The 57,046-nt window shown below is 67.4% G+C and carries 51 protein-coding genes, 1 tRNA gene, 1 pseudogene and 1 riboswitch (1 of these 54 cut by a window edge); of the genes and pseudogenes, 42 read left to right on the top strand and 11 right to left on the bottom strand.

Annotated elements, in window-relative coordinates:
• Positions 1-107 precede the first annotated feature (107 nt).
• The 13 genes from C1H84_RS02160 to hisF all read left to right on the top strand — a co-directional run bounded on the left by C1H84_RS02160 (position 108) and on the right by hisF (position 11,479).
• Positions 108-857 carry a 16S rRNA (guanine(1207)-N(2))-methyltransferase RsmC gene (locus tag C1H84_RS02160; RefSeq protein WP_231735938.1) on the top strand — a complete coding sequence of 250 codons (750 nt, stop codon included), beginning with the start codon at positions 108-110 and terminating at the stop codon, positions 855-857.
• Between the two features lie 86 nt (positions 858-943).
• Complete coding sequence (gene def / locus C1H84_RS02155; RefSeq protein ID WP_047119409.1) at positions 944-1,507, top strand: peptide deformylase; 564 nt, start codon at positions 944-946, stop codon at positions 1,505-1,507.
• 3 nt (positions 1,508-1,510) lie between these two features.
• A complete protein-coding gene (gene fmt / locus C1H84_RS02150) occupies positions 1,511-2,443 on the top strand; it encodes a methionyl-tRNA formyltransferase (protein ID WP_047119408.1) in 933 nt (310 codons plus the stop codon).
• Entirely contained in the window at positions 2,440-4,002 is a 1,563-nt protein-coding gene (locus tag C1H84_RS02145) for an RsmB/NOP family class I SAM-dependent RNA methyltransferase (protein ID WP_047119407.1), read from the top strand. The genes fmt and C1H84_RS02145 overlap by 4 nt, the downstream gene beginning before the upstream one ends.
• A 96-nt stretch (positions 4,003-4,098) precedes the next feature.
• On the top strand, positions 4,099-4,761 hold the full coding sequence (rpe, locus tag C1H84_RS02140) for a ribulose-phosphate 3-epimerase (protein ID WP_113606421.1): 663 nt from the start codon (positions 4,099-4,101) through the stop codon (positions 4,759-4,761).
• A gap of 41 nt (positions 4,762-4,802) precedes the next feature.
• Positions 4,803-4,940: riboswitch (FMN riboswitch) on the top strand.
• A gap of 118 nt (positions 4,941-5,058) precedes the next feature.
• Positions 5,059-5,760, top strand: a complete 702-nt coding sequence (pnuC, locus tag C1H84_RS02135; protein WP_047119405.1) for a nicotinamide riboside transporter PnuC — start codon at positions 5,059-5,061, stop codon at positions 5,758-5,760.
• 5 nt (positions 5,761-5,765) lie between these two features.
• Positions 5,766-6,806: a bifunctional diaminohydroxyphosphoribosylaminopyrimidine deaminase/5-amino-6-(5-phosphoribosylamino)uracil reductase RibD gene (gene ribD / locus C1H84_RS02130; protein ID WP_047119404.1), complete on the top strand. Its 1,041-nt coding sequence runs from the start codon at positions 5,766-5,768 to the stop codon at positions 6,804-6,806.
• A 104-nt stretch (positions 6,807-6,910) separates the two neighbouring features.
• Positions 6,911-7,537: a riboflavin synthase gene (locus C1H84_RS02125; protein WP_053798339.1), complete on the top strand. Its 627-nt coding sequence runs from the start codon at positions 6,911-6,913 to the stop codon at positions 7,535-7,537.
• On the top strand, positions 7,537-8,784 hold the full coding sequence (locus tag C1H84_RS02120; protein ID WP_047119402.1) for a bifunctional 3,4-dihydroxy-2-butanone-4-phosphate synthase/GTP cyclohydrolase II: 1,248 nt from the start codon (positions 7,537-7,539) through the stop codon (positions 8,782-8,784). Before C1H84_RS02125 ends, C1H84_RS02120 begins: the two co-directional genes overlap by 1 nt.
• Before the next feature lie 35 nt (positions 8,785-8,819).
• Entirely contained in the window at positions 8,820-9,311 is a 492-nt protein-coding gene (gene ribH / locus C1H84_RS02115) for a 6,7-dimethyl-8-ribityllumazine synthase (RefSeq protein WP_113606420.1), read from the top strand.
• A 109-nt stretch (positions 9,312-9,420) separates the two neighbouring features.
• Positions 9,421-9,684, top strand: a complete 264-nt coding sequence (locus C1H84_RS02110; protein WP_047120776.1) for a phosphoribosyl-ATP diphosphatase — start codon at positions 9,421-9,423, stop codon at positions 9,682-9,684.
• Positions 9,685-9,831: 147 nt separating this feature from the next.
• Positions 9,832-10,680, top strand: coding sequence for an ATP phosphoribosyltransferase (gene hisG / locus C1H84_RS02105; protein ID WP_047119400.1), 849 nt, complete (start codon positions 9,832-9,834; stop codon positions 10,678-10,680).
• Positions 10,681-10,708: 28 nt separating this feature from the next.
• Complete coding sequence (gene hisF / locus C1H84_RS02100) at positions 10,709-11,479, top strand: imidazole glycerol phosphate synthase subunit HisF (protein ID WP_053798336.1); 771 nt, start codon at positions 10,709-10,711, stop codon at positions 11,477-11,479.
• Positions 11,480-11,594: 115 nt separating this feature from the next.
• Here hisF and C1H84_RS02095 read toward each other — a convergent pair whose 3' ends face one another.
• Entirely contained in the window at positions 11,595-12,236 is a 642-nt protein-coding gene (locus tag C1H84_RS02095; protein ID WP_342352839.1) for a TIGR03085 family metal-binding protein, read from the bottom strand.
• Positions 12,237-12,372: 136 nt separating this feature from the next.
• On the opposite strand from C1H84_RS02095, the gene hisI reads away from it, so the two are divergent.
• The 11 genes from hisI (at position 12,373) to pyk (ending at position 27,821) form a co-directional block, all read left to right on the top strand.
• A complete protein-coding gene (gene hisI, locus C1H84_RS02090) occupies positions 12,373-12,774 on the top strand; it encodes a phosphoribosyl-AMP cyclohydrolase (RefSeq protein ID WP_047119397.1) in 402 nt (133 codons plus the stop codon).
• 102 nt (positions 12,775-12,876) lie between these two features.
• Complete coding sequence (locus tag C1H84_RS02085; protein WP_113606418.1) at positions 12,877-14,445, top strand: anthranilate synthase component I; 1,569 nt, start codon at positions 12,877-12,879, stop codon at positions 14,443-14,445.
• Positions 14,442-15,032 (top strand): Trp biosynthesis-associated membrane protein, encoded by a 591-nt coding sequence (locus C1H84_RS02080; RefSeq protein ID WP_113606417.1) that lies wholly within the window; start codon positions 14,442-14,444, stop codon positions 15,030-15,032. The genes C1H84_RS02085 and C1H84_RS02080 overlap by 4 nt, the downstream gene beginning before the upstream one ends.
• A gap of 148 nt (positions 15,033-15,180) precedes the next feature.
• Positions 15,181-15,429: an HGxxPAAW family protein gene (locus C1H84_RS02075; protein ID WP_047119394.1), complete on the top strand. Its 249-nt coding sequence runs from the start codon at positions 15,181-15,183 to the stop codon at positions 15,427-15,429.
• Position 15,430: 1 nt separating this feature from the next.
• Positions 15,431-16,255 carry an indole-3-glycerol phosphate synthase TrpC gene (gene trpC, locus C1H84_RS02070; protein WP_053798330.1) on the top strand — a complete coding sequence of 275 codons (825 nt, stop codon included), beginning with the start codon at positions 15,431-15,433 and terminating at the stop codon, positions 16,253-16,255.
• Positions 16,256-16,371: 116 nt separating this feature from the next.
• Positions 16,372-17,706: a tryptophan synthase subunit beta gene (gene trpB, locus C1H84_RS02065; protein ID WP_113606416.1), complete on the top strand. Its 1,335-nt coding sequence runs from the start codon at positions 16,372-16,374 to the stop codon at positions 17,704-17,706.
• Positions 17,707-18,504 (top strand): tryptophan synthase subunit alpha, encoded by a 798-nt coding sequence (gene trpA, locus C1H84_RS02060; RefSeq protein ID WP_047119391.1) that lies wholly within the window; start codon positions 17,707-17,709, stop codon positions 18,502-18,504.
• 1 nt (position 18,505) lies between these two features.
• Positions 18,506-19,534, top strand: a complete 1,029-nt coding sequence (lgt, locus tag C1H84_RS02055; RefSeq protein ID WP_113606415.1) for a prolipoprotein diacylglyceryl transferase — start codon at positions 18,506-18,508, stop codon at positions 19,532-19,534.
• Positions 19,535-20,138: 604 nt separating this feature from the next.
• Positions 20,139-24,761 (top strand): glutamate synthase large subunit, encoded by a 4,623-nt coding sequence (gene gltB / locus C1H84_RS02050; protein WP_425323554.1) that lies wholly within the window; start codon positions 20,139-20,141, stop codon positions 24,759-24,761.
• Positions 24,754-26,223, top strand: a complete 1,470-nt coding sequence (locus C1H84_RS02045) for a glutamate synthase subunit beta (protein WP_047119389.1) — start codon at positions 24,754-24,756, stop codon at positions 26,221-26,223. The genes gltB and C1H84_RS02045 overlap by 8 nt, the downstream gene beginning before the upstream one ends.
• 86 nt (positions 26,224-26,309) lie before the next feature.
• Positions 26,310-27,821: a pyruvate kinase gene (gene pyk / locus C1H84_RS02040; protein WP_047120774.1), complete on the top strand. Its 1,512-nt coding sequence runs from the start codon at positions 26,310-26,312 to the stop codon at positions 27,819-27,821.
• A 192-nt stretch (positions 27,822-28,013) separates the two neighbouring features.
• Here the strand turns inward: pyk and C1H84_RS02035 are convergent.
• Positions 28,014-28,098, bottom strand: a tRNA-Leu gene (locus tag C1H84_RS02035).
• A 190-nt stretch (positions 28,099-28,288) separates the two neighbouring features.
• On the opposite strand from C1H84_RS02035, the gene C1H84_RS02030 reads away from it, so the two are divergent.
• The 4 genes from C1H84_RS02030 to C1H84_RS02015 all read left to right on the top strand — a co-directional run bounded on the left by C1H84_RS02030 (position 28,289) and on the right by C1H84_RS02015 (position 31,326).
• Entirely contained in the window at positions 28,289-28,906 is a 618-nt protein-coding gene (locus tag C1H84_RS02030; RefSeq protein WP_047119388.1) for an ANTAR domain-containing response regulator, read from the top strand.
• A gap of 301 nt (positions 28,907-29,207) precedes the next feature.
• Positions 29,208-30,467, top strand: coding sequence for an inorganic phosphate transporter (locus C1H84_RS02025; RefSeq protein WP_113606414.1), 1,260 nt, complete (start codon positions 29,208-29,210; stop codon positions 30,465-30,467).
• Positions 30,464-30,703, top strand: a complete 240-nt coding sequence (locus C1H84_RS02020; protein WP_047119386.1) for a hypothetical protein — start codon at positions 30,464-30,466, stop codon at positions 30,701-30,703. Before C1H84_RS02025 ends, C1H84_RS02020 begins: the two co-directional genes overlap by 4 nt.
• A gap of 77 nt (positions 30,704-30,780) precedes the next feature.
• A complete protein-coding gene (locus C1H84_RS02015; RefSeq protein WP_113606413.1) occupies positions 30,781-31,326 on the top strand; it encodes a dihydrofolate reductase family protein in 546 nt (181 codons plus the stop codon).
• A 90-nt stretch (positions 31,327-31,416) separates the two neighbouring features.
• On the opposite strand, the gene C1H84_RS02010 is transcribed toward C1H84_RS02015, so the two are convergent.
• Positions 31,417-31,902, bottom strand: coding sequence for a hotdog fold thioesterase (locus C1H84_RS02010; RefSeq protein WP_113606412.1), 486 nt, complete (start codon positions 31,900-31,902; stop codon positions 31,417-31,419).
• A gap of 85 nt (positions 31,903-31,987) precedes the next feature.
• On the opposite strand from C1H84_RS02010, the gene polA reads away from it, so the two are divergent.
• The 6 genes from polA (at position 31,988) to C1H84_RS01980 (ending at position 41,061) form a co-directional block, all read left to right on the top strand.
• Positions 31,988-34,600 (top strand): DNA polymerase I, encoded by a 2,613-nt coding sequence (gene polA / locus C1H84_RS02005; protein WP_244910799.1) that lies wholly within the window; start codon positions 31,988-31,990, stop codon positions 34,598-34,600.
• A 109-nt stretch (positions 34,601-34,709) separates the two neighbouring features.
• Positions 34,710-36,008, top strand: coding sequence for a GNAT family N-acetyltransferase (locus C1H84_RS02000; protein ID WP_113606410.1), 1,299 nt, complete (start codon positions 34,710-34,712; stop codon positions 36,006-36,008).
• Between the two features lie 236 nt (positions 36,009-36,244).
• Positions 36,245-36,946: a polysaccharide deacetylase family protein gene (locus C1H84_RS01995; RefSeq protein ID WP_235359922.1), complete on the top strand. Its 702-nt coding sequence runs from the start codon at positions 36,245-36,247 to the stop codon at positions 36,944-36,946.
• 222 nt (positions 36,947-37,168) lie between these two features.
• A complete protein-coding gene (rpsA, locus tag C1H84_RS01990; protein ID WP_047119382.1) occupies positions 37,169-38,638 on the top strand; it encodes a 30S ribosomal protein S1 in 1,470 nt (489 codons plus the stop codon).
• Positions 38,639-38,898: 260 nt separating this feature from the next.
• Positions 38,899-40,239 carry a hypothetical protein gene (locus C1H84_RS01985; protein WP_113606408.1) on the top strand — a complete coding sequence of 447 codons (1,341 nt, stop codon included), beginning with the start codon at positions 38,899-38,901 and terminating at the stop codon, positions 40,237-40,239.
• Between the two features lie 33 nt (positions 40,240-40,272).
• The gene (locus tag C1H84_RS01980) at positions 40,273-41,061 is read left to right on the top strand and encodes a PIG-L deacetylase family protein (RefSeq protein ID WP_113606407.1); all 789 of its coding nucleotides are present in this window, start codon (positions 40,273-40,275) and stop codon (positions 41,059-41,061) included.
• A 32-nt stretch (positions 41,062-41,093) separates the two neighbouring features.
• Here C1H84_RS01980 and C1H84_RS01975 read toward each other — a convergent pair whose 3' ends face one another.
• The 3 genes from C1H84_RS01975 to C1H84_RS01965 all read right to left on the bottom strand — a co-directional run bounded on the left by C1H84_RS01975 (position 41,094) and on the right by C1H84_RS01965 (position 44,693).
• Positions 41,094-42,734, bottom strand: coding sequence for an HNH endonuclease signature motif containing protein (locus C1H84_RS01975; protein ID WP_113606406.1), 1,641 nt, complete (start codon positions 42,732-42,734; stop codon positions 41,094-41,096).
• 85 nt (positions 42,735-42,819) lie between these two features.
• A complete protein-coding gene (locus C1H84_RS01970) occupies positions 42,820-44,022 on the bottom strand; it encodes a class I SAM-dependent methyltransferase (protein WP_113606405.1) in 1,203 nt (400 codons plus the stop codon).
• Positions 44,019-44,693, bottom strand: a complete 675-nt coding sequence (locus C1H84_RS01965) for an IMPACT family protein (protein ID WP_047119379.1) — start codon at positions 44,691-44,693, stop codon at positions 44,019-44,021. The genes C1H84_RS01970 and C1H84_RS01965 overlap by 4 nt, the downstream gene beginning before the upstream one ends.
• Positions 44,694-44,923: 230 nt before the next feature.
• Here C1H84_RS01965 and C1H84_RS01960 point away from each other — a divergent pair, with 230 nt between their 5' ends.
• The 3 genes from C1H84_RS01960 (at position 44,924) to C1H84_RS01950 (ending at position 46,560) form a co-directional block, all read left to right on the top strand.
• Positions 44,924-45,622: an AfsR/SARP family transcriptional regulator gene (locus tag C1H84_RS01960; RefSeq protein ID WP_113606404.1), complete on the top strand. Its 699-nt coding sequence runs from the start codon at positions 44,924-44,926 to the stop codon at positions 45,620-45,622.
• A gap of 96 nt (positions 45,623-45,718) precedes the next feature.
• Positions 45,719-46,309 (top strand): dephospho-CoA kinase, encoded by a 591-nt coding sequence (gene coaE, locus C1H84_RS01955; protein ID WP_047119377.1) that lies wholly within the window; start codon positions 45,719-45,721, stop codon positions 46,307-46,309.
• Positions 46,309-46,560 carry a hypothetical protein gene (locus C1H84_RS01950; protein WP_113606403.1) on the top strand — a complete coding sequence of 84 codons (252 nt, stop codon included), beginning with the start codon at positions 46,309-46,311 and terminating at the stop codon, positions 46,558-46,560. The genes coaE and C1H84_RS01950 overlap by 1 nt, the downstream gene beginning before the upstream one ends.
• Before the next feature lie 84 nt (positions 46,561-46,644).
• Here the strand turns inward: C1H84_RS01950 and C1H84_RS01945 are convergent, their stop codons facing one another.
• Genes C1H84_RS01945 through C1H84_RS01935 form a run of 3 tightly spaced genes read right to left on the bottom strand, consistent with a single transcriptional unit; the run spans position 46,645 to position 48,892 of the window.
• The gene (locus C1H84_RS01945; RefSeq protein ID WP_113606402.1) at positions 46,645-46,890 is read right to left on the bottom strand and encodes a hypothetical protein; all 246 of its coding nucleotides are present in this window, start codon (positions 46,888-46,890) and stop codon (positions 46,645-46,647) included.
• 32 nt (positions 46,891-46,922) lie between these two features.
• Positions 46,923-47,135, bottom strand: a complete 213-nt coding sequence (locus C1H84_RS01940) for a hypothetical protein (RefSeq protein WP_047119374.1) — start codon at positions 47,133-47,135, stop codon at positions 46,923-46,925.
• Positions 47,136-47,170: 35 nt separating this feature from the next.
• Complete coding sequence (locus C1H84_RS01935; protein WP_047119373.1) at positions 47,171-48,892, bottom strand: M6 family metalloprotease domain-containing protein; 1,722 nt, start codon at positions 48,890-48,892, stop codon at positions 47,171-47,173.
• Between the two features lie 399 nt (positions 48,893-49,291).
• On the opposite strand from C1H84_RS01935, the pseudogene C1H84_RS01930 reads away from it, so the two are divergent.
• Positions 49,292-49,522, top strand: a pseudogene (locus C1H84_RS01930) (IS110 family transposase); the annotation flags it as partial.
• 1,056 nt (positions 49,523-50,578) lie between these two features.
• Here C1H84_RS01930 and C1H84_RS01925 read toward each other — a convergent pair.
• Positions 50,579-51,217, bottom strand: a complete 639-nt coding sequence (locus tag C1H84_RS01925) for a hypothetical protein (RefSeq protein WP_113606401.1) — start codon at positions 51,215-51,217, stop codon at positions 50,579-50,581.
• A 493-nt stretch (positions 51,218-51,710) separates the two neighbouring features.
• On the opposite strand from C1H84_RS01925, the gene C1H84_RS01920 reads away from it, so the two are divergent.
• From C1H84_RS01920 to C1H84_RS01905, 4 genes are all read left to right on the top strand, one after another.
• Positions 51,711-52,028 (top strand): hypothetical protein, encoded by a 318-nt coding sequence (locus C1H84_RS01920; protein ID WP_113606400.1) that lies wholly within the window; start codon positions 51,711-51,713, stop codon positions 52,026-52,028.
• Between the two features lie 681 nt (positions 52,029-52,709).
• Entirely contained in the window at positions 52,710-54,797 is a 2,088-nt protein-coding gene (uvrB, locus tag C1H84_RS01915) for an excinuclease ABC subunit UvrB (RefSeq protein WP_047119372.1), read from the top strand.
• A gap of 283 nt (positions 54,798-55,080) precedes the next feature.
• Positions 55,081-56,151 carry a TerC/Alx family metal homeostasis membrane protein gene (locus tag C1H84_RS01910; RefSeq protein WP_053798314.1) on the top strand — a complete coding sequence of 357 codons (1,071 nt, stop codon included), beginning with the start codon at positions 55,081-55,083 and terminating at the stop codon, positions 56,149-56,151.
• A gap of 103 nt (positions 56,152-56,254) precedes the next feature.
• Positions 56,255-56,707, top strand: a complete 453-nt coding sequence (locus C1H84_RS01905) for a MarR family winged helix-turn-helix transcriptional regulator (RefSeq protein ID WP_053798313.1) — start codon at positions 56,255-56,257, stop codon at positions 56,705-56,707.
• 24 nt (positions 56,708-56,731) lie between these two features.
• Here the strand turns inward: C1H84_RS01905 and C1H84_RS01900 are convergent, their stop codons facing one another.
• Positions 56,732-57,046, bottom strand: partial view of an alpha/beta fold hydrolase gene (locus tag C1H84_RS01900; protein WP_113606399.1) — the 3' portion only. It continues 981 nt past the right edge of the window; the window shows 315 of its 1,296 coding nt (coding positions 982-1,296); the start codon falls outside the window, past its right edge; the stop codon is at positions 56,732-56,734.

The raw sequence follows: 57,046 nt of genomic DNA, 5'->3' as shown, positions 1-57,046 counted from the left end.
TGTATATGACGTCACCGAAACTAGCGATTCAGACCGATCATGGCCGCATGTACAGCCGCCGGGTCGGCGGCGAGGCAACGGTTCCATCGATTACGACAATCATTGGTATGGACCATGTCGACCTCACCGGTTGGGCGGGCTACATGGCAGCCAAGTCCTTATCCGAGGATGCCCGGCTTGCCGCGTCCATCTCCGAGCTCGGCCGTATGAGGTCGCTCGTGCGTGATTCGGCTACCGCGGCGGAGTCCTACCGTGATGCGGCGGCCGCACGTGGCGACCGGGTGCACAACTATGCAGAGCAGTGGGCGCTGGCGGAACTAGGCCAGCCGCACGAACTGGATTCGGCGCGCCAACTGCTGCAGGCCCATGGCGAACAGGACTACGCCGCCCACTTTGAATCCTGGTGGCGCGACTACCGGGTGGAGCCGGTGGCCGCGGAGGTGACCGTGTGGAACGAGAGCATCGGCTACGCCGGGACCATCGACCTGGTCGCGAAGATCGGCGGAAGGGACTGCCTGGTCGACTACAAAACAAAGACCAGCGACCGCGACGGCTTCGTCAAGCGGCCCGACGACAAGGTGATCATGCAGCTTGCCGCCGCCTGCAAGGCCGAGGAGCGGGTCGCCGACGCGGAGGCCGGGCAGTGGGAGCCGTGGCCGTATGGTGCTGACACCATGCTGCTGGCGGTGGCCCTGGGCCCCACCGGCAGCCGCACCTTCATGGCGCCTGCGGCCGCCATGCCCGACTACTGGGCCAAGTTCTACGCGCTGCGCCGCAACTGGGAGGCGTCCTTCAGGATCGCCAGGTCACGGGCCACGCTGGTGGAAATCACTCCACCACCTCAGCGCCAGCCGTGATCGACCGCGTAGACTGGATGGGCTTGGGTCTGGCGCGGCTGGACCGGGCGATCCGCTGAAAACAACAGAAGGCAGTTTGAAGAACTATGGCAATTTTGGGAATTCGGATCATCGGTGATCCCGTCCTTCGCACCCCAGCGCAGGAGGTGACCGAGTTCGGACCGGAAATCCAAAAGCTGGTCGAGGACATGGACCAGACCATGGAAAACGTCGACGGCGCCGGCCTGGCCGCGCCGCAGGTCGGCGTATCGCTACGCGTCTTCACCTACCAGATCGGCGAGGAGCGCGGGCACATCATCAACCCGGTGCTCGAGCTGAGCGATGACTTCCAGGAGGACCAGGTCGAAGGCTGCCTGTCCATCCCCGGCATCGCCGCCCCGGTCCCGCGCCGCCGCCATGTGCGCGCCACCGGCTTCGACAAGTTCGGCACCCCGCTGGTCCTCGAAGGCGAAGGCATGCTCTCGCGCTGCGTGCAGCACGAAACCGACCACCTGGACGGCATCCTCTTCCTTGACCGCCTGCCCGCCGACGAGAAGAAGGCGGCCTGGCGCAAGCTGCGCGCCACCAGCTACTCGCAGACCGCCAACCAGACCATCGCCAAGCGCTCCGGATCGCTGGGCTCCAGCTTCGGCGCAGGATTGGGGAAGTAGCCCGTGCGCATCCTCTTCGCCGGCACCCCGCAGGTCGCCGTCACCTCCCTTGACTCGCTGCACGCGGCAGGATTCGACATCGCCGCCGTGCTCACCCGCCCCGACGCCCCGCTGGGCCGCAAGCGCGTGCTGACCCCTTCGCCGGTTGCCGCCCGCGCCGCGGAGCTCGGCCTGCCGGTCATCAAGGCCTCCAAGATCACCGCCGAGGTCACCGAGCAGCTGCAGGGCCTGGATCTGGACGCCGCCGCCATCGTCGCCTTCGGCGGGCTGGTCCCGGAAGCCGCGCTCTTGGTCCCGCGCCACGGCTGGATCAACCTGCACTTCTCGCTGCTGCCGAACTGGCGCGGCGCCGCCCCGGTGCAGCACTCCATCATCAACGGCGACGACATCATCGGCGCGGTGACCTTCCAGCTGGAAACCGGGCTGGACACCGGCCCGGTCTTCGGCCAGGTCACCGAGGTGGTCAACGAGCTGGATACCGCCGGAGTGATGCTGGAACGGCTCAGCGCCTCCGGCTCGATGCTGCTGGTGCAGACCCTGCAGGCGCTGGACGCCGGCCAGGCAGTCGCGGTCCCTCAGACCGGGTCGCACACCTACGCGCCGAAGATCACCGACGAGGACGCGCAGCTGGACTTCACCCGCCCGGCCACCGAGATCCGCCGCCGCGCCCACGGCACCACCCCGTTCCCCGGCGCCTGGTGCGCGGTGGGGGGCCAGCGCTACAAGTTCGGCCCGCTGCGCGAACGCCGCGACGTGGCCGGCCTGGCTCCCGGGCAGCTGCGCATCGAACCGGGCAAGCAGCCCACAGTGCTCATCGGCACCGCCACCTGGGCCCTTGAACCGACAATGATCCAGCCCCCGGGCAAGAAGATGATGAACGCCTCAGACTGGGCCCGCGGCATGCTGACCCAGGGAACGGAAGTGAGCTTCGCATGAGCGCGAACGAACAGCGCGGGAATTCCCGCCCAGGGCGCCGCGGCGCGGAGCACGGCGACGGCCAGCGCCGCAACGAGGCCGGGCGCACCCGCAACCGCGGCCAGGGCGGGCGCCCGCGCCAGTACTCGCAGGCAGCTCCCGGCCAGCGCAAGCGCAGCGCCGACCCGGCCCGCCTGGTCGCTTTCAAGACCCTGCGCGAGGTGTCCGGCGCCGACGCCTACGCCAACCTGGTGCTGCCCAAGCTGATCCGCGAATACCAGCTGGACCGCCGCGACGCGGGCTTCGCCACCGAGCTGGCCTACGGCGCGCTGCGCGGCCAGGGGTTGTACGACGCGATCCTCACCACGCTGGTCGACCGCCCGCTGGCCGAATTGGACCCGGCGATCCTGGACGCGCTGCGCTTGGGCGCCCACCAGCTGCTGGCCATGCGCGTGCCGAAGCACGCCGCCCTGGACGAGACCGTGTCCCTGGCCCGCGCGCAGATCGGCGCCGGCCCCTCGGGGCTGATCAACGCCGTGCTGCGCCGCGTGAGCGAACGCGAGGCCGGCGAATGGATCGAGCAGCTCACCGCCGCCGCGGAGGGCGACGCCGCGAAGCTGGCCATCGAGCACTCCCACCCGGACTGGATCGTGCGCGCGCTGCGCGGCGCGCTGATCGCCCACGGCCGCGACGCCGGCGAGCTGGCAGCGCTGCTGGAAGCCGACAACGCCGCCCCGGTGGTCAACCTGGTGGCCCTGCCTGGGCTCGGCGACCTGTCCGGCGCGCTGGAATCCGGCGCGGAACCCGGCACCCTGCTGGCCGATTCGGCCACCTACAAGCACGGCGACGTGGCCCGGGTCCCCGGGGTGCGCGAAGGCACCGTGCGCGTGCAGGACGCCGGAAGCCAGGTCATGGCCCGCGCCCTGGCCAACGTGGAGCTGCCGGAAGCCGGCGACGACCGCTACTGGCTGGATCTGTGCGCCGGCCCCGGCGGCAAGGCGGCCCTGCTCGGCGCGCTGGCCGTGCAGCGCGACGCCCGGCTGACCGCCAACGAGCCCACCGCCCACCGAGCCCGCCTGGTGGAGAACTCCATGGACGCGGTGCCGCACGACTACTGGATGGTCACCCAGCAGGACGGCCGCGCCTACGGCGGGGAAGACTACGCCGGGGACTACGACCGCATCATGGTCGACGCCCCCTGCTCCGGCCTGGGCGCGCTGCGCCGCCGCCCCGAATCGCGCTGGCGCAAGGCCCCGCGCGATATCCCGGAGCTCACCGCCCTGCAGGGCGAGCTGCTGGACGCCGCCTTCCGCGCCGTGCGCGTGGGCGGGGTAGTCGGCTTCGTGACCTGCTCGCCGCACCAGGCCGAAACCCGCCTGGTGGTGGAGGACTTCCTCAAGCGCACCCCGCAGGCCAAGCTGCTGGACACCGGCGCCGAGGTCGCCAAGGTGATGTACCAGGACGCACCGGCCGCCGGCCACGCGCTGGGCGAGGGCTCCACCGCGCAGCTGTGGCCGCACCTGCACGGCACCGACGCGATGTTCATGGCGCTGCTGACCAAGGCCGCCCCGGCCGAATAAGGCCGCGCCGCGTCACCAACTGCCAGCGTCCGCCCGGACGCTGGCAGTATTGGCTTGAGAAGTATCCAGCCCCTGCCCGAACCCAAGGAGCCACCGTTGAGCACCGCGCGCATCCACCCCTCGATCCTCTCCGCCGACTTCGCCAACCTGGAGCGCGAGCTGCAGCGCATCCACACCGCCGACGGCGTGCACGTGGATGTCATGGACAACCACTTCGTGCCCAACCTGACCCTGGGCAAGCCGGTGGTCGAGGCGCTGCACAAGGTCAGCGAGCTGCCCATCGACGTGCACCTGATGATCGAGGACGCCGACCGCTGGGCCCCGGAATACGCGCAGCTGGGTGTTGACTCGGTGACCTTCCATGTGGAGGCCTCCGCTGCGCCGATCCGGCTGGCCCGCGAGCTGCGCGCCGCCGGTTCCAAGGCCGCCATGGCGCTGCGCCCGGCCACGTCGGTCGAGCCCTACCTGGACATGCTCGGCGAGCTGGACATGCTGCTGCTGATGACCGTCGAACCGGGTTTCGGCGGCCAGAAGTTCCTGGACCTGGTGCTGCCCAAGATCCGCCGCGCCCGCGCCGCCATCGACGGCTCCGGCAAACCCATCGCCCTGCAGATCGACGGCGGCGTCTCGCGCGACACCATCCTGCGCGCCGCGGAAGCCGGGGCCGACGTGTTCGTCGCCGGTTCCGCGGTGTACGCTTCGCCGGAGCCGTCGGTGGAAATCGACGTATTACGCAATCTTGCGCTGGGTGCGCACTGAAGCGCCACAAAGTATGCAACAATAACGAATGTAAACGTAAATACGTGCTCCGGGGTCGGTGAAAGTCCGAACCGGCGGTGATAGTCCGCGACCCGCGTCCAAGGCCACAAGCCGAGGAAGCGGTTGAGCCGGTGGAATTCCGGTACCGACAGTTAAAGTCTGGATGGGAGAAGCACGAATTTGATTTGCCTTGCGGTAGTGCCGGCGGTTCCCTGAGCGGAGCCGTATTCTTCGGCCCATGCCGCAGGTCCATCAAATGCACACCCCCGGAGCCGCCGCTTCGAGAAGGGTGGAAAGATGGATTTCCTGCGGTGGCTCATTGAAGCTTTTAATTCACAAATTGCGGTAGGTTCCTCGGCACTGCTGGTGCGCGAGGTTGTCGGCAACATCTTCGGCTTGGCCAGCGCCGTGGGCGGCATGCGCCGCAAGGTCTGGGCCTGGCCGGTCGGCATCGTCGGCAACCTGCTGCTGCTGACAGTATTCCTCGGCAGCCTGTTCGACACCGACTACGCCGCGAACCTCTGGGGCCAGGCTGGCCGCCAGATCATGTTCATCTCGGTCTCGATCTTCGGCTGGTACCGCTGGAAGCAGGCCCGCGACGGCAGCGGCAGCGCCGTCACCCCCGTCTGGGCCTCGAACAAGATCCGCCTGGGCCTGGCCGCCACGCTGGTGCTGGGCACCGTGGCGCTCACCCCGCTGTTCCGCATCCTCGGCTCCTACGAGCCGGTCTGGGCCGACGCGTGGACCTTCGTCGGATCGCTGCTGGCGACCTTCGGCATGGCCAAGGGCTGGGTCGAGTTCTGGCTGATCTGGGTCGCGGTCGACGCGGTCGGCGTGCCGCTGCTGTTCTCCGCCGGCTACTACGCCAGCGCGTTCATGTACCTGTTCTACGGCGCCTTCACGCTGATCGGCTTCTTCGTCTGGGCCCGGGCCAAGAAGGGCGACAAGCCGGCGGTGGAAACCGAGCTGCCCGACCCGACCCTGCAGTCCAAGCGGTAACCGCCATGGCCACCGAACAGCAGCTCGACGCGGCACTTGAAACCGCGCTGGAAACCGCCCGCCGGGGACACCGCGGCGCCAACCCGCTGGTCGGCGCCTGCATCCTGGACGAGAACGGTTCGCTGATCGCCACCGGCTACCACCAGGGCGCCGGCAGCCCGCACGCGGAGATCGACGCGCTGCGCCGCCTGGGCCGGATCTCCCGCGAACGCGCCGCCACGCTGACCATGGTCGTCACCCTGGAGCCGTGCAACCACACCGGGCGCACCGGTCCCTGCGCGGCGGCCATCGCCCAGGCGGGCCTCGGCGCGGTGCACTACGGGCAGGCCGACGACACCGCCGCCAGCGGGGGAGCGGACTACCTTTCCGCCGCCGGCGTGAAGGTCAGCCAGGCGCGCGAGGCCTCCGCGATCCGCGAGCTGAACCACCGCTGGATCCGCGCCAAGGAACAGGGCCGCCCGTTCATCACGGTCAAGACCGCCCAGTCCCTGGACGGGCGCATCAACGCTCCGGACGGCACCAGCCAGTGGATCACCTCAGCGCAGTCCCGGGCGCACGCCCACGCGCTGCGCGCCCGGGTGGACGCGATCGTGGTCGGCACCAACACCGTGGTGCACGACGACCCGCGGCTGAACGCCCGCGCCGCCGACGGCACCGCGCTGCCGCGCCAGCCGCACCGGCTGGTCATGGGCCGCCGTGAACTGCCCGGAACCCTGGCCCTGGCCTTCGACGAGCACTGGGAACAGGTGCGCACCCGCGAGGTGCACGAGCTGATCGCCCGCGCGAGCGAGCTGGGCTACGGGCACCTGCTGATCGAGGGCGGCGCCACCGTCGCCTCGGCCTTCATCGCCGCCGACCTCGCGGACGAGATCTACTGCTACCAGGCACCGGTCATCATTGGCGCCGGGGACTGTTCGGTGAACATCGCCGCCACCCGCACCCTGAGTGACGCGCGCGCCTACCGGATCGACGCCTTCAGCGGCGAAACGCTGGCCCGGCTCGGCCCCGACATTATGCTGCACTTGGAACCGCTGCCGGACAACTAGGCGCCATCCAGCACTCCCGCACCACCACCGCGCCCCGGGCGGCGGCTTTGCCGCACCCGAAAACCAGCGGTCCCACGCACTTCAGACTAAGGAAACCACCAACTATGTTCACCGGAATCGTCACCGGAACCGGCACCATCACCGGCATCGCCACCGATCCGCGCAAGGACCTTGCGGTCCTCACCCTGAAGGCCCCCGGGCACACCGAGGACCTGGGTCTGGGCGGCTCGCTGGCAGTCAACGGCGTCTGCCTGACCGCCACCGCGCTGGACGGGGACACGCTGAGCGTCGACGTCATGGGCGAAACGCTGAACCGCACCACCACCGGCCAGCTGGCCGAGGGCTCCATCGTGAACCTCGAACGCTGCACCCCGGCCGGGGCCAGGCTCGACGGCCACGTCGTGCAGGGCCACGTCGACGCGGTCGGCGCCGTGCTGGCCCGCGAGGACCACGGGCAGTGGACCACCTTCCGCGTCTCGGTGCCCGATCAGTACGCCCCGCTGACCGCGGAAAAGGGCTCGATCGCGCTGGACGGCATCTCGCTGACGCTCACCGCCGTCTCCCCGGCCGATACGCCTGCCGGCGGGCACTGGGTGGAGGTCGGCATCATCCCCATCACCCTGGCCGAAACCACCATGGGCTCCCGCCAGGTCGGGGACCGCATCAACATCGAGGTCGACGTCCTGGCCAAGTACGTCGCCCGCCTGAACGCTTTTGGAGGTCGAAACTAATGGCTGCCGCATCCTTTGATTCCATCCCCGCCGCCCTGGCCGCGCTGGCCGCCGGCCGCGCCGTAGTGGTCGTCGACGACGAAGACCGCGAAAACGAGGGCGACATCATCTTCGCCGCCGAGCACGCCACCGCGCAGCTGATGGCCTTCACCATCCGCTACACCTCCGGGGTCATCTGCGTTCCGCTGGATGCCGAACGCGCCGACGCGCTGCGCCTGGCCCCGATGGTCGGCATCAACCAGGACGCCAAGGGCACCGCCTTCACCGTCAGCTGCGACGCCGCCAGCGGCATCAGCACCGGCATCAGCGCCGCCGACCGCGCGCTGACTAGCCGGCTGCTCGCCGACCCGGACACCGTCCCGGAGCAGCTGCACCGCCCCGGGCACATCTTCCCGCTGCGCGCCGCCGCCGGCGGGGTGCTCGAGCGCCGCGGCCACACCGAAGCCGCCGTGGACCTGTGCCGCGCCGCAGGCCTGTCCCCGGTGGGCGTGATCGGCGAAATCACCCACGACAACGGCGAGATGATGCGGCTGGACGCGCTGCGCGTCTTCGCCGCCGAGCACAGCCTGCCGCTGATCACGATCGACGACCTGGCCCGCTGGCGCCGCATCAACGACGCAATCGAGCTCACCGACCCGGTCGCGCTGCCCACCGGCTTCGGCGAATTCACCGCCCGCGCCGCGCTGGTCGAGGGCCACGAGCACCTGGTGCTCAGCCATCCGGGCCCGGACGGCGCCGAGCCCGGCAACCTGGTGCGCATCCATTCCGAGTGCCTCACCGGCGACGTGCTCGGCTCCTACCGCTGCGACTGCGGCGAGCAGCTGCAGGCCGCGATGACCCGGATCGCCGCCGAGGGCGGGCATCTGGTCTACATCCGCGGCCACGAGGGCCGCGGCATCGGGCTGGTCAACAAGCTGCGCGCCTACGCCCTGCAGGAGCGCGGGCTGGACACGCTGGATGCGAACCTGCACCTTGGCTTCCCGGCCGACGCGCGCGAGTACTTCGCGGTCGCCGCGATCCTGGCCAAGCTGGGCCTGCAATCCATCCGGCTGCTGAGCAACAACCCGGACAAGCGGGACAAGCTCACCGAGGCCGGCATCCAGGTCGCCGAGCTGGTGCCCAGCCTGGTGCCGCCGCGACGCGAGAACGAGGACTACCTGCGCACCAAGCAGGCCCGCTTCGGCCACCAGCTGGGGTTGAACCTGCCCCAGGACGAGGCGCAGGCGCAAACCTACCACGGCGCCTGAGCGCCGACACCGACACGAACAAAGGACATCCCACCATGAGCAAGCACGGAGCACCCGCCAACGTCGCCGAGGAGTTGAAGGCGCTGGCCGCCGGCGATGCCTTCTCCCAGCTGAAGGTCGCCATCCTCGCGGCCAGCTGGCACGAGGTCATCATGAACGGGCTGATCGACGGCGCCCAGCGCGCAGCGAAGGACGCCGGGCTTGAAGCGTCCACCACGCTGATCCGCGTCCCGGGCACCTTCGAGCTGCCGGTCGCCGCAGCCACCCTGGCCGGGGACTACGACGCGGTCATCGCCCTGGGCGTGGTCATCCGCGGCGGCACCCCGCACTTCGACTACGTCTGCCTGGCCGCGACCAACGGCTTAACCAATGTGAGCGTGGACACCAAGACCCCGATCGGGTTCGGCGTGTTGACCTGCGACACCGAGCAGCAGGGCCTGGACCGCGCGGGACTGGAGAACTCCAGCGAAGACAAGGGCTACGAGGCCTACAGCGCCGCGGTCATGACCGTCGCGGCGCTGGCCTGAGCCGCCGGCCGGAGCACCGCCGCGCGGCCGGGTCCGGGCCCGGGGCCGAGCCGTCACAAAGCAGGCCCCGAGTTCGGCCCCGACCGCGCGAAACGCTAGACTGGTGGATGTGAAAACTTTTGAGGAGCTCTTCAGCGAACTGTCGCTCAAGGCCCAAACCCGCCCGGAAGGCTCTCGTACCGTCACCGAACTCGACTCCGGTGTCCACGGCATCGGCAAGAAAATCGTCGAGGAAGCCGCCGAAGTGTGGATGGCCGCCGAGTACGAATCGGACCAGGAAGCCGCCGAGGAAATCTCGCAGCTGCTCTACCACGTGCAGGTCCTCATGATCGCCAAGGGAATGTCTCTGGCCGACGTTTACAAGCATCTCTAGCCGTCGCGCCGGCCGCGGTCGGATCCCTGTCCGGCGATCCGCACCGCGCCTACGCACGGCGGCAGTAGCAACGGCCAACGAAACCACTCCTTGGCGCTTGTTCTTGGCACCACGCCGCAGCGCCACACTCCTGAAACGAGTCACCTTATGCTCCGCGTAGCCCTGCCCAACAAGGGTGCCCTGTCCGATATCGCCTCCACCATGTTCAAGGAGGCCGGCTACCTCCAGCGCCGCGATTCGCGCGAACTGGTCATGGTGGACGAGGACAACCACGTTGAATTCTTCTACCTGCGTCCCCGCGACATCGCCGTCTACGTCGGCCGCGGCATCCTGGACGTGGGCATCACCGGCCGCGACCTGTACCTGGACGCGGATGTCGACGACGACGTCGAGGAGCTGATCCCGCTGGGCATCGGCAAGTCGGCGTTCCGCTTCGCCGCCCCGGTCGGCGCCTACACCGACGCCAGCCAGCTGAACGGCAAGCGTATCGCCACCAGCTACGACGTGCTGCTGCGCCACTACCTTGAGAAGTCGGGCATCGACGCCTCCGTCGTCCGCCTGGACGGCGCCGTCGAGTCCTCGGTCCGCCTGGGCGTGGCCGACGCGATCGCCGACGTGGTGGAAACCGGCAACACCATCAAGGCCGCCGGCATGGAGATCTTCGGCGAGACGCTGCTGGCCTCCGAGGCCGTGCTGATCGGCCGCATCGGCCACCAGCCTGCTGGCCTGGACGTGCTCACCCGGCGCCTGAGCGGCGTGCTCGTCGCCCGCCAGTACGTGATGCTGGACTACGACGTGCGCCGCGACCTGGTGGAGCAGGCCTGCGCGCTGACCCCGGGCCTGGAGTCGCCGACCGTCTCCGATTTGGCGAACTCCGAATGGTGCGCGGTGCGCGCCATGGTCAAGAAGTCGCAGACCAACAACATCATGGACGAGCTGTACGACGTGGGCGCCCGCGCCATCCTGGTCAGCCAGATCCACGCCTGCCGCATCTAGCCGGCCCGCACCCAAGGAGCAATACGCGATGAGCGTTGCAATTCGAGTGATTCCCTGCCTCGACGTCGATGCCGGCCGCGTGGTCAAGGGCGTGAATTTCGAAGGCCTGCGCGACGCCGGGGACCCGGTGGAGCTCGCCCGCCGCTACAACCTGGCCGGCGCCGACGAGCTGACCTTCCTGGACGTCACCGCGTCCAGCTCGGACCGCGAAACCACCTACGAGGTGGTCCGCCAGACCGCCGAAGAGGTGTTCATCCCGCTGACCGTCGGCGGCGGCGTGCGCGCAGTGGAAGACGTGGACCGGCTGCTGCGCAACGGCGCCGACAAGGCCTCGATCAACACCGCCGCCGTCTCCCGCCCCGAGGTGATCAACGAGATCACCGAGCGCTTCGGCTCGCAGGTGCTGGTGCTGTCCCTGGACGCGCGCCGCACCACCGACCCGTCGATCGCCTCCGGCTACGAGGTGACCACCCACGGCGGCCGCCAGGGCACCGGCATGTGCGCGGTGGCCTGGGCGAAGGAAGCGGCCGAGCGCGGCGTGGGGGAGATCCTGTTGAACTCCATCGACGCCGACGGCACCAAGGACGGCTTCGATCTGGAAATGATCCGCGCCGTGCGCGCCGAGGTCAGCGTCCCGCTGATCGCCTCTGGCGGCGCCGGGCGCCCGGAGGACTTCCCGCCGGCCATCGAGGCGGGCGCCGACGCGGTGCTGGCCGCCTCGATCTTCCACTTCGGCCCGACCGACATGATCGCCCGCGTCAAGCAGAAGATCCGCGAGGCCGGCTACCCGGTCCGCTAACGCCGCAGGCAGAAAAGCGCCGGCCCCTTCCACCAGGGGGCCGGCACTTTTTGCGCCGTCGCGAACGCCTGCGGACTGAGGGTCCAGGCGGCACTGAGGGTCCAGGCGGCGGGGACTAGAGCGAGGGCTTGTAGCGCTTGATGATTTCCAGCGCGGTGTCCCCGCCCTCGAAGGTGACCAGGCAGTGCTCGGTGCGCCCGAACGCATAGAGCATCAGCTCCGGCACCGGGCCGCTGATCGACACCGCGTTGCGGGCCTTCTTCGCCACGTGGCGCTGGCCGTCCGGGCGGGTGAGGATGATGCCGACCGGGGCCTTGCGGAACAGCAGCCGGGACATCCGGGTCAGCGACTGCCAGAGCATCTCGGTGTACTCCTTGTCCAGCACGCGCGGGGCCCACTGCCCGCGGGCGCGGCGCACGTCCTCGGTGTGGACGAAGTATTCGCTCAGGTTCGCGGCCTGGTCGACCTTGTCGATGGAGAACGGCGAGTACTTCGCCGGCCCCGAGCGGAAGCGGCGCACCAGCGCGGCGTAGCGCTCGGGGGATTGCGCCTCGGCGGCGGTCTGCCGCAGCTTCTCCTCCAGTTTCCCGGACAGCGGCTTGAACACCGTGCCGGCGGAGAGCAACGAATTCTCGCGCAGGACGAGGTGCGCGGCCAGGTGGCGGGTCTGCCAGCCGGCGCACAGGGTTTCGGCGGTGGGACCTGCGGCCAGCAGCGTCTCGGCCAACGCCAATCGGGAAGCGTGAACTAAGTGCATCACCTCTGAAACTAGCACGCTTCGCGGTGCCGTGCGCGCAATGCGCGGCGGGTGTCGGGCACCTCCGGGCCCGGCCGGCGTCAACCCGCAGGTCACGGGGCACGGGATCGGGCGCGCACGCAGTATGCTGTAGGGGATGGCTACTTCTCATGAGGGTCCGCGCCCGGACCCCGAATCCCCGGAACTCGACCCTGCGATCGCGCAGCGTCTCAAGCGCGATGCCAACGGCCTGTTCGCCGCCATCGTGCAGCAGCACGACACCGGCAAGGTGCTGATGCTCGGCTGGATGGACGACGAGGCCCTGCGCCGCACGCTGGGCACCGGCCGGGTGACCTTCTTCTCCCGCTCCCGCCAGGAGTACTGGCGCAAGGGCGATACCTCCGGACATTTCCAGTTCCTCAAGTCCGCGGCGCTGGACTGCGACGGCGATGCGCTGCTGCTGCAGGTCGACCAGGTGGGCGCCGCATGCCACACCGGCACCGAATCCTGCTTCACCGGCCGCGAGCTGCCGGCCGTCGTCGGCCACCGCCCGGCCTAGGCCGCACCGGATCCGGCCGCACTGCCCAGGCATCGCCCGCACCAAGGCCCGCGCACGGGCCGGACGACCAGAGCATCGATCAGCGCGTAGAAGAAGAAACAGATGAAAACCCTCGGCACGATTACCCCCACCCGCGAGGCATTCCTCGCCATGGCCGCCACCCGCCGCGTCATCCCGGTGACGGTCTCGGTGCTGGCCGACTCGCTCACCCCGATCGGCCTGTACCGCACCCTGGCCGGCGGCCGCCCGGGCACCTTCCTGATGGAGTCGGCCGCGGCCGGCGGCGTCTGGAGCCGCTACTCCTTCATCGGCGTGAACTCGCCTGCCACCCTGAGCACCCGCGGCGGCCAGGCCTACTGGCAGGGCAACGCCCCGGCCGGCCTGCCCACCGGCGGCATCGGCGTCGAGGTGCTGCGCGACACCGTGCGCGCCCTGCACACCGAGCCGATCCCCGGCATGCCCCCGCTGACCGGCGGCATGGTCGGCTTCATCGGCTGGGACTGCGTGCGCCACTGGGAGAAGCTGCCCCACCCGCCGGCCGACGACCTGAACCTGCCCGAGCTGAGCATGAACCTGGTCGGCGACATGGCGGTGCACGACGCCACCGAGGGCACGCTGACGCTGATCGCCAACGCCATCAACTTCGATGACAGCGACGAACGCGCCGAGGCGGCCTACGACGCCGCCGTGACGCGCCTGCAGGGCATGCTTGAGAAGCTCGACGCCCCGCTGCCGGGCACCGCCGCGGCGCTGTCCGGCACCGACGTGCCCGCTCAGCAGCTGATGTCCTCCGTCACGCACTCCTGGGAGGAATCCGGCTACCTGGATGCGCTGGCCAAGTCCAAGACGGCGATCGTGGACGGGGAGGTCTTCCAGATCGTGGTCTCGCGCCGCTTCGAGCTGGAAACCCAGGCCGACGCGCTGGACGTCTACCGCGTGCTGCGCGCCACCAACCCCAGCCCCTACATGTACCTGTTCAACTTCGTCAACGAGCACGGCGAGCCGTTCCAGATCGTCGGCTCCTCCCCGGAAGCGCTGGTCACCGTCAACGACGGCCACGTCGTCACCCACCCGATCGCCGGCTCCCGGCCGCGCGGGGCGAACTACGAGGAAGACCAGCTGCATGAGAAGTCGCTGGTCAACGACCAGAAGGAACGCGCCGAGCACCTGATGCTGGTGGACCTCTCGCGCAACGACCTCTCGAAGGTCTGCCAGGCCGGCAGCGTGGAGGTCACCCAGTTCATGGAGGTCGAGCGCTTCAGCCACATCATGCACCTGGTCTCAAACGTCGTGGGCAAGGCGCGCGAGGACGTGGACGCGTACGACGTGCTCGCCGCGACCTTCCCTGCCGGCACGCTGTCCGGGGCGCCCAAGCCGCGCGCCCTGCAGCTGCTGGATCAGTACGAGCCCTACCGCCGCGGGATCTACGGCGGCGTGGTGGGCTACCTGGACTTCGCCGGGGACATGGACATGGCCATCGCGATCCGCTCCGCGCTGCTCAAGAACGGCCGCGCCTACGTGCAGGCAGGCGGCGGCATCGTGAACGACTCCAAGTTCGCCGACGAGGCCCTGGAAACCGTGAACAAGGCGGCCGCGCCGCTGCGGGCCGTCTGGGCCGCGCAGTCCATGCGCGCCGCGCACACCATCACCGAACCGGATGAGAGCAAGTGAAGCAGAAACTGACCGCCCGCAACCTGGCCTTCCTCGGCGCGCTGGGCGCCGTGATCGTGCTGTGGTCCGCCACCCGCACCTGGATCACTGTCGACGTGGCCTCCGGCACCGTGCAGATCCCGCAGATCGTGGTCGACGGCGCCGCCGCGGCGGCCGCCACCACCGCGCTGTCCATCGCGGTGCTCGCCGGCTCGCTGGCCTTGCTGATCGCCGGCAAGATCTCCCGCTACATCATCGCCGCCATCTGCCTGCTGGCAGGCCTCGCGATCATCTCCGCCGGCGTGGCCACGCTGGCCGATCCGCAGGCCGCCGCCTTCACTGCGGTGTCCACCGCGACCGGCCTGGCGCAGAACGCCGCCGAGTACTCCGTGAGCGCTTGGCCGGCGGTGGCCATCGCCGGCGGAGCGCTGATCTGCGTGCAGGCGGTGCTGGTGCTGGCCGTCGCCCGCAGCTGGGCGGTCAAGGCGGACAAGTATTCCCGGTCGGCGGGGAAAACCGCGGCTGAACCCAAGGACGCCTCCTCGCGGAACATCTCCAGCTGGGAGCAGCTTTCCGACGGCGAAGACCCCACCGAGGGCCCGCGCTGAACGTGATTCCGGCCACCTGGTCGACACGTTCGCCGCAGGAATAGGACTGAAGCGAACTCAGATGGCAGAATGGAAGCAAGCAGATCACCGTGCAGGCCCGGCTACCGGGCAGGCGCACGCACCACAACAACCAAGGAGACATCGAGCAATGTCGCAGAAAACCGAGATCGATCCGGTATACACCGAGCAGATTGGCCACGGTAACTCCGTCGCAGCCTGGGCTTGCGTCCTGACCATGATGGTCGGCGCGATTGCCGGCGGCATCGCCTTCGCGAACCTGAACTGGACCTTCTTCTGGATCTCCATGGGCGTCGTCGTCCTGGGCCTGGTCCTCGGCGGCGTGCTGAAGGCCGCGGGCTTCGGCGTGGGCGGTTCGCGTAGCGGAGCAGCGCACTAAGTTGACTGTTCTTGATGACATCATCGCGGGCGTCCGGGAAGACCTGGGCGCCCGTCGCGCGCTTCAGAGCCTTGACGTGGTCAAGCAGCGCGCCGCGCAGGCCCCGGCGGCGCTCGACGCCTACGCCGCCCTGGGGGGCCATGCCGACCCCGCGCAGCGCGACACCGTCCTGCGGGTGATCTCCGAGGTCAAGCGCAAGTCCCCGTCCAAGGGCGCGCTGGCCGACATCCCGGAGCCGGCAGTGCTGGCCGGCGAGTACGAGGCCGGCGGCGCCTCGGTGATCTCCGTGCTGACCGAGGCCCGGCGCTTCGGCGGCTCGCTGGACGACCTGGACGCCGTGCGCCAGGCCGTGAGCATCCCGGTGCTGCGCAAGGACTTCACGGTCGACGAGTACCAGATCTACGAGGCCCGCGCCCACGGCGCCGACCTCGTGTTGCTCATTGTTGCGGCGCTGGATGACCAGAGACTGCGAACCTTTCTAGAATTGACCCATGACTTGGGAATGAACGCGCTGGTGGAGACGCACACCGAAGAGGAGATCGCGCGCGCGATCGCCGCGGGCGCGAAGATCATCGGCGTGAACGTGCGCAACCTGAAGACGCTGGACGTTGATCCGGCGAACTTCGGCAAGCTCGCCCACCTGCTGCCGGCCGACGCGGTCATCGTCGCCGAATCCGGCGTGGAGTCCACCGTGCAGGTGCGCCAGTACGCCGCGGACGGCGCCGACGCCATCCTGGTCGGCGAGGCGCTGGTCAAGCACGCCGACCCGCGCACCTCGGTGCAGGAGTTCATCCAGGCAGGAACCGCGGCCAAGCCGCAGCGCTGAGGCGGACGACCCCGACCACGGCGCAGCCCACCAAACTGATCGTGCCCCGCAGGAAGCTTCCGGCGGGGCACGAAATCTACCACGATTGACGTTTCGTTGAAGGAAAGAGGGAATCGATGAGCACACCGGAGCACTCCGAGCACGCCGACTCGATCGACCAGAAGTCGCTTAAGCACGCCAGCGGCCCGTACTTCGGTGCCTACGGCGGACGATGGATGCCAGAATCCCTCATGGCCGCCATGGACGAGCTGAACGAGACCTTCGAAGCGGCCAAGAACGACCCCGAGTTCGTCGCCCAGGTACGCGACTTGAACACCAACTACTCCGGGCGCCCCTCGCTGCTGACCGAGGCCAAGCGCTTCTCACAGCAGTACTGCGACGGCGTGCGCATCTTCCTCAAGCGCGAGGACCTGAACCATACCGGCAGTCACAAGATCAACAACGTGCTCGGCCAGGCCCTGCTGGCCAAGCGCATGGGCAAGACCCGCATCATCGCGGAGACCGGAGCGGGCCAGCACGGCGTCGCCTCGGCCACCGCCGCGGCCCTGATGGGTCTGGAGTGCGTGGTCTACATGGGCGCCGAGGACTGCCGCCGCCAGGCGCTGAACGTCGCGCGCATGCGCCTGCTGGGCGCCACCGTGATCCCGGTGACCGTCGGCTCCCAGACGCTGAAGGACGCGATCAACGAGGCGCTGCGCGACTGGGTCGCCAACGTTCAGACCACCCACTACCTGCTGGGCACCGCCGCCGGCGGCGCACCCTTCCCGGCGATGGTCCGCTACTTCCACGAGGTCATCGGCGAGGAGGCCCGCGAGCAGATCCTGGCCCAGGCCGGACGCCTGCCCGACGCGGTCACCGCGTGCATCGGCGGCGGCTCGAACGCCATCGGCATCTTCCACGGCTTCCTCGATGACAAGGACGTGGCGTTGTACGGCTTCGAGGCCGGCGGCGACGGCGTGGACACCGACCGCCACGCCGCGACCATCACCCTGGGCCGCCCGGGGGTGCTGCACGGCGCGAAAAGCTACCTGATGCAGGACGAGGACGGGCAGACCATCGAGTCGCACTCGATCTCCGCCGGCCTGGACTACCCGGGGGTCGGTCCCGAGCACGCCTTCCTGGCGGACATCGGCCGCGTGAACTACGAACCGGTCACCGACACCGAGGCGATGGACGCGTTCAAGGCGCTGTGCCGCACCGAGGGCATCCTGCCGGCGATCGAGTCCTCCCACGCGCTGGCCGGCACCATGCGGCTGGCCAAGAAGCTGGTCGCCGACGGCGCGACGCCGGAAGAGACCATCATCATCGTGAACCTCTCCGGCCGCGGTGACAAGGACGTGGGCACCGCCGCCGCCTGGTTCAACATGATCGACGAAAAAGACGCAGACGCGGAAATCAGCGGCGCCGCGGCGGCCGCCGAGCGCTCCGCAGCGGATGACGAGGAGAAGTAGATGACCCGCGTGACCAGCGCCCAGAAGATCGCCGCGGCCCGCGCCGAGGGGCGCCCTGCCCTGATCGGCTATTTGCCCGCAGGCTTCCCCGACGTGCCCACCAGCATCGAGGCTGCCGTCGCGCTGGCCGAGAACGGCGTGGACATCATCGAGATCGGTATTCCGTATTCGGACCCCGTGATGGACGGCGAGGTCATCCAGGCCGCCACCGTGCAGGCGCTGGCCAATGGCTTCCGCGTGGCCGACGTGTTCGAGATCGTGCGCGGCATCACCTCGCGCACCGACGCCGCGGTGATGGTCATGACCTACTGGAATCCGGTGCTGCGCATGGGCGTGGACGAGTTCGCCCGCCGCTTCGCGCAAGCCGGAGGCTCCGGGCTGATCACCCCGGACCTGGTGCCGGAGGAAGCGGCCGAATGGATCGAGGCCAGCGAAAAGCACGAGCTGGAGCGCGTGTTCCTGATCGCGCCGTCCTCCACGGCCCAGCGTGTGCAGCGCACTGTCGACGCCTCCTCCGGCTTCATCTACTGCGTTTCGCTGATGGGCGTTACCGGCGCCCGCGCCGAGGTGTCCTCCGCGGCGCAGGCAGTGGTCGACGCGGCCCATGCCGCCGGCGCGGAAAACGCCTGCGTGGGCCTGGGCGTCTCGCGCCGCGAGCACGTGCAGGAAATCGGCGCCTACGCGGACGGGGTGATCGTGGGCACCGCCCTGGTTGCCGCGCTGCGCGACGGGGGAGTCGCAGCGGTCGCAGCGCTGGCCGCGGAGCTGAGCGGCGCGGCCGCCAAGGAGCACGCCTAGGATGAACCTGTCCGCACAGCTTGCCCTGGCCCTGCCCGCCTCCATCCCGTCCCCGCCGCCGGAGTTCTCCAAGTTCTCCATCGGCCCGCTGACCATCCACGCCTACGCGCTGTGCATCCTGGCCGGCATCCTGATCGCCCTGTGGGTGACCAACCGCCGGCTGACGGGGCGCGGCGGCAATTCGGACATGCTCTGGGACATCGTCATCTGGGCGATCCCGTTCGGCATCGTCGGCGGGCGGCTCTACCACGTGCTGATCACCGACCCCGGCTACTACTTCGGCCTGGGCGGGCAGCAGTCCCACTGGGCTGAGATCCCGCAGCTGTGGCTGGGCGGGCTGGGCATCATGGGCGCGATCTCGCTCGGCGCGGTCGGCGCGCTGATCGGCTGCCGCCGCACCGGGATCCGGCTCTCGGCGTTCGCCGACACGGCCGCCCCGGGCGTGCTGCTCGCGCAGATGGCCGGACGCTGGGGCAACTGGTTCAACCAGGAGCTCTTCGGCGCCCCGACCACCCTGCCCTGGGGCCTGGAGATCGACCCGGGCAACCACAACTTCCCGCCCGGGCTGCCGGCGGACACGCTGTTCCACCCGACCTTCCTGTACGAATCGGTCTGGAACCTGCTGGGCTTCTTCGTGCTGATCGGGCTGGACCGCAAGTTCCAGCTGCGCCGCGGCGCGCTGTTCTGGTGCTACGTGATCTGGTATGGCATCGGCCGCACCTTCACCGAGTCGCTGCGCCTGGACCCGGCCGAAGTCATCACCATCGGCCCGCTGTCCCTGCGCATCCACCAGTGGCTGGCCATCGGCCTGATCGTGCTGGGCACCGTCGCGCTGATCTACGTGCTGGCCAAGCTGCGCCCGCAGCACCAGGACTCGATCTTCCTGCCGGGCCGCGAACCGGCGGCCGTGGACGCGGGCCAGGACGCGAGGGCCGACGACGCCTCCGCCTCGAACACGCCTGCCGACTTCGACAAGCCTGCCGACTCGGGCTCGCCCGAGGGCCCCGAGGGCCCCGAGGCCAAGGGCTGAGCGCACCGCATCAAGCAACTCCGGCAAGGGGGCCATCCATCAAGGATGGCCCCCTTTGCCATGCCCGCCAGCAGGACCCGAATCGTCGACAACGCGCGTCCTGCTCGAAACCCCGCGTCAAAAACCCGCAATCGGGCGAAACATTCGCCCGCGCGCCGAACGCGGCGGCGTTGCGCGCGCAACATTTTCGAAACATGGCGCGGCTGCCGGTTTCGGGCAGAACGGCGGGGTTCGCGCCCAGCCTCGGCGGCGAAGCCGGCAGGGGAGCGCAGAAAGTTCATAGGTGCTTTTAACATTCCGGAAACACAACCGTGCGCACGAAAGAAACAAACCGTGCGTAGTCTGGATCCCACGCACCGCACTGCAAGCCTCCCCACCCCGCGGAGGCCCGGCGGCGCGTGAACCACAACGAGGTGGGAACCGTTCGTCCCTCATGACCTCGACCGTAGAGCCCACCGGCGCTACCCGTTCGATGTGTTGGGGAACGATGATGAAACACAGGTGGCCGGCAGCCGATGGATCCCTGCACCGAGCATTGCTGCCGCGCAGCGCAGCCTCGCCAGCCCGACCGCCTTTCCTGCTTGAACCATAGAAAGGCACGCTCATGAGCATGACCGGAGTCCAGTTGAACGCCTCGCCAGGCTTTGGCGGGGGACGCCCCTCGCCCTATACCCGATTCTCCGCCGTGCCACCCGCGCAAGGCCTGTACGACCCCGCCGCAGAGAAAGACGCCTGCGGCCTGGCGATGATCGCATCGCTCAAGAATTCCGCATCCCACCAGATCGTCTCCCACGCGCTGACCGCCCTGCGCCGCCTGGAGCACCGCGGCGCGATCGGCGCCGACGAAGGCACCGGCGACGGCGCCGGCATCCTGCTCCACCTGCCCGACGCCTTCCTGCGCAGCGTCGCCGAATTCGCCCTCCCCGCCCCCGGCAGCTACGCCGTCGGCATGGGCTTCCTGCCCGCCCAGGCCGCCGAACTGCAGCTGGCCCGCGAAGAGCTCGAAGCCCTGGCCGAAGAGGAAAACCTCACCGTGCTCGGCTGGCGCGACGTGCCAGTGGACGCCTCAGTGCTGGGCGCCTCGGCCCGCGCCGTGATGCCGCACATCACCCAGTTCTTCGTCGCCGCCCGCAGCGGCGCCGCGTCCGCCGCCGCCTCGCGCGAGCTGGACGCCGCCGCCTGGCGCATCCGCCGCCGCGCCCACAACAAGCTGGGTGTGTACTTCGCCTCGTTCTCCTCGCAGAGCATCGTCTACAAGGGCATGGTCTCCACCGCCCAGCTCGAGCCGTTCTACCCGGATCTGTCCGACGCCGGCTTCGCCAGCCGCTGCGCGATCGTGCACTCGCGCTTCTCCACCAACACCTTCCCCTCCTGGCCGCTGGCCCAGCCCTTCCGCACCATCGCGCACAACGGCGAGATCAACACGGTCAAGGGCAACCGCAACTGGATGCGCGCCCGGCAGTCCACGCTGGCCTCCGACCTGCTCGGCGAAGTGCCCGAGGAGCTGTTCCCGATCTGCACCGCCGGCGCCTCGGACTCCGCCTCCTTCGACGAGGTCGCCGAGATGCTCATGCTCTCCGGTCGCGACGTCGCCGAGGCGATCATGATGATGATTCCGCAGCCGTGGGAGAACGACACCGCCATGGACGCGGACCTGCGCGCCTTCTACCAGTACCACTCGATGCTCATCGAGCCGTGGGACGGCCCGGCCGCCGTGTGCTTCACCGACGGGAAGATGGCAGGCGCCGTGCTGGACCGCAACGGCCTGCGTCCTGCCCGCTGGTGGGTCACCGACGACGACCTGGTGGTGCTGGCCAGCGAGGTCGGCGTGATCGACGTCGCCGAGGAGCACATCCTGGCCAAGGGGCGCGTCGCCCCGGGCAAGATGTTCGCGATCGACCTGGACGCCGGGCGCATCGTGCAGGATCACGAGATCAAGGCGCAGGTCGCCGCCGCCAAGCCGTGGCGCGAGTGGGTGTCGCAGAACCTGAAGTCGCTGGACGACTTCCCGGATCTGGAGCATGTGCGCCACAACTCGGCCTCCGTGCTGCAGCGCCAGCTGACCTTCGGCTACACCACCGAGGAGCTGCGCATCATCCTGGCCCCGATGGCCGCGAACGGCGCCGAGCCGCTGGCCGCCATGGGCACTGACACCCCGATCGCCGCGCTGGCCGACCGCCCGCGCCTGCTGTTCGACTACTTCACCCAGTCCTTCGCCCAGGTCACCAACCCGCCGCTGGACGCCATCCGCGAGGAGCTGGTCACCTCGCTGGGCACCTCCATCGGGCCCGACGGCAACCTGCTGGCCACCGGACGGGTGCCGCAGACCCAGCTGGCGCTGGACTACCCGGTGCTCTCCAACGACCAGCTGGCAAAGATCGTGAACCTGCGCGACGAATCCGGCGCCAAGTACTCGCTGAAGGTCCGCGGGCTCTACCGCCCCACCGGCGGCGAGTCCGAGCTGCGCGCCCGGCTGCAGGAAATCTGCGAGAAGGTCTCCGCCGCCGTGAACCGCGGCGTGCGCTACATCGTGCTCTCCGACCGCGACTCCTCGGCCGCCTGGGCGCCGATCCCATCGCTGCTGCTCACCTCCGCGGTGCACCACCACCTGCTCAAGAGCTCCACCCGCACCCGCGTGTCGCTGATCATCGAATCCGGCGACGCCCGCGAGGTGCACCACATCGCCGCGCTGGTCGGCTACGGCGCCAGCGCCATCAACCCCTACCTGGCCCTGGAGTCGGTGGAGCAGATGGCGGAGCACGGCGAGCTGCCCGGCGTCGGCCCGGGGAAGGCCAGCGCCAACCTGATCAAGGCCCTGGGCAAGGGGCTGCTGAAGATCATGAGCAAGATGGGCATCTCCACGGTTTCCTCCTACTGCGGCGCGCAGACCTTCGAGGCCGTCGGACTGTCCCAGCGTGTGGTGGACCAGTACTTCACCGGCACCGCCACCAAGCTCTCGGGCATCGAGCTGGACGTGGTGGCCGCCGAAGCCGCCGCCCGGCACTCCCGCGCCTACCCGCAGATCGACGGCGGCGCGCAGCCGGCAGAGCTGGAGACCGGGGGAGAGTACCAGTGGCGCCGCGAAGGCCCGCCGCACCTGTTCAACCCGGAAACCGTCTTCCGGCTGCAGCACTCCACCCGCACCCGCCGCTACGACGTGTTCAAGGAGTACACCAAGGCCGTCGACGACCAGGCCAAGGAGCTGAAGACCCTGCGCGGGCTGCTGGAATTCGACACCGCCGGCATCACCCCGATCGACATCGACGAGGTTGAGCCGGTGAGCGAAATCGTCAAGCGGTTCGCCACCGGCGCGATGAGCTACGGCTCGATCTCCGCCGAGGCTCACGAGACCCTTGCCATCGCGATGAACCGGCTGGGCGCCAAGTCCAACACCGGCGAGGGCGGCGAGGACCCCGAGCGCCTGCTGGACCCCGAGCGGCGCAGCGCGGTCAAGCAGATCGCCTCCGGGCGCTTCGGCGTGACCAGCCTGTACCTGACCAACGCTGACGACATCCAGATCAAGATGGCCCAGGGCGCCAAGCCCGGCGAGGGCGGCCAGCTGATGAGCCAGAAGCTCTACCCGTGGATCGCCAAGACCCGGCACTCCACCCCGGGCGTGGGCCTGATCTCCCCGCCGCCGCACCACGACATCTACTCGATCGAGGACCTGGCCCAGCTGATCCACGACGCCAAGTGCGCCAACCCGTCAGCCCGCGTGCACGTGAAGCTGGTCTCCGAGTCCGGCATCGGCACCGTCGCGGCCGGCGTGGCCAAGGCGAAGGCCGACGTGGTGCTGGTCTCCGGGCACGACGGCGGCACCGGCGCCTCGCCGATCAACTCGCTCAAGCACGCCGGCACCCCCTGGGAGCTGGGCCTGGCCGAGGCGCAGCAGACGCTGATCCTCAACGGGCTGCGCGACCGCGTGACCGTGCAGGTCGACGGCCAGCTGAAGACCGGGCGCGACGTGCTGATCGGCGCCCTGCTGGGGGCCGAGGAGTTCGGTTTCGCGACCGCCCCGCTGGTGGTCTCGGGCTGCATCATGATGCGCGTGTGCCACCTGGACACCTGCCCGGTGGGCGTGGCCACGCAGAACCCGGTGCTGCGCGAGCGCTTCTCCGGCAAGGCCGAGTTCGTAGTGAACTTCTTCGAGTTCCTGGCCCAGGAGGTGCGCGAGCTGCTCGCCAGCCTCGGGGCACGCACCCTGGCCGAGGTCGTCGGCCGCGTCGAGCTGCTCAAGGTCAGCCAGCAGCAGCTGGCCGCGCACCAGAAGGTCGCCGGCCTGGCGCTGGAGGCCATCACCCACGTGCCCGAGGTGCCGCTGGCCGCCCGCAGCCGCCGGATCTGTCAGGACCACGGGCTGGAAGCGCACCTGGACCAGCGCCTGCTGGCCGCCGCGCAGCCGGCCCTGGCCGACCGGCTGCCGGTGTCCATCGAGGCGGACATCGTGAACACCGACCGGTCGGTGGGCACGCTGCTGGGCCACCATGTGACCAAGACCTTCGGGCTGGACGAGCTGGATGCGGACACCATCAAGGTGAACCTGTCCGGCCGCGCCGGGCAGTCGCTGGGCGCGTTCCTGCCCGCCGGCATCACCCTCGCGCTGGCCGGGGACGCGAACGACTACGTCGGCAAGGGCCTGTCTGGAGGGCGGATCGCCATCCACCCGCCGCAGCGCACCGAATCCGCGCCGGAGGAGCAGGTCATCGCCGGCAACGTGGTGGGCTACGGCGCCACCAGCGGGCAGCTGTTCATCAACGGCTGCGTGGGCGAACGCTTCGCGGTGCGCAACTCCGGGGCGACCCTGCTCGTGGAGGGCATCGGCGAGCACGGCTGCGAGTACATGACCGGCGGCCAGGTGCTCATCCTGGGTCCCACCGGGCGCAACTTCGGCGCCGGCTTCTCCGGAGGCACCGCCTGGGTGCTGGACTTCGATGCGGCCACGCTGAACCCGCTGGCCGCCGCGGACGGCGACCTGCTGATCCGCGGGATCGACGACGAGGAAGCCCAGCGCATCTTCGAGCTGCTCACCGAGCACATCGCGCTGACCGCCTCGCCGCTGGCCCAGCGCCTGGTGCTGGACTGGGAGCGCACCCGCGCCCGGTTCACCAGCATCATCCCGCGCGGCTTCGCGGCCGTGCAGCAACTGCGAACCGACGCCGTCGCGGCCGGGGACAACCCCGACTCGCCGGAGGTCTGGACCAAAATTCTGGAGGTGACCCGTGGCTGATCCACGCGGATTCTTGACGGTGACCGAACGGGTCACCCAGCCCAAGCGGCCGGTGCCGATCCGGCTCATGGACTACAAGGAAGTGACCGAACGCCAGGCGGCCGGCACCCTGAAGTCGCAGGCCGGGCGCTGCATGGACTGCGGTGTGCCGTTCTGCCACAACGGCTGCCCGCTGGGCAACCTCATTCCGGAGTTCAACGACCTGGTCTACAAGGACCGGATGGACGACGCCGCCGCCCGGCTGCTGAGCACCAACAACTTCCCGGAGCTCACCGGGAAGCTGTGCCCGGCCCCCTGCGAGGCCTCCTGCGTGCTGGGCATCAACCAGCCGGCGGTGACCATCAAGCAGGTGGAGGCCGAGCTGGCCGAGCACCTGATGGACGGCGGGGACTTCACCCCCGCCCCGCCGGCGCGCCACACCGAGTTCCGCGTGGCGATCGTCGGCTCCGGCCCGGCCGGCCTGGCCGCCGCCCAGCAGCTGACCCGCGCCGGGCACACCGTGGCCGTCTACGAGCGCGACGAGGCCATCGGCGGGCTGCTGCGCTTCGGCATCCCCGACTTCAAGCTCGAAAAGCACGTGATCGACCGCCGGCTGGAGCAGATGCGCGCCGAGGGCACGATCTTCCGCACCGGCATCGAGATCGGCAAGGACATCACCTGGACCCAGCTGCGCCGCGACTACGACGCGGTCATCGTCGCCACCGGCGCCACCGTGCCGCGCGAGCTGCCGGTACCGGGGCGCGAGCTGGGCGGGGTGCACCACGCGATGGAATTCCTCACGGAGAACAACCGCGTGGTCGCCGGCCTGAAGTCCGAGCGCGGCATCGACGCGGCGGGCAAGCATGTGATCGTGCTCGGCGGCGGCGACACCGGCTCGGACTGCATCGGCACCGCGCTGCGCCAGGGCGCGGCCAGCGTCACCACGCTGGCCATCGGCAAGCAGCCGGGCACCGAACGCAGCGAGAACCACCCGTGGCCGATGATGCCGGTGCTCTTCGAGGTGCAGTCCTCCCACGAGGAGGGCGGCGAACGCACCTACCTGGCATCGACCGTCAACTTCGTCGGCGGCGAGGGAAGTAAGCAGAACACCGTGATCGGTGTTACAGTGGCAGAGACAGAATTTGTTGCTGGCAAGCGCCTCCCGAAGCCTGGAACCGAACGCGTCATCAAGGCGGATCTGGTTTTGCTTGCCCTCGGGTTCACCGGTCCGGAAGATTCCGGGTTGGTCGAACAGGTCAGTACCGAATTCGACAACCGGGGCAACGTCGCCCGAGATGGCTACTACATGACGAACGCCGACGGGGTGTTCGCCGCCGGAGACTCCGGTCGGGGGCAGTCGCTGATCGTGTGGGCAATCGCCGAAGGGCGTGCCTGCGCAGCCTCGGTGGACAAGTTCCTCATGGGCTCGACCACGCTTCCCGCGCCCGTAGCTCCAACCGATAGGGCCATCAGCATCATTTGAGAGTCACAGGCTTGAATGCGGCACACCCCGCTCGGGGTGGGCCGCATTTTGCCTACGGTTTACATGAAAGGCATATGGCTGACGGAATGAGACGCGCAAAGATTGTTGCTACCTGGGGCCCCTCCCTGGCGAGCTATGAAAACACCGTAGCGGTACTGAAGGCGGGCGTCGACGTGGCCCGCCTGAACATGAGCCACGGGGACCACTCGATGCACGCGCAGTCCCTGGCGAACGTGCGCAACGCGGCGGCCGAGATCGGCCGCGCGGTCGGCGTCTTCGCCGACCTGCAGGGCCCGAAGATCCGCCTGGGCCGCTTCAAGGACAACGCGAAGTACATCCTGGAGGCCGGCGAGGAATTCACCATCACCATCGAGGAGGTCGAAGGCACCCGCAACCTGTGCGGCACCACCTTCAAGGGACTGCCCTCCGATGTGCAGGTGGGCGACTTCCTGCTGGTCAACGACGGCAAGGTCAAGCTCAAGGCCGTCGAGGTCACCGACACCGAGGTGCGCTCGGAGGTCGTCGTCGGTGGCGAGGTGTCCAATAACAAGGGCATCAACCTGCCCGGCGTAGCCGTGAACGTGCCTGCGCTGAGCGACAAGGACGAAGACGACCTGCGGTGGGCGCTGCGCGCCGGCATCGACATGGTCGCGCTGTCCTTCGTGCGCAATGCCAGCGACATCGAGCGCGTGCACGAGATCATGGACGAGGAAGGCCGCCGCGTGCCGGTCATCGCCAAGATCGAGAAGCCGCAGGCAGTGGACGCGCTGGAGGAAATCATCAACGCGTTCGACGCCATCATGGTCGCCCGCGGCGACCTGGGTGTGGAACTGCCGCTGGAAGACGTGCCCGTGGTGCAGAAGCGCGCCGTGGAGCTGGCCCGCCGCTGGGCGAAGCCGGTCATCGTCGCCACCCAGGTGCTCGAATCCATGATCGAATCGCCGACCCCGACCCGCGCCGAGGCCTCGGACTGCGCCAACGCGGTGCTCGACGGCGCCGATGCGGTCATGCTCTCGGGGGAGACCTCGGTGGGCGCCTACCCGGTGGAGACCGTGGAGACCATGTCCCGCATCATCGCCTCCACCGAGCAGCACGGCCTGGACCGCATCCCGCGCCTGGGCTCCAAGCCCAAGACCCGCGGCGGCGCGATCACCCGTGCCGCGGTGGAGATCGCCGACCAGCTCGACGCGAAGTACATCGTGGCCTTCACCCAGTCCGGCGACTCGGCCCGGCGCTTATCGCGCCTGCGGCCGAAGAAGCCGGTGCTGGCTTTCACCCCGCTGCAGCAGACCTACAACATCATGACCCTGATGTGGGGCGTGCAGGCCCGCCTGGTCGCCTACGCGGACCACACCGACAAGATGACCGCCCAAGTCGACGAGGCACTGCTCTCCGAGGGGTTGGCCGAGCTGAACGACATCGTTTGCATCGCCGCCGGTTCCCCTCCGGGGCAGGCAGGCTCGACCAACTCGCTGCGCGTGCACAAGGTCGGAGACCTCGCCGACGCCGGCCAGCTGGTCAACGGCAAGCCGATGCCGGCCCGCGAGAAGGTCGGGCCGTGGGCCGAGGAAAACGTCTCGGTGCCCAAGTCGCTCTAGCGCTTCGGCCTCGGCTGGCAGGCTGAAACCCAAGGACCCGTCCGCGCTTCGATCTCCATCGAAGAGCGGATGGGTCCTTCGCCTTCCTCCGCCGGGTGTCGTCCGGCGAAGATGAGCGCAGCTGCCTTGGTGTCCGGTGACGCAAAAAATCCGCTGGCGGCAGTTGGAAAACTGCTGCCAGCGGATCTGCTTTGGTGCCCAAGGTGGGACTCGAACCCACACATCTTTCGATACCGCATTTTGAGTGCGGCGCGTCTACCGATTCCGCCACTTGGGCGAGCACAAAGAATATCCTACTTGAGCGTTCGCGGAATTCCTAATTGAGTTCGTGGTCGATATCAGCCCTGTTCCGTGCGCAAACCAGTAGGCTTAGAGGTGACACTGAGGCAACGGGGCTTCACGTACTGAAACCACCGAAATCTGCCGATCATGATGGCAGGCATTCTTAATACGAAGGACGGCGCCGAATGAGCGAGCTACCAGAAATCACCAGAATCCCCTCCGAGGCGAGCAGCGCGCCGCGCCGCGTCATCGTGGCCGAAGACGAGACCCTGATTCGCCTGGACATCGTCGAAATTCTGCGTTCCGAAGGCTACGACGTCGTCGCCGAGGCGGACAACGGCCAGAGCGCGTTGGAGAAAGCCCGCGAGCTGAAGCCTGATCTGGTGCTGATGGATGTCAAGATGCCGGTCATGGATGGCATCACCGCGGCCGAAGCCATCGTGAAGGAGCGTATCGCCCCGGTGGTACTGCTGACCGCGTTCAGCCAGAAAGAGCTCGTGGAGCGCGCCCGCGAGGCCGGTGCTATGGCCTATGTGGTCAAGCCGTTCACCCCGGCCGATCTGACCCCCGCGATCGAAATCGCCATCTCCCGCAACGACGAGCTGCGCGCGCTGGAGGAAGAAGTTTCCAGCCTGGCCGAGCAGTTCGAAACCCGCAAGCTCGTGGACCGCGCCAAGAGCCTGCTGATCACCAAGATGGGATTGAGCGAGCCCGAGGCCTTCCGCTGGATCCAGAAGACCTCCATGGACCGCCGCCTGAGCATGCGTCAGGTCGCCGAAACCGTCATCGATCAGGTGAAGTAACCGGCGGCAAGCCCGTAAACCATCGAAATGTGTGTCAGACCACCTGTGGTTTGACGCACATTTTTTATTTTCCGCGTCAAGCGCGCAATTCTCGATTCCGGTGTTTGCGCAGGAAGTTGCCGGTTGTTCACCTTCCGTTAACCTTGCGTTGCCATGGTGGACATGTTGACGAACCATTACATGGGCATAAGATTGAAATTACGCGCAGACCCTTGGTTTGGCGCGCCCTCCAACTTGCAACACGGATCGTCCGCGGTCCACGTAATTTTCCTTGCCGTTCGACCCCTCAGGCTGGTATTCAATGGATTTGACGCTTATCGTCGTCCTGGTCATTGCCTTGGCGTTGTTTTTCGACTTCACCAACGGTTTCCATGACACGGCCAATGCGATGGCCACCCCAATCGCAACCGGGGCAATCTCGCCCAAAAAAGCAGTAGCCCTCGCCGCAATTTTGAACCTCGTCGGCGCGTTCCTTTCCACCGAGGTCGCCAAAACGATCTCCGGAGGCATCATCAACGAGGACCCCACGACCGGGGTCGCCATCGGCCCGGCCATGATTTTCGCTGGTCTGATGGGTGCGGTGATCTGGAACCTGCTGACTTGGCTGCTCGGCCTGCCATCCAGCTCCTCCCACGCGTTGTTCGGCGGCCTGGTGGGCGCGGCAATCGTCGGCGCCGGATTCGGCGCCGTGAACTACGGCGTATTGCTGTCCAAGGTGCTGCTGCCGGCCATCGTGGCCCCGTTGATCGCGGGTATCTCCGCGTACCTTTGCACCAAGCTGGCCTATGCGATCACCAAGCGCCAGTCGGGAACCTCGCCCAAGCGCGGCGGTTTCCGCTACGGCCAGATCTTCTCCTCCTCGCTGGTCGCGCTGTCGCACGGTACCAATGATGCGCAGAAGACCATGGGCGTCATCACCCTGACCCTGGTGGCCTCCGGCCTGCAGGACGCCGGCACTCCGGTGCACTTCTGGGTTGTCGCGGCCTGTGCGTTCGCGATCGCGCTGGGTACCTACACCGGAGGCTGGCGCATTATCCAGACCATGGGCTCGGGCCTGACCGACGTCAAGCCCGCACAGGGCTTCGCGGCCGAGATGTCGACCGCGTCGGCCATCCTGACCTCCTCGCACCTGGGCTTCGCCCTGTCGACCACCCAGGTCGCTTCCGGCTCCGTCATCGGTTCGGGACTCGGGCGCAAGGGCGCCGAGGTCCGCTGGGGCACCGCCGGGCGTATCGCCCTGGGCTGGCTGTTCACCCTGCCGGCAGCGGCAATCGTCGGCGGCTTGGCCGCGTGGATCACCCACGCGGGCACCGTCGGAGTCATCATCGTCGCAGTTGCCGGTTTGGTTTCGATGCTCGCCATCTGGGTGCTGTCGCGCAAGAATCCGCACACCCACGAGACGGCGATGTCCGACATCGACAACTCGGGCGCCGCAGTGAACATCCTGAGCAAGAAGGAACGCCGCGCGAAGGCCAAGGCCGAAGCCAAGGCGAAGCAGGCTGCCTTGCGCGCCAAGGCCGAACGCGAGGAAGCTGAAGAAGAGAAAGTTGACAAAGCATGATCGACTGGACAGCATTTCTGATCGTTGCCGTCGTCACCTGGGCCGCCGCCCTGCTGATCGTGGCCGCATACTCGATGGGTGTGCGATTGCTGGCCGTGGCCAAGGACAAGGGCGCCAACGTGGGACTGAACAAGTCCGGCGCCTACGCCTGCTTCACGCTGTGCGGGCTGATCGTCGCCTTCGGCGTGGTCCTGATCGTGCCGCAGCTGAGCGAGGCGATCCTGGGGATCTCCTAGGGCCACCGGCCTGACGTGCCGGGGCCCGGCGGACAACTGAATATTGCCTTCGATGGAGGCACCCATAGACTAGAGCCATGACAAGCTTCAAGTACTACGTGGGTGCCTCCATCGACGGTTTCATCGCAGATCGCGCCGGGGATGCGCTTTGGCTCCAGCCCTTCTCCAAGCTGGCCGGAGTCCGCGAGCATTTTGACGAATTCTTCGCCGGCGTCGGCGCCATCGTGATCGGCGGCAAAACCTATGAGAACATCGCCCGCGATGTGGCCGAGGGCAAGCTGGAATGGGTCTACGGCGACAAGCCGGTGTGGGTGTTCACGCACCATGAGCTGCCGACGGTGCCGGGGGCGGACCTGACCTTCATCCGCGGAGAAATCGGCTTCTGGAGCCGCGACATCGCACGCAGCGCCTCGGTGGGGGACGTCTGGGTGGTCGGCGGCGCCGACCTGGCCGGCGGCTTCGTCGAAGCGGGCATGCTTGACGAGCTGCTGCTGATCACCGTGCCGGTGCTGCTGGGCGGCGGGGCGAACATCTTCGGCCGCGGCGTGAACATGGAGCTGGACGGGCTGGAGCTCAAGGACCTGGGCGGCAACGTCTTCGCCTCGCGCTACGCCATCACCTGATCCGCCCGCGGCAGGCTGACTTCCTGCGGCATGACAGCGCCCGCCCCGGGTCCATCCGGGACGGGCGCTTTTTTCTGACCGGGACGTGACTTAGGGCTCGATGGGCAGCAGCATGTTGGTGATGCGCGCGGTGGCCACCCGTTTGCCGTCCGCGTCGCTGATCACGATCTCATGCGTGGTGCTGCGCCGGCCCAAGTGCAGCGGGGTGCAGGCGGCGCTGACCAGCCCGGCGCGCCCGGCGCGGTGATGGGTGATGTTCAGGTCCATACCTACCGGGTTGGCCTTGCCTGCCCCGTGCAGGGCCGCGGCGAAAGAACCCAGGGTTTCGGCCAGCGCCGCCGACGCGCCGCCGTGCAGGATACCCATCACCTGGGTGTTGCCCTCCACCGGCATGGTGGCGCAGAGCCGGTCCACCGAGAACTCGGTGAATACGATGCCCAGCTTTTCCACCAGGGTGCCCACCCCATGGCGGGACAGGAAAGGCCACATTGATTCGGGGACCCCGTGGGCGGCCAGCTGCTGGGCAAACGGGTGTGCTGAAGATTGCGCGGTTCTGGAAGTGAAATTGTCGCTCATGCCAACTAGGCTTTCAGGTGTGAGCGAAACTACCAAACCGACGCCCACGTCGGACAAGACCCTGCTGATCATCGACGGACACTCCATGGCCTTCCGCGCGTTCTACGCGCTGCCCGCGGAGAACTTCGCCACGAGCACCGGTCAGCACACCAACGCCGTGCACGGCTTCGTCTCGATGCTGCTGACGATGATCCGCCAGCAGAAGCCCACCCATGTCGCGGTGGCCTTCGACTTGGACACCCCGACCTTCCGCGTGCAGGAATACAGCGAATACAAGGGCGGACGCAACAAGACCCCCGAAGAGTTCTACGGGCAGATCGAGCTGATCCAGCAGGTCATGCACGGGATGAACATCCCCACGGTGAGCCTCGACCCGTTCGAAGCCGACGATGTCCTGGCCACCCTGTCCACGCGGGGCGAGGAAGCCGGCTTCAAGGTCCTGGTTGTTTCCGGCGACCGCGACGCCTTCCAGCTGATCACCGACAAGACCCTGGTTTTGTACCCGAAAAAGGGCATCAGTGACATCCCGCCGATGGACGCCGACGCGGTGGAAGCCAAGTACTTCGTGCGCCCCGAGCGCTACTCGGATTTGGCCGCACTGGTCGGCGAATCCGCCGACAACCTGCCCGGCGTGCCCGGGGTCGGCCCCAAGACCGCGGCCAAATGGATCAACCAGTACGGCGACCTGGCCGGCATCCTGGAGCACGTCGACGAGATCAAGGGCAAGGTCGGCGAATCGCTGCGCGCCCACGTGGACAACGTGACCCGCAACCGCCGCCTGAACCAGCTGCGCCACGACCTGGACCTGCCGGTGACCCTGGACGAGATGGAGCTGGTGGCTCCGAACCGCGAGGAGATCGAGAACCTCTTCGACGCGCTGGAATTCAACACGCTGCGCAAGCGCCTGTTCGACCTGTTCGCCGCGCAGGAGGAGGACACCGCTCCGGAGGTCGCCGAGTTCGCGCGCGTGATCACCGACAACGCCGAATCGCTGGCAGCATTCCTGGCCGCCGGAGAAGGTGCGCCGGTCGCAGTGCAGCCCGGCGTCGCCAACGGCGAAGCCGTGGGCCTGGGCCTGTTCCGCGGCAACGAAGCCGCCTGGGTGGAGCTCTCCTCCCTGGACGAGGCCACCGAAACCGTGCTAGCGGACTTCCTGAAGGATGCCGACGCCCCGAAGATCTTCCACGACGCGAAGGTCGCCATGCACCTGCTGGCCGAGCGCGGGCTGGGCGTGGACGGGATCGCCGATGACACCCTGATCAGCGCCTACCTGATCCAGCCGGACCGGCGCAGCCACGAACTGGTCGACCTGGTGCAGTACCACATGAAGTACCAGGTGCCGGTGTACCAGGCGAAGAAGGGCGAACTGGATCTGGGGCTGGCCGGAGAACTGGCCGAACCGACCCTGGCCCAGGCGCAGGCGATCTTCGACCTGTCGGCCTACCTGGACACCAAGCTGGTGGAGAAGCATGCGGACAAGCTCGCCCGCGACATGGAGCTGCCGCTGATCCCGGTGCTCTTCGCGATGGAGCGCGCCGGCGTGGCGGTGAACCGCGCCCGCCTCGATGAGCTGCGCGCCCACTTCACCACCCAGGTGGACCAGGCGACCAATGAGGCGTTCGCCGCGATCGGCCATGAGGTCAACCTCTCCAGCCCCAAGCAGCTGCAGGTGGTGCTCTTCGAGGAGCTGGACCTTCCGCGGACGAAGAAGATCAAGACCGGCTACACCACCGATGCCGAGTCGCTGCAGGACCTGCTGGTCAAGACCGGGCACCCGTTCCTCATCGCGCTGATGGCCTACCGCGACGCGATCAAGCTGCGCCAGACCGTGGACGGGCTGCTGAAGTCCGTGCAGCCGGACGGCCGCATCCACACCACCTACGCGCAGACCGTCGCCGCCACCGGCCGCCTGTCCAGCCTGAACCCGAACCTGCAGAACATCCCGGTGCGTTCGGAGGAGGGGCGGCGCATCCGCGACGTTTTCACCGTCGGGGAGGGCTACGACACCCTGCTGACCGTTGACTACTCGCAGATCGAAATGCGCATCATGGCGCACCTCTCCGAGGACGAGGGCCTGATCGAGGCCTACCGCAACGGTGAGGACCTGCACCGCTACGTCGGCTCACGCGTGTTCAACGTCGAACCGGCCGAGGTCACTTCCGAGATGCGCTCCAAGGTGAAGGCGATGAGCTACGGCCTGGCCTACGGGCTGAGCAGCTTCGGGCTGTCCAAGCAGCTGAAGATCGGCGTCGACGAGGCCCGCAAGCTCATGAAGGACTACTTCGACCGCTTCGGCGCCGTGCGCACCTACCTGCGTTCGGTCGTCGAGCAGGCGCGCAAGGACGGCTACACCGAGACCATCTTCGGGCGCCGCCGCTACCTGCCTGAGCTGAACAGCTCCGACCGCCGCCTGCGCGACATCGCCGAACGCGCCGCGCTCAACGCCCCGATCCAGGGTTCGGCCGCCGACCTGGTGAAGGTCGCGATGCTCAAGATCGCCGACGGCCTGGCCTCCGGCGGCTACGCCTCGCGCATGCTGCTGCAGGTGCACGATGAACTCGTGCTGGAAATCGCCCCGGGCGAGCTGGATGCGGTACGCGAATTGGTGACCCTGGAAATGGGCCGCGCCGCGGACCTGCTGGTCCCGCTGGACGTCCAGCCCGGCGTCGGCGCCACCTGGCACGAGGCGGCGCACTAGCCCCCGGCCGCCACCCGATTCCGGTCCGCCGGGCCGCTCCTTCCACCGGTGCGGCCCGGCGGTTTCGGCACCAGCCCACAAAACATCCACCAGCGAAAGGCCCGACACCATGAACCCTGCAACCCCCGAAGGGATCGAACTGGAATTCATCGGGTCCGGCCTCGTCGACGGCCAGCCCTCCGCGTCCTGGCTGCTGCTCGAACGCGCCATCGCCCGCGGCTTCCATGAATCCAGCGCGGACGCCGATGGCCGCAAGATCCTGGCGGAGCTTGACGAGCAGGACGAAGTGCAGTCCATCCTCGCCTTTGACCGCACGGCGGCCGCGCCCAGCCTGCATGCCGCCGATCCCGTAGGCACCTATTCGTATTTTGCCGGCACGCTGAACGTCGGCGGGCCGCAGCTGCTGGAGGTGCACGAGATCACCTCGGTCACCGTCAGCCCGACCCACCGCCGCCGCGGCATCCTGCGCTCGATGATCACCACCCACCTGGACCGCGCCGCGGCCGATGGCGTCCCGGTGGCGGTGCTGACCGCCTCGGAAGCCACCATCTATGGCCGCTTCGGATTCGGGGTGGCCGCCGAACGCTGCCGCTTCGAGCTGAAGTCCGGGCAGGGCGCGCAGTTCCGCGCCCCGGCCTCCGGCACCGTGCAGGCCGTGGCCCCCTCGGCGATGGCCGAGCAGGTGGCGCAGCTCTACCGCGAGCACCACCTGGCCACGCTCGGCTCGGTGAGTAACAACTCCTTCGACCTGGGCAGGGCCACCGGCCGTTGGGAAAGCTACGACAACCTCAAGCCGGCCGCGAAACTGCGCGGCGCCCTGCACTACGACGCGAATGGCACCCTGGACGGGTTCATCACCTACACCTTCGAGGGGTGGAAGCAAGAGGAGCCGGCGATGTCCATCGGCACCCTGTGCACGGTGAACGAGACCGCGCGCTGCGAACTTGTCGCCTACCTGTGCGACCACGACCTGATCGAACGCGTCACCGGGCGCGGCCCGGTGGACGACGTGCTGCCCACCGCGCTGCGCAATACCCGCGACTACAAAACCACCGCGCGCGGGGACCACCTGTGGGTGCGCATCCTTGACGTGCCCGCAGCGCTGGGCGCGCGGAGCTACCGGCGTGATGCGCGCGTGGTCCTGCAGGTCGACGACGATCTGGGCTACGCCGCGGGCACCTGGGTGCTGGAAACTACCGCGGGAGTGATGTCGGTGCAGCACGCGGACGAGGCCGCCGCCGACGCCCGGCTGGACGCCCGGGATCTGGCCACGCTCTACCTGGGCACGCGCAGCGCCACCCATCTGGCTGGCGCCGGGCTGCTCGCCGAGCACCGGGCCGGCGCCCTCGATGACCTGGATGCGCTGTTCACCTGTCCGCGCACCCCGTACTGCCAGGCGGACTTCTAGACCCGATGCCGACCTTCGAACGATCACCCGCTCCCACCCGGCGCGGGGTCCTGCGCGGTGCGCTGGGTCTGGGAACACTGTCAATCGCCGCACTCACCGGGTGCGCACCCAACCCCGAAGCACCGGCCCCGACCCGCGGCGGTCCCAGCGGGACGGACGCCCCACCCGCGCCCGAACCCTCGCGAAGCGCCTCCGCCGGTCCATCCGCGACGCCGCAGCCAAGAGCCGCGGCGGTCATGTCGCGCGCCGAGGCGGTCGCGAAGTACCACGGCCGGAAGCCCGGCACGTTCGGACTGGACGTCCCGGGGATCCAGCTCGGGCTGCCCCGCGGGAACAAAACCGCGGCGCTGACCTTCGATGCCTGCGGGGGACCGGGCGGAGCGTTATTCGACCCGGCGCTGATCACGGCGCTGCGCGACGCCGAGGCGCCGGCCACGCTGTTCGTCAACCAGCGCTGGGCGCGGGCCAACCGGTCCCTGGCCGCGGAGCTTGCCGCCGATCCTTTGTTCGAGATTGCCAATCACGGAACCAGCCATGCGCCGCTGGGCACCGCCGGGCAAATGGCCTATGGCATCCCGGGCACCGCGTCGGTGGGACAGGCCTACGACGAGATCATGGGCAACCAGCGCTACCTGCAGGAGGAATTCGGCCTCACCGCGAAGTTCTTCCGATCCGGCACCGCCCACATGGACCAGGTCGGCGCCGCGCTGTGCCGCGACCTGGGGCTCGTGCCGATGAACTTCACGGTCAATCTGGATGCCGGGGCGACCTTCCCGGCCTCCACCGTCGCGGCGCAGGTCGGCGGCCTGCGCGCCGGCGACGTCGGGATCGGCCATTTCAACCGCCCGGATTCCGGCACGGCCGCTGGGGTTCGCCAAGGGCTCAAAACCTTGCAGGATGCCGGAGTCGAGCTCGTACGGCTTTCCCAGGGCTGGTGAACGGCTGCCCGGGCCCCGCCCGAGGAACCCAAATGTAGCGAACCTCACAAAGCAGAGCTGCGGATGTTGGGGTGATCTGCTTTGCCTCGGCAAAGCCCAGCGCGTAGACTTGAACAGCGTGCCGTGGCCATGCCATGTCCGCAAATTGTTTTACCCGCTCGAAATTCCGGGACTTCCGGGGTTTCGACTGATCAAATCTATCCACATCGGAGTCCCTACTACATGACCATCACCTCGAACGAGAACAACAGCGCACCAGTTGTCGCAATCAACGACATTGGATCCGCTGAGGACTTCTTGGCCGCAGTCGATGCCACCATCAAGTACTTCAACGATGGTGACCTCGTCGAAGGCACCGTCGTCAAGGTTGACCACGACGAAGTTCTGCTCGACATCGGTTACAAGACCGAAGGTGTCATCCCTTCCCGCGAGCTTTCCATCAAGCACGACGTTGACCCGGGTGACGTTGTCACCGTTGGCGACAACGTCGAGGCCTTGGTCCTGACCAAGGAAGACAAGGAAGGCCGCCTGATCCTGTCCAAGAAGCGTGCACAGTACGAGCGCGCTTGGGGCGACATCGAAAAGATCAAGGAAGAGGACGGCGTCGTTACCGGTACCGTCATCGAGGTTGTCAAGGGTGGCCTCATCCTGGACATCGGCCTGCGCGGCTTCCTGCCTGCGTCGCTGGTCGAGATGCGTCGCGTTCGCGACCTGGCCCCATACATCGGCCAGGAAATCGAAGCCAAGATCATCGAGCTGGACAAGAACCGCAACAACGTTGTGCTGTCCCGTCGTGCATGGCTCGAGCAGACCCAGTCCGAGGTCCGCTCGACCTTCCTCAACAAGTTGGAAAAGGGCCAGGTTCGTCCGGGCGTTGTTTCCTCCATCGTCAACTTCGGTGCATTCGTGGACCTGGGCGGCGTAGACGGCTTGGTACACGTTTCCGAGCTGTCCTGGAAGCACATCGACCACCCATCCGAGGTTGTCGAGGTTGGCCAGGAAGTCACCGTCGAGGTTCTGGAAGTCGATCTGGACCGCGAGCGCGTTTCCCTGTCGCTGAAGGCTACCCAGGAAGATCCATGGCAGACCTTCGCCCGCACCCACGCACTGGGTCAGGTTGTACCGGGCAAGGTCACCAAGCTGGTTCCATTCGGTGCGTTCGTTCGCGTCGAAGACGGCATCGAAGGCCTGGTTCACATCTCCGAGCTGGCAGTTCGCCACGTTGAGCTGGCCGAGCAGGTTGTCTCCGTGGGCGACGAGCTGTTCGTCAAGGTCATCGACATCGACCTGGAGCGCCGCCGCATCTCGCTGTCGCTCAAGCAGGCCAATGAAGGCGTGGACCCAGAGGGCACCGAGTTCGACCCAGCACTCTACGGCATGGCTGCAGAGTACGACGAGGCCGGCAACTACAAGTACCCAGAGGGCTTCGACCCAGAGTCGAACGAATGGCTTGAAGGCTTCGAGACCCAGCGCGCTGCATGGGAAGCACAGTACGCTGCTGCCCAGGAGCGTTGGGAAGCCCACAAGAAGCAGGTTGCTGCCGCAATCACCGCCGATGCAGAAGCAGAGCCTGCTGCTGCCGGCGAGGCTGCCCCAGCATCGTACTCGTCGGAGGCTCCAGCCACCGACGCCGGCACCCTGGCTTCCGACGAAGCACTGGCTGCTCTGCGCGAGAAGCTGACCGGCAACTAATTTCGCTTCTCCCGCTGCGGCGGGGTGAACGAAAGCGTTTGCTGTGCAAGGCCCAACCCGTTTCGGGTTGGGCCTTGCCCCATTTAACCGCCGGCTCCGCCCGGCCGGCCCAGACCGCGTCATCATTAGTGCTGATCCGCGCAATTCCAGATCGCTCCCGCGGTGGACTCCCGATAATAGATCCGTTCGGTAGTCTAAACCCAAGAGCGGTTTCCCGACTCCGGCAACGACCGGATCGCCGGTCCGAAGGAGTGCGCAAAATGCAGATGGCGAACCAGGCCGCGTCCGGGTCCACGTCGCACAAGAACATCCCGTTCTGTTCGCTGCGCGAGGACGAGTGGGCGCAGGTACCGCGTACCATCCCGGACCTGTGGCTGGGCGTCGGCGTCTGGGTCCCGCTGGGGGCCCTGCTGCTCTACCTCATCCGCTTCGCGCCGCAGCCCCTGGTTTTGGGCAGCTGGGCGCCAATCCTGCTGAGTTACTCGTTTTTCATCGGGGTCATCGTGCTGCTCGGCGGGGCCGGCCGGCACGCGGCGTGGATCGGGCTGGCGGCCGCCATCTGGTTCGATGCGCTGCTGGATCCGACAGGAACCGAGCAGCAGGTGCTGTATGCCGCCATGGGCTACTTCGGCCTGCTGGCGATCGCGGGACTGATCGGCCAGCTGAGATTTGCGGCATTGCTGACGACCTGGCACCGGCAAGCGCAGGGAAGCGTGCAGGTACCCTCGAACGCATTCAAGCCGCTGCGCTACAGCCAGCTGATCCCCACTTGGATGTGGGGCCTGACCAGTGCCATCGTAGTTTGGCCGCTACTCAAGGCAGGCTGGAAATTCTTCACCGTCGCCGACATGGACTTCGCCGCGGTTGACGCTGAGCTGTACTACGAACTAGGTGTGGGGCTCGGGGTGATGGCCCTGGTCCAGTTGGTCGGCCTCTTCAAGTGGTTCGAATCCCGTAGTGTTCCGCTGATGGCGCTTGAGATCCCGGGGGTACCCGAAACCGGGCCGCTGGGTTTCATCGGCGTGGGCAATGGGCTGCCGGCGTCCCAGGTACAGTCCGCGCAGTGCACCTGCGCCCAGGATGAGGCCAACAACAAGGCCGAGGACTTCAAGCATCCCGGCTGGTTTCTGGTGTCCGACCAGTGCGCGGTCCACGGCATCCGCGCCGTCAACGAGGTTTCCGCAGGGCAATTCCTGGAGATCGCGCAGGAGCCGTGGGTGTACGGAGCGAATGTGGAGGCACTGCCGTGCGCGGGCACCGGGCGTATGGTCATCTCCGGGTTGTACGGCTGGGGCTCGAAGCCGGTCCGGCTGGGCGTTCGCAGCTTCTTCAGCGGCGGCCTCCAGACCGGGGCGCATCTGCTGCCCGGCACGGCGCGCGAACCGCTGCGCCGCGCCACGCGCAGCATCAGGTGGGTGGATCCGAGGGGCAACGCCCTGGCCCCGGAAGCGATCGATGCCGCTTCGGAACAGGTCATCGACCGGATCAATCTGGCGCCGGTGGGCCTGCGCGGGCATGCCGTGCGCGTAGCAGGCCAACGGGTCCGCTTCGAGGCGGCCGATGCGCGGATACCGGCTGAACGGGACGCCGCGAGATCCTAGCATCGTGATCCCGCGCGGATTTATCATGCTTGCATGAGCGAACCGCATTCGATCGCCGTGATCGTCGCCCACCCGGACGACGATGCCTATGGGTGTGCGGGATCGATCGCCCTGCACGAAACCGACCCCGGCTTCAAGTTCATCCTGGTGATCGCGACCGATGGCGGGGCGGGACTGATCGCCGACGGCATCCCGGCGACCCCGGAAACCTTGGGCGCCTGGCGGCGCGGCGAAAGTGTGCGCGCCTGGCAGGCCCACGGGCGGGTGCCCGACCGCCATGTGTGGCTCGACTACGCCGATGGCGGGCTGCACCTGGTAGAACCCGGTGAGCTGGAGGACCGGGTGCGCCGGATCCTGCTGGAAGAACGGCCGCAGGTCGTGGCGACCTTCGGCCCCGACGGGATCACCGGGCACCGGGACCACATCGCCATCGGGCGGGCTGCCGACGCCGCCTTCCACCAGGCCAGGGAGGTCCCCGGGCCGGGGCTGCGCCGGCTGGTCCACGGGGCGGTGCGGGAATCGACCTTCCAGCGCTGGAACGCCTCGCGCGAACGTCGCGGGCTGCCGCCCTTCGACCCGGCGGTCGAATACCAGCTGCGGCCGGTGCCAGACAGCCTGATCGACATTGAGGTGGACACCACGCAAGTCGCCGGACGGATCCTCGCCGGGCTGCATGAACACCGCAGCCAGCGCCCGGTGCTGACCTACCCGGGCGCCGAAGCCGGGTGGGAGCGCATCGTGGGGCGGGAACCAGCGGTGCTCGCCTGGCCGCCGCGCCCACCCGGCGCACCGTTGTTGACCGACCTGTTCGAAGGGCTGTAAGCCCGGCACCGACTCCGGCACCGGGGCCGAGGCTAGGCGGCGCGGTGCTGGTTGACGGTGTTGCGCACCGGACGCTGGTCCGGGTCCATGAAGCGGGGCATGATCACCTGTGGCACCCCGCCGTTCGCAATGACCTTGATCAACCCCGCGTGCACATCGTGGTGGTGCTTCTCGCACAGCATTGCGCCCCAGTATACGGAGGTCACGCCACCTTCGGACCAAAGCCAGATGTGGTGGATGTTGCAGGACTCCGGATCGCGGGTGCACCCGGGCACGATGCAGCCTCCGTCGCGCACCGTGATCGCCAGGCGCATCGGCTCGGTGTGGTACCGCGCGGCCCGGCCCATGTCCAGGACCTGGCTCTTGCCGCCGAGCACCAGCGGGATGATTTTCGCCTCGGCCAGTGTGCGGCGCAGCTGCGCGGCGGACAGCTGATGCCCGTGCAGGGTGATGCCGTGGGTGGCGGCACGCTCCTCAAGCTCGGCCAGCGTGAGGGTGACGACGACCTGCGGCGCCACCGTGGCCACGCCCTGCGCCCCGTCGGTATCCCCGGTCCCGGGCAGCGGGTCCTGCCCGCCGGGTTCCACCAGCTTGCGCAGCCGCTGCGAATTGATGCGCAGGAAGCCGAGCAGGGCGTTCAGCCGGCGCAGCGCCACGGAGGGCTCCGGGGCAGGATCGGGCTCGGTGTGGGCGGCGGCTTCCTCGTCGGTCACGAAATCAGGGTGTTCGGGGATGGGGGCGGCGGATTCCTGACGCCCGAACGCGCCGAAAACGACGTTTGACTGACCTTCGCGCGCCTGCTGGCCGGCTTGGGTGCGCGGATTGTCCGCCTGCGCGACAATGGAGTCGAACAGCTCCGCGCCCAGCGGGTCCAGCAGCAGCTCGATGCAGGTCAACCCGTGGCGGGTGCCGCGACGGAACAGGCCCGCCAACGCGGCGGGATCCTCCTCTTCGGCCTGGGTGCGGGCCTGCTTGAAGATCTTGTTCACCCGCCGCTGCCGCGAGGTCGACTGCGGTTCGTCCAGGGCGTCGTCGATAAGCTGCTCCAGCAGCGCGCCGGAGGCATCCTGCGCGGAAGCGGTGCGGGGGGCCGCGAATTCGGCGGCAGGTTCCTCAAACTTCTCCAGCCGTCGGGCGGCGGAGAGGATTTCGCGCGGGTGCTGGCCGGGATCCGCGAACCTGGCGGCCAGCCGGGTGAACTGCGGCGGGTGCTGCTGGTGCTGGTAGTCGAACTGGGCGATGACGTGGTGGGCGTCGGCCATCCGGCGCCGCGCCTCGAAGAAGTCCACATCCAGCCAGGCGGCGGCCAGTTCCTCGGGGGAGGTGAAGCTGGGGCGGCCCTCGCACAGCTGCGGCGGCAGCGCCAGGTCGGGTTCGGTCTCGCGCAGCGCGTCGAGCTCAAGCACCGACAGGCTATGGGCGGCGCTTGCCTCGATCAGGTGCGCGGCGTGGATCTGGACGCGCACGGATTCGTCGGCGGTTTCCTCCGCCGCGGCGGCCAGGGCCAGCGCGAAACGCGGATCGGCGGACGACGACGGGCCGCCGGCGGAGCGCACTCGGCGCAGGAGCGCGGGGATGAGCACGGCGAGGGCCAACGCGTCTCCGGCGCCCAGATCCGGCTGCTCCAGCCTGCGGGACAGGTCCTCGAGGACCTGCGTCAGTGGTGTGCTCATGGACCCAGCATGCCCCCGCGCCGCCGGCCTCGGTGAGGGGCCGGCGAAAATGTGGATAACTATTTTTGAGGGATGCCCTGCGGGGTCAGCCCCGGCGGCGGGTGGAGGCGGTGACGGTGAAGGTCTTGTCGCGCGCGAGCTGGCGGGTGGGGCCGATGCGCCGGGCCAGCTCGCCGCGGTAGCGCAGGTGCGAATTGAACACGCAGAGCAGCTCGCCGCCGTCGGCCAGCACGCGGGCGGCGTCGTCGATCAGCTTGAAGGCGATGTCCGCGGTGACCGCATTGCCGATGTGGAACGGCGGGTTCAGCGTGATCAGCGTGGCGCTGGCCTCCGGCAGCCGGGACAGGGCGTCGTCCTGCACCGCGTCGATCCGCTCCGCCAGCTGGTTGGCGCGAGCGGCGGCCAGCGTGGAGGCGACGGCGGAGGCCGAGTGGTCACAGGCGGCGATGCGCAGCTGCGGGTGGGTGAGCGCCGCATAGATGCCGATGGAACCGTTGCCGCAGGCCAGGTCCACCAGCGTCCGGTGCGCGGAGAGGTCGGGCAGGTGCTCCAGCAGCAGCCGGGTGCCCGGGTCCAGCCGGGCTGCCCCGAAGGTCGCGGCGCCCGCGGCCAGCGTGAAGGCGGTGCCGTTGACCTGGTGCTCGGCAAGCTGCGGGAAACGGCTGGCGGGGCGGGTTTCGCGCACCCCGCAGGCGGTGAGCACCCGGGACTTCTGCCTGGCCAGCGAGACGTCGACGCGCGAGAAGCGCTCGTCGAGCACCTGGTTCATCGAGCGGTTCATGTGCTTGATGCGCCCGCCGGCGAACACCTGCACCGCCGGGTCCGCCGTTGCGGCGATGGCGTCGGCCTGCTCGGCCAGCACGTCCAGCCCGCGCGGCAGGTTCATCAGCACGAGGTGCGCGCCGCGGGCCGCCTCGTCCAGCGAGGTGAACGCGACCCGCTCGGCCCACAGCGGGGTCAGGGATTCGAGGTTGTTCTCGATGGCGCGGCGGGAGGTCAGCGCGTCGGTGAATACACGCACCGTTCCGGCCCCGCGGGCCAGCGCCCCGAGGGTGAGCGCCCCGTAGTGGTCGCCGATCACGGCGAGCGTGCCGGGCCAGGGGGCGCCGAGCTGCGCCAGCGCTGCGGCGCAGGTGTCAAGCACCAGCCGGTCGGCGGCGTCGACCGCGAACAGGTTTTCCGCCTGCACGTCGGGCCAGCGGCTCAGCTGCGCGAGCAGGGCCTGGGCAGGGTCGGCGGGGGTCTGCGCGGGGGCCGGGATGCCGGCCGGGTCATGCTCGGTGCTCATGGAAGGTCCACCCATTTGGTGTCGAATGGCTGCAGCCGGCCCGCGCCGGAAGTCAGCGCGGCGGTGAAGGCTGCCAGTTGGCCGGCGTCGTGCTCGGTGTCGTCGATCCCGATGTGCAGCACGGCGTGCGCCGCTTCCCAGACGCTGGGTTCGAGCTGGTAGCCGGCGGCACGCAGCTCGTTCTCCCAGCGCGCGGCCAGCGCGTGCGGGGCGGGCAGCGTGAAGATGCGCAGGCGCTGGCGCACATGCAGGGTCGAATGCTCCAGGGCCTGTGAGACCGAATCGGAGTAGGCGCGGACCAGGCCGCCGGCGCCGAGCTTGATGCCGCCGAAGTAGCGCACGCACACTGCCAGCACGTCGGACAGGTCGGTGCCGTGCCCGGTGTCGCGCTTGGCGAGGGCTTCGAGCATCGGGATGCCGGCGGTGCCCGAGGGCTCGCCGTCGTCGTTTGAGCGCTGGATCATCCGGTCCGGGCCTAGGATGAAGGCGCTGCAGTGGTGGCGGGCGTCGAAGTGCGTTTTGCGCAGCGCGGCGATGTGCTCGCGGGCCTGCGCCTCGGATTCGACCCGGAAGAGGTAGGTGATGAAGCGGGAGCGCTTGATCTCGACCTCGTGGACGCTGTCGCGGCTCAGGGTGGTGTAGGCCGACGCGCGAGAATCGGTGGAGTTCATTATCACCAGTTTATCGCGCGGCGCGCCAAGCGGTCCGGAAGCCGGTCCGGAAGCCGGGCCGCGGCAATAGTCCGCGCTGCACGATTTAACACGATGTGTGCACCTCGCAACGGTTTTTCAGGTTGATTTATACGTGGTTTCAGCATTGACGCTAGGCCTTGGGGGTGGGAAAATATTCTCCACATGGGGCATCTACTGGGGCTGGTTTTGCATTGCTGGGGGAGTTGCCAATGGCTGCATCGTATGAAATTGAGCTGCTTGACCGATGGCGTCTGATTGCTGACTGCCAGCCGGTTAAACTGCGTTTGCGTGAACAGCGGGTGCTGACCCTGCTGGCGGTCCATGGACCGGTCTCGCGGCGCCGGATGGCCGGAATGCTCTGGCCTGAAACCACCGAAATGCGCGCGGCCGACAGCCTGCGCGTAAGCCTGTGCCACATCCACCAGCAGTGCCCCGGGGCGATCCGCTGCGACGACGGGTGGGTGGAAATCGACCCTGCGGTATCCGTAGACCTGCACACCCTACGCCACCGGCTGCAGCACTTGTTGCTGGCCCCGGACGCCGACAGCCTGCAGGAGGACATTTTCCTGAACACCCGCGCGCTGCTGCCCGACTGGGACGAGCCGTGGCTGTTCGAGGAGCAGGAGGCGCTGCGCCAGCTGCAGCTGCGCGCGCTGGAGACCGCGTCGGCGCAGCTGCTGAACCTGGGGCTGCAGGATCGGGCCTGGCAGCTGGCGCAGAGCGCGCTGCGGCTGGATCCGATGCGCGAATCGGCTGCGACCCTATGCGCCCGCGCGGAATCCGGGCAGGGCAACAACGCCTCGGCCACCGCGGGGCTGCTGCAATTCATCGGGCGGCTGAAGACCGAACTCGGGGTGGAACCGGGTCCCGAGCTGCTGCACACACTCACCCAGCTGCGCGGCGCGTAGCCGCCTAGCCGCCCGGCCGCCGCGGCACGGACGGTGCGCCAGGCCGCGGTGCGCCGTAAACCCGGTGCAGGCCGGCCCCGTACTAGGCTGGAACCCATGATGCATGTGGGCCTGACCGGTGGGGTGGCATCCGGTAAATCAGTAGTGGCGGCGAAATTGGCACAGCTCGGGGCGGTGGTGATCGACGCCGACGCGCTCGCGCGGGTGGTCGTCGAGCCGGGCACCCCCGGGCTGGCGGCGATCCGCGAAACCTTCGGCGAGCACATGCTGCAGGCCGACGGGACGCTGGACCGCGCGGCGCTGGGCGCTCTGGTGTTCTCCGACGACGGCGCCCGCGAAAAACTCAACGCGATCGTGCACCCGCTGATCCGCGAGGAAGCCGCCCGCCTGCGCCAGGCCGCGGCCCCCGGGGCGCTGGTGGTCGAGGACGTGCCGCTGCTGGCCGAATCCGGGCAGGCCGGAGCCTACGACGTGGTCATCGTCGTGCAGGCCCCGCGCGAGGAGCGCATCCGCCGCATGGTCGAGGACCGCGGCTGGACCCGGCAGGACGCCGAGGCGCGCATGGCCGCGCAGGCCACCGACGAGCAGCGCGCCGAGATCGCCGACTACCTGCTGGTCAACGACGGCACCCGGGAACAGCTGCTGGCCCGGGTCGAGGAGCTCTACCGGCAGGAGCTGGTGCGCTGATGCTGAAAACCGCCAAGTGGATCATGCTCGCCAGCTTCGCCGCCGCGCTGGTGCTCTGGCTGGGATTCGGTGGGCGCAGCGAATTCGTCGCCTCCGACGGGCCCTACTCGCCGGTGGTATATATCAGCGGCTGGCTGGCCCTTCTCGGGCTGGTGGCCGCGACCTGGCTGACGGTCGGGTTTTTCGGAGGGGCCATCCGCCGCACCGTGGCGCGCAATTCCATCCGCTACGGCATGAAGCGTGGACGCTAGGAAGCCTGAGACGCAGCGAGGCGCGGCAGGCCACGTGGCCCGCCGCGCATCATGCACTATCCCGGTGCGGAACCGGGCACCGGATCAGGAACCGCCCGGATCGGGCAGTCGGTCCAGCACCATGGGTTCTGGCGCAGCGTCCGGCCCTCCGGCGGCCATCTGGCCCAGCGCCATCGGCGTGGGCGCCGACCCCGTTGCGTCCTGTCCGGCTGCGGAAGCCGCCAGCTGTTCCAGCGGCATCGGAGACGGGGCCGAGGAATCCGCTCCGCCTCGGGAACCGTCCCCGCCGGTGCCGGCAACACTGATCTTGATCTCGTAGTCCTTGCTCATGTGCGTTTGCACCCCTTTCTTGGACCGTCGGGCTAGAGGTAGACCTGGGTGATGTTCTTCGCCGCATCCAGCACGATGTACACCTGCTTGCCGGTGGCCTTGGCCACCGAGAGCACCAGGTGGACGTTGGTCACCCCGTCGGTCGCTCCGGTCAGCACCTTGTGCCAGGCGTTGTCCGAGGCCAGATGGGCCCAGGCGTTCTGCGAATGGTTCGAGGTGAAGATCTGGTTGATGGTGGTCCACATGGTTGATCCTTCTTTCACGTTGCTGGTGCACGGTTTCACAGGTAGCACTGCGAGATGTTTGACGCGTCGGCGACGACGGTGACCTTCAGGCCCTTGGCCTGCGCCAGCGCGAGCATGGCCAGCATGTTGGTGATGCCGTCCGGGGCGCCGGTGGTGATCTTGCGCCATCCCAGGGTTCCCACGTGCGCCCATGCGTTCTGCGCATTGACGGTTGCGAAGACCTGGTTGACCGAGATGTTGTAGTAGGTGGCCGGACCGGTGTTCCGGGTGGCCACCGTCATCGAATGGGCGACGGCGGAGACGGACTCGATGTCCAGTCCCGAGCCGCTGCCGTCCCACCAGTTGCTGTTCGGCGCCGAGGAAGGGCCGAAGCTGGAGCCCGACCCTCCGTAGAGGTCGGTGGCGTCGCCGTAGTTCACCCGCCGCTCCAGATCGAAGCGGTTGTCCGCCTGCTCCAATGACAGTTCGTAGTGCTTTGCCGGGGTCATCTCCTGGTTGCTGTTGTTGCCGGTGGTGTCCACATGCCAGATCGCCACACCCGAATCAGGCAGCGAGGCGTCCCTGCCGGCCTGCTCGCGGTTCTCCACGATGAAGTACTCCGTGGCGCTGCGCGGATGCAGCAGGAACTCGTTGCGCCCGGCCGCGATGGTGTAGCTCTGCCCGGAAGCCATGGTGGTGGCCGCCGAGGACCAGCCCGCCGCATGCTTCAGGTAGGCGTCGACCTGGGTCGGGTTCTTGTCGTTGCCGCCGTAGCACATCAGCGAATAGTGCCCGACGCCCAGGCCGACCCCGACGCTGTCGTAGTCGTACAGGTCCGGGAAGTCGCACACCATGTGCCCGTTCTCGTGGCAGAACGTGCGCAGCGTGAGCTGGTTGCCCAAATCCGTGATCTGGTAGTCGGAGAAGCGGCGCGTCGCGCTGAGCACATAGGGCGAGGCCAGCGCCCAGCTGTGCGGCCACAACCCTTCGCTCCACGCGTTCGAGCGCACCCCGGCGTAGAAGACGCTCAGCGCCTTGATGTAGCCGCCCGCGTCGGCCGTCAGCGAGGAGAAGTCGAAACCGGCCGCGACCAGGCTGTCCAGCGCCTCGCGGATCAGCTCCTGGGCCCGGGTGCCGTAGCTGATGGCGGGGTCCGTGTAATAGGTGCGCGGATGCGCCGCCCGGTAGTAGGCGGCCACGAGGTTCTTGTAGGACAGCTTGCCGTCCGAGACGTCGCGGAAGTAGTCGAACGCCGATCCGTTGTTGCCGAAGCCGGTGTAGCCCGCCAAGTTGCAGAAGTCGTCGACCTCCTGCCGGCTGATCGTGGCCGGGAAGTCGCTGAAATCAATGAGCAGCACCAGCCCCCGGAAATTTCCGGTGGTCGGGTTCGCCGGCGGCGCCGCATCAGGGGAGGCCGACTGCGCCTTCAGCTGCGCCTGGGCTCCGGTGCGGCGCTGCATCCAGCGCGGCACCGGCCCCAGGGATTCGCGCGTCTCGCGGGCCTGCATGGCGCTGGATTCGCGGGTGATGCGCAGATGCTGCGGCAGGTTAAGTGTTTGCGGATCGGCGGTGTCTACGCGCTCGCCGGTGGGCTGCAGCGATTCGCCGTTCTCGGCGAGCGCCGCGTACTGGTAGAAGCCGTCCTCGCCCTTGACGACGGTGTAGCCGTCCAGGGTTTCGAAGACCGCGTGGAACTGGTTGCCCCAGCCCTTGAGCGTCAACTCGGATCCGTCGGGGTTCTGAAAGGTGAATAATTCGCCTTGGAATGGGACTGGCATTCGGGTGCCTTCCTCCCTTGGGTGGCGTGGATTGGAATGGATCCCGCGCCGGCCGCGGCGAAGCGGCGGCAGACGGGACCCGCAAGGGCACAGCGAGGGGAGGTTCGAGAAAGCCGGCCCCCGGGTGTGCGTGTCAACGGCCAAGGGGACCGGGCGGCAATACATGCACCGGTTCGCCCCAGGACTCGCCCGTCCCCGGATGATCCGGCGGCGAACGTGCTGCCCCTACTATCGCGCGGCGAAATTACTGCGGTGTTACCCCGGCATTACTGTGCTGGTAACCCAGTGGAAGTCATAGGTCAGGCATACCCTCTTCACCTGATTCTGACCTTCATGACGGGGCAGCGGTCAGGATTACCGCGATCTTCATAGCTTCAGCCCGCCGGCAAGAACTTCGACTGTCCTGCCGTGTTCGCAGCCTATGCTGGCTTGGCTCCAGTCATCCGGCAGTCGGGCACCATCGGCAAAGTCCGAATGCGGCAACCATTCAGGCAACAAACGCCTGAAACGGGCGTTGTTCCTTTCGGCGTTCGCGTCTACCTGTTTCGACCCAGCCAGCAGAGACTGTTACAACGGGAAACGAGCCCAGGGAAACGCCGCAACCAAGCGCTCATCGCATTGTTCCACTGATGGCTGACGGTATTGTTCGCGATGATCTGGGACGGGTCGTTTGACGATGCTCCTGACAGAGGTTGATTGATAAAATACATGGGGTGCCTCTCTGCCCGCCAGAACGCTTTGCGTGGTCATAGCGGCACAAGGTGCGCAGGCTGTCCAGTCAGTAGTCGCCGCGATCTCCGATGTGATCGTATTCTAGTTTGATGCTTTCGGTGCATCGCTGCTCGTTTTCCTCGCTGACATGAACGCACTGAAAGGCATTGCGTACGAATGGGGAGGCCCACTGTGAAGGCCAGTCTGGGGGAGCGTCTCTCGCCGGTCAATCCGGTGGACACCACCCAAGCCATTACTTGGTACTTCTCGGTGACGGAATTCACCTTGTCAGGTGGAAGCCGGCGAACTCAATACTGTTGCCCTCGGTAGTTATTCAGAAGCACCTCGGTCTCCTGCATGGAGATGTCAATGACTTCAAGAGGAACCCTCCGCGAACGGAACTTGTTGCGGATCACGCTGCAAGGCTGGCAGCCGGCTCTGAGTAGAGAATGACTGAAATTGTTGCTCCTTCATAAAACGAGCCCGCCGGCGCTTGCGTCCGACCCGAAGGGAAAAGAAATCCAGCCCTGGGGCCTGACGGACCGGAGCTGAACGATTGCGCGCGAGAGAGGCATACAACCATTGCCTTTGGCTTCGGAAACCGGAGTTCTGCCAATGAGCTCCGCGCGCAGCTGGCACTGAAAGCACGTTGCCTGTTCCGGAAGGCGAAGGCAGCGAGAAGGGCCAGCTCAATTAGTGCATGCAATTGCCTACACACATAAGACATTGGCCGTTGCCTGAATTAGATACCGGGTCTTTGCTTGGGATGCCTGGCTCCCGCCCGGCATCCCTTAAACAACGAGGGCACCAGCAATAAGTATTGCCGGTGCTTCCAACGTCTCGTCGTGGTTATTGGCGGGGGATAGTTCAACAGTGAGCTAAAAATCAAACGGTAACTAGTAGCCACCTCCTGTATCTCCTCCATAGATAAAGACTGTCCTCTTGCGAGGATTCGGAAACATTCACCCTATGGGCTCAGTCACTCTCCTTGAGGGCGGTTGCTAGGTCGAACTCGATACCGAAATCTTCGTGGGCCACGGTGCCTTTCAAGTCCGGCACCTCAACCAGCACAACACCAGTGGCCTTCTCGCCCGGACCCATCTCGCTCGGCAGCATCTTCTTCTCTGGGAGGCAGTAGTAGGTGGCGTCGCTCGACAGTTCGCCGTTGTAGGTAACGCCATTGTCGTCGTAGAACTTCCAGGCAAACGCGCCCATCCACAGCGAGTCGGCGTCACCCGAAGGGCTCGCCTCCGTCTTGGCCGAGAAAGTCATAGCAACGAGCTTGTTTCCCTTGGCGACCGGCTCTTGGTACGGCTCGGTGCACTTAACCTTGGCGGAGACCTTCTCAAGGCGCAGGGTTGCCCAGTCGGCCCCGCTGTAGTCGCTCAGGCTCACGTCGTCCCCGACTCGGAACACGAGATTCCCCCGATCGCTTCGGGTCTCGGTGGGTGATGGCGTTGGCATGGGCGCTGGCGTTGCAGATTCCACAGTGAGTGGTTCGTAGACGCTGGATTCAGTGGCTTCGGGGGAGATCACCTCCGCGCCTGGGGCGCTGCATCCGGCCAGCCACAAGCCGGTAATGATAGTTGCGAAAGCTGGGATTTTCCTGTGCATAGCTTGATCATAGGTGAGTACTCCGACACTTCGCCACCTCAACAATGGCCCATGATTCACCCCATATCCAGGGCGTCGTCTGGGTCACCTGCTGCCCGCGGGAACATTGGGAAACGCGGGAGCGTACCCTCGTTGAAAAGCTCCGGCTGAAAACGCATGACATCGTACGCGATAATATCTGCACTCGCCCGGCTTCCCCGCGCGCACGTGCATAGGCCCCGAAACAACTCGACCCGATCCCCGACACCAAGGCTTTTTCGGTAATTCGCCGGTATTTTCCTTGGCCTCCGATGTTGGTCCCGAATAACGATTCGGTAATGCGGGTATTTGCTGAATGGATCTGCGGATTCGATTATTTAACCGATGGGAAGACATTGGCAACCCGTGTGAAGGATAAAGATAGTGGATGCAGAAAAAGTTAGGGCATTGAAGCCCCCGGGGCTTCATAGCTGAACGCGATGCCCATGCGAAGCAACACCGCAAACTGAAGTTGTTGGTGAACAGCTCCCCGGCGGCCGGAGCCTACATTTTCCACATATCGAAGGTCGGCGCAGGTGAGCAACGAGGCTGCAATCGCGCGGCGTTGCAGCCGGGCACACTGGAATGCCTCCGGCTGCGCCACCGCTTGCTGCGACTGACGCACGTTGAGGTGATCGGCGATGTGCCGGGGATCTGGCGGGCCTCGAACCATGTGCTCGAATCATCCCGGGCCGCCGAGGTAACCATGACGATCACCGGCAGTAATGCATTGGCCGACGTCGCCGTCAGCACGGTCCGCGGCGCCGTTGAAAACGACGGACCTATCGGCTGAATTCTCGGTGGCACCACCGAGCTCGTGGCCTTGGTGAACGCAGGCTACCCGGCGGGTGTGGCGCGCGCTGTCACACGCCGCGCCGGTGACCTGGCATGAACGGGCGTGACGCTGAGCATGCATTCATGTGTTGAGCTGAGTCCTTTCTGCTGGGACTGCATAAATCACCGACCTCGCGGTATTCGCCGCATTCCGCTGCCAGTCCCTGGCATCGGTCGAGGAAGAACTTGGCTGGGCCGCGGACCTCTGGTTCAAGCGGGCGGCGAAAAACCCCTACGGTGGTGACGGGATCGTGCAGAAACGCTATTTCGGCAGACAACTTATGCCACCCGGACTGTGGAACAACACGGGGGCGACCTGGCCTGCGCTGTTTGAAGCGCTGGAAGGATCCATGTCGATGGGCACCGGCCGCGGCTCATTCTGCGCGGAAATCTCTCTTGCGGGGAACCTGCACGCCGCGGGTTTTCGCTGGGCGGGGTACCGGATCGCATCGGGCCGCCGGTTCTCATCCCCGCCGTGCTTGATGGGGCAAAGCGCTACTTCGACTGGGCCGATGCCATGGCGCGCCGACCCCATCCCGAGACCCCCGAGCGCATCGAGGCGATTAACCGATTGCTGGATTCTTTCAGCCAATCGCCAGCAGCGCGCAAAGAGTCGGGACCCAGGGCGTAGCCTAGATGTATGAGTCTTGCACAGCCCATCAAACGAGTTGTCGCCCCCTTCGAGGTCATCAGCGAATACGAGCCGGCCGGCGACCAGCCGCAGGCCATCGCGGAGCTGACGCAGCGGATCCAGGCCGGTGAGAAGGACATCGTGCTGCTCGGCGCGACCGGTACCGGCAAATCCGCGACCACCGCCTGGCTGGTCGAGCAGGTGCAGCGCCCCACCCTGGTACTGGTGCAGAACAAGACCCTGGCCGCCCAGTTGGCCAACGAGTTCCGCGAGCTGATGCCGAACAACGCGGTCGAGTACTTCGTGTCCTACTACGACTACTACCAGCCCGAGGCCTACGTGCCGCAGACCGATACCTTCATTGAGAAGGACTCCTCGATCAACGAGGAGGTCGAAAGGCTGCGCCACTCGGCCACCAACTCGCTGCTGACCCGCCGCGACACCATCGTGGTCGCTACGGTCTCCTGCATCTACGGCCTGGGCACCCCGGAGGAGTATGTCGCCGGGATGGTGACGGTGCGCCAAGGCGAGGAGCTGAACCGCGACGCGATGCTGCGCCAGTTCGTGGCCATGCAGTACACCCGCAACGACATGGACTTCCACCGCGGCACCTTCCGGGTGCGCGGGGACACCGTGGAGATCATCCCGATGTACGAGGAGCAGGCGGTGCGCATCGAGTTCTTCGGCGACGAGGTGGAAGCGATCTACACGCTGCATCCGGTCACCGGCGAGGTGATCCGCGAGGAAACCGAGATGTACATCTTCCCGGCCAGCCATTACGTGGCGGGAGCCGAGCGCATGCACAAGGCGATCAAGTCCATCGAGGACGAGCTGGCAACGCGGCTGAAGGAACTGGAGTCGCAGAACAAGCTCGTCGAGGCCCAGCGGCTGCGCATGCGCACCACCTACGACCTGGAAATGATGGAGCAGATGGGCTTCTGCAACGGCATCGAGAACTATTCGCGGCACATCGACGGTCGTGCGCCGGGTTCCGCCCCGCACTGCCTGCTGGATTACTTCCCAGACGACTTCCTGCTGGTCATCGACGAATCCCACGTGACCGTACCGCAGATCGGAGCCATGTACGAGGGCGACATGTCGCGCAAGCGCACGCTGGTGGAGCACGGGTTCCGCCTGCCCAGCGCGATGGACAACCGTCCGCTGAAATGGGATGAGTTCCTGGAGCGCATCGGGCAGACGGTGTACCTGTCGGCTACCCCGGGAAAGTACGAGCTGGGCAAGTCCGACGGCTTCGTGGAGCAGATCATCCGCCCTACCGGCTTGATCGACCCGGAAATCATCGTCAAGCCGACCAAGGGCCAGATCGACGACCTGCTGGACGAGATCCGCACCCGCGTGGATCGCGACGAACGCGTGCTGGTCACCACCCTGACCAAGCGCATGGCGGAAGACCTGACCGACTACCTGACCGAGCACCAGGTGCGCGTGCAGTACCTGCACTCGGACGTGGACACGATCCGGCGCGTGGAGTTGCTGCGCGAACTGCGCATGGGCTCCTTCGATGTGCTGGTGGGAATCAACCTGCTGCGCGAGGGCCTTGACCTGCCCGAGGTGTCGCTTGTGGCGATCCTGGATGCCGACAAGCAAGGCTTCCTGCGCTCGGCGACTTCGCTGATCCAGACCATCGGCCGCGCAGCCCGCAACGTGTCCGGCCAGGTGGTCATGTACGCGGACAAGATCACCGACGCCATGAGCCAGGCGATCGAGGAGACCAACCGCCGCCGGCAGATCCAGCGGGCGCACAACGAGAAGCACGGCATCGACCCGATGCCGCTGCGCAAGAAGATCGCGGACATCACCGACCAGCTGGCCAGGGAGGACGCCGACACCCAGGAGCTGCTGAACAACAACCGGTTGGCCAAGGGCGCCAAGCGCACCTCGGCGTCGTCGACAGTGCGCAAGGACGGCCTGGCCGCCGCGCCGGCCGAAGACCTGCTGGGCCAGATCGAAGAGATGACCGGACAGATGCACGCGGCGGCGGCCGAGCTGCAGTTCGAGCTGGCGGCCCGGCTGCGTGACGAGGTGGCGGAGCTGAAGAAGGAGCTGCGGCAGATGAAGGCCGCCGGCCACGCCTGAGCGGCACTGCCTTCGGCAAAACGTCAACCCCGTCCGGACAAAAATCCCCGCCGGGACGGGGTTTCGCGCGCCCGGATGTCTGACTTGGCGTAGGACGCCCCACCCGGGGCTGTGATTTCGCTGTGGGATACAATGGTTGATTGGACGTAGGGGAGTATCCCAAATGCTGTGAACGTCAGCACGCGAATCAACGGCGATTCGCCGGGCGCAGCAGCCGAATTTCGCACCGCCGGATCGCGGTGCGGCCGGCGGAGAGACTTGCGAATATCAGCCATACCCTGCAATGAAAGGTCGCTCTTCCGTGGGCATTTCCGGGTTAACACTTCAATTTGAAACCATCGCACTGATCGTGCTGTGCGCGGTGCTCGTCGCCGATCTACTTTATGTGACCAAGCGTCCGCACATTCCTTCCATGAAGGAAGCTGGCATCTTCGTCGTCATCTACATCGGCCTGGCGCTGGCCTTCGGCGGCGTGCTCTGGTGGCAGGCAGGCCCGCAGCTCGGCCAGGAATTCTACGCCGGCTGGGTTACCGAATACGCACTGTCCGTGGACAACCTGTTCGTGTTCATCATCATCATGGCCCGCTTCTCGGTACCGCGAAAGTACCAGCAGGAAGTGCTGATGTTCGGCATCATCATCGCGCTGATCCTGCGCGCGATCTTCATCGTGGCCGGCGCAGCCATCATCGAGCAGTGGTCGTGGGTCTTCTACATCTTCGGAGCCTTCTTGCTGTGGACCGCATGGAACCAGCTGAAGGACGAGGGCGACGAAGACGAGGAAAGCGGCCTGGTCAAGAAGCTGACCAGCAAGCTGCCGATCTCCGACAGCTTCGACGGAAACAGGCTGCGCACCGTGGTCGACGGCAAGAAGCTGTTCACCCCGATGGTGATGGTGTTCATCACCATCGGCATGACCGACCTGCTGTTCGCCTTCGACTCGATCCCCGCGATCTTCGGGCTGACCCAGTCGGCGTTCATCGTGTTCACCGCGAACATCTTCGCCCTAATGGGCCTGCGCCAGCTGTACTTCCTGCTCGGCGGCCTGATGAACCGACTGGTGTTCCTGAAGCACGCACTGAGCTTCATCCTTGCGTTCATCGGCGTCAAGCTGGTCTTCCACGCCCTGTATGAGAACCAGGTGCCATTCATCAACGGCGGCGAGCCGCTGCACCAGTTCGCCTGGCTGGACATTCCGGTGGGCATCTCCCTGCTGGTGATCCTCGGCGCGATTGTCGTCGCCACCGTGCTGTCGCTGTGGACCCCGATGGGCCGCCGAGCCGCCGAAAAAGCCGAGGAAGCCGAGGCGATTTCCGCGGCAGCCAAGGCCGCGGCCGAGGCCAACGACGGCAAGTAGCAACGTCAGGCGAACTGCCCGCCGCCTGCCCGACCAGGGCCGGTCAGGCGGGCTTTTCGCTGTCCGGAATCCACCATTAACGCATTCTGCTAGGGTACACATCATGAGCACCACACCGTCCGCCGTCACCGAAACCGCCGCAGGAATTGCGGTGGCCTCCGGCACCCTCTCCCGACTGCTGGGGCATGCCGCCGGGCAGGGGCGATCCGTCACCGCCTGGCGCGTGCTCTCCGGGCTGGACCGGGACGGGGCGCAGCGCGTGGGGGATCTTGCACTCCAGCAGCGCGTCGCGCAGCCGACCATGACCGGACTGGTCATCAGGCTGGAACAGGACGGCCTGGTCGCCCGCCGTCCCGATCCCCACGACGGCCGCGCCAGCCTGGTCGAATTGACCGGGCAGGGCAGGAACGAGGTCGAAGCCTACCGGTTGCGCGCCTACACGGCGCTGGCCGGCGGCATCCAGACGCTGCCCGAAGCCGACCAGCAGATTCTGGGCACCGCCGCGCCGTTGCTGCAGAAGCTGTGCGATGAACTGGCCGCCCAGCTGGACGGCTGAACGGCCTGAACGCGCCAGCCAGGCCTAGGACCCGGAAAGGCCCTTCGCGGCGGCTTCCGGGTCCTCGCCATTTGTCATGGCCAGCAGTCGGCGGAAGATCGCCGGACCCTCGTCGCCCAGCCCGTCGTGGTGGAAGTCCTCGGTCACCCAGGCCTGCAGGCCCTTGACTCGCGAGGCGGTTTCCAGCGACAGTTCGCGGTCCACGTAGACGTCGTCGTGGTAGACCGCCGCGGCCACCGGCACGGTGTTCTCGGCCAGCACACCCAGGTCGTACAGCGGGCCGAAGTGCTCGTGCTCGGCCAGGATCCGGGCCACGTCCTCCAGCGGGCGCAGGACCGG

Origin of the sequence: Glutamicibacter soli, assembly GCF_003309065.1 — a bacterium.
GTDB lineage: Bacteria > Actinomycetota > Actinomycetes > Actinomycetales > Micrococcaceae > Glutamicibacter > Glutamicibacter soli.
The sequence above is the reverse complement of the archived record's forward strand: the minus strand, read 5'-3'. Positions and strand labels throughout refer to the sequence as shown.

Coding starts and splice junctions, on each gene's coding strand:
- lgt (WP_113606415.1), top strand. CDS start 18,506: ATGAACCTGTCCGCACAGCTTGCCCTGGCCCTGCCCGCCTCCATCCCG.
- C1H84_RS02085 (WP_113606418.1), top strand. CDS start 12,877: ATGAAAACCCTCGGCACGATTACCCCCACCCGCGAGGCATTCCTCGCC.
- uvrB (WP_047119372.1), top strand. CDS start 52,710: ATGAGTCTTGCACAGCCCATCAAACGAGTTGTCGCCCCCTTCGAGGTC.
- hisG (WP_047119400.1), top strand. CDS start 9,832: ATGCTCCGCGTAGCCCTGCCCAACAAGGGTGCCCTGTCCGATATCGCC.
- C1H84_RS01940 (WP_047119374.1), bottom strand. CDS start 47,135: ATGTGGACCACCATCAACCAGATCTTCACCTCGAACCATTCGCAGAAC.
- trpB (WP_113606416.1), top strand. CDS start 16,372: ATGAGCACACCGGAGCACTCCGAGCACGCCGACTCGATCGACCAGAAG.
- ribD (WP_047119404.1), top strand. CDS start 5,766: ATGGCCACCGAACAGCAGCTCGACGCGGCACTTGAAACCGCGCTGGAA.
- C1H84_RS02000 (WP_113606410.1), top strand. CDS start 34,710: ATGAACCCTGCAACCCCCGAAGGGATCGAACTGGAATTCATCGGGTCC.
- C1H84_RS01935 (WP_047119373.1), bottom strand. CDS start 48,892: ATGCCAGTCCCATTCCAAGGCGAATTATTCACCTTTCAGAACCCCGAC.
- coaE (WP_047119377.1), top strand. CDS start 45,719: ATGATGCATGTGGGCCTGACCGGTGGGGTGGCATCCGGTAAATCAGTA.
- pyk (WP_047120774.1), top strand. CDS start 26,310: ATGAGACGCGCAAAGATTGTTGCTACCTGGGGCCCCTCCCTGGCGAGC.
- C1H84_RS02015 (WP_113606413.1), top strand. CDS start 30,781: ATGACAAGCTTCAAGTACTACGTGGGTGCCTCCATCGACGGTTTCATC.
- C1H84_RS01970 (WP_113606405.1), bottom strand. CDS start 44,022: ATGAGCACCGAGCATGACCCGGCCGGCATCCCGGCCCCCGCGCAGACC.
- trpA (WP_047119391.1), top strand. CDS start 17,707: ATGACCCGCGTGACCAGCGCCCAGAAGATCGCCGCGGCCCGCGCCGAG.
- C1H84_RS02125 (WP_053798339.1), top strand. CDS start 6,911: ATGTTCACCGGAATCGTCACCGGAACCGGCACCATCACCGGCATCGCC.
- rpsA (WP_047119382.1), top strand. CDS start 37,169: ATGACCATCACCTCGAACGAGAACAACAGCGCACCAGTTGTCGCAATC.
- C1H84_RS01905 (WP_053798313.1), top strand. CDS start 56,255: ATGAGCACCACACCGTCCGCCGTCACCGAAACCGCCGCAGGAATTGCG.
- C1H84_RS01945 (WP_113606402.1), bottom strand. CDS start 46,890: ATGAGCAAGGACTACGAGATCAAGATCAGTGTTGCCGGCACCGGCGGG.
- hisI (WP_047119397.1), top strand. CDS start 12,373: ATGGCTACTTCTCATGAGGGTCCGCGCCCGGACCCCGAATCCCCGGAA.
- C1H84_RS01925 (WP_113606401.1), bottom strand. CDS start 51,217: ATGCACAGGAAAATCCCAGCTTTCGCAACTATCATTACCGGCTTGTGG.
- C1H84_RS02145 (WP_047119407.1), top strand. CDS start 2,440: ATGAGCGCGAACGAACAGCGCGGGAATTCCCGCCCAGGGCGCCGCGGC.
- C1H84_RS01985 (WP_113606408.1), top strand. CDS start 38,899: ATGCAGATGGCGAACCAGGCCGCGTCCGGGTCCACGTCGCACAAGAAC.
- def (WP_047119409.1), top strand. CDS start 944: ATGGCAATTTTGGGAATTCGGATCATCGGTGATCCCGTCCTTCGCACC.
- C1H84_RS01975 (WP_113606406.1), bottom strand. CDS start 42,734: ATGAGCACACCACTGACGCAGGTCCTCGAGGACCTGTCCCGCAGGCTG.
- C1H84_RS01980 (WP_113606407.1), top strand. CDS start 40,273: ATGAGCGAACCGCATTCGATCGCCGTGATCGTCGCCCACCCGGACGAC.
- C1H84_RS02020 (WP_047119386.1), top strand. CDS start 30,464: ATGATCGACTGGACAGCATTTCTGATCGTTGCCGTCGTCACCTGGGCC.
- C1H84_RS01950 (WP_113606403.1), top strand. CDS start 46,309: ATGCTGAAAACCGCCAAGTGGATCATGCTCGCCAGCTTCGCCGCCGCG.
- ribH (WP_113606420.1), top strand. CDS start 8,820: ATGAGCAAGCACGGAGCACCCGCCAACGTCGCCGAGGAGTTGAAGGCG.
- hisF (WP_053798336.1), top strand. CDS start 10,709: ATGAGCGTTGCAATTCGAGTGATTCCCTGCCTCGACGTCGATGCCGGC.
- C1H84_RS02010 (WP_113606412.1), bottom strand. CDS start 31,902: ATGAGCGACAATTTCACTTCCAGAACCGCGCAATCTTCAGCACACCCG.
- C1H84_RS01910 (WP_053798314.1), top strand. CDS start 55,081: ATGAAAGGTCGCTCTTCCGTGGGCATTTCCGGGTTAACACTTCAATTT.
- C1H84_RS01965 (WP_047119379.1), bottom strand. CDS start 44,693: ATGAACTCCACCGATTCTCGCGCGTCGGCCTACACCACCCTGAGCCGC.
- C1H84_RS02120 (WP_047119402.1), top strand. CDS start 7,537: ATGGCTGCCGCATCCTTTGATTCCATCCCCGCCGCCCTGGCCGCGCTG.
- polA (WP_244910799.1), top strand. CDS start 31,988: ATGGCCTTCCGCGCGTTCTACGCGCTGCCCGCGGAGAACTTCGCCACG.
- pnuC (WP_047119405.1), top strand. CDS start 5,059: ATGGATTTCCTGCGGTGGCTCATTGAAGCTTTTAATTCACAAATTGCG.
- gltB (WP_425323554.1), top strand. CDS start 20,139: ATGAGCATGACCGGAGTCCAGTTGAACGCCTCGCCAGGCTTTGGCGGG.
- C1H84_RS02095 (WP_342352839.1), bottom strand. CDS start 12,236: ATGCACTTAGTTCACGCTTCCCGATTGGCGTTGGCCGAGACGCTGCTG.
- C1H84_RS01995 (WP_235359922.1), top strand. CDS start 36,245: ATGTCGCGCGCCGAGGCGGTCGCGAAGTACCACGGCCGGAAGCCCGGC.
- C1H84_RS02075 (WP_047119394.1), top strand. CDS start 15,181: ATGTCGCAGAAAACCGAGATCGATCCGGTATACACCGAGCAGATTGGC.
- C1H84_RS01960 (WP_113606404.1), top strand. CDS start 44,924: ATGGCTGCATCGTATGAAATTGAGCTGCTTGACCGATGGCGTCTGATT.
- C1H84_RS02030 (WP_047119388.1), top strand. CDS start 28,289: ATGAGCGAGCTACCAGAAATCACCAGAATCCCCTCCGAGGCGAGCAGC.
- C1H84_RS02025 (WP_113606414.1), top strand. CDS start 29,208: ATGGATTTGACGCTTATCGTCGTCCTGGTCATTGCCTTGGCGTTGTTT.
- C1H84_RS02160 (WP_231735938.1), top strand. CDS start 108: ATGGACCATGTCGACCTCACCGGTTGGGCGGGCTACATGGCAGCCAAG.